53 protein-coding genes, 2 tRNA genes and 1 pseudogene (2 of these 56 only partly in view) are annotated in these 56,215 nt (G+C 70.8%); 17 read left to right on the top strand and 39 right to left on the bottom strand.

Features of this window, described 5'->3' with window-relative positions:
- The 4 genes and pseudogenes from ACFVN5_RS08685 to ACFVN5_RS08670 form a co-directional block, all read right to left on the bottom strand.
- Window positions 1–1,951 carry the 5' portion of a DUF4062 domain-containing protein gene (locus ACFVN5_RS08685; RefSeq protein WP_376954603.1) on the bottom strand. 719 nt of this gene lie to the left of the window's left edge, so only the first 1,951 of its 2,670 coding nucleotides appear in the window; it begins with the start codon at window positions 1,949–1,951; its stop codon lies off the left edge, out of view.
- 262 nt (window positions 1,952–2,213) lie between these two features.
- Window positions 2,214–2,612 (bottom strand): MmcQ/YjbR family DNA-binding protein, encoded by a 399-nt coding sequence (locus ACFVN5_RS08680; RefSeq protein ID WP_376954602.1) that lies wholly within the window; start codon window positions 2,610–2,612, stop codon window positions 2,214–2,216.
- 37 nt (window positions 2,613–2,649) lie between these two features.
- Window positions 2,650–2,886, bottom strand: coding sequence for a hypothetical protein (locus ACFVN5_RS08675; RefSeq protein ID WP_376955651.1), 237 nt, complete (start codon window positions 2,884–2,886; stop codon window positions 2,650–2,652).
- A gap of 256 nt (window positions 2,887–3,142) precedes the next feature.
- Window positions 3,143–3,550 (bottom strand): annotated as a pseudogene (locus ACFVN5_RS08670) (alpha/beta fold hydrolase); the annotation flags it as partial.
- Between the two features lie 108 nt (window positions 3,551–3,658).
- Between ACFVN5_RS08670 and dinB the strand changes: the two are divergent.
- From dinB to ACFVN5_RS08645, 5 genes are all read left to right on the top strand, one after another.
- Window positions 3,659–4,855, top strand: a complete 1,197-nt coding sequence (gene dinB, locus ACFVN5_RS08665) for a DNA polymerase IV (RefSeq protein ID WP_376954601.1) — start codon at window positions 3,659–3,661, stop codon at window positions 4,853–4,855.
- Window positions 4,856–5,234: 379 nt separating this feature from the next.
- On the top strand, window positions 5,235–6,419 hold the full coding sequence (locus ACFVN5_RS08660) for a flavohemoglobin expression-modulating QEGLA motif protein (protein ID WP_376954600.1): 1,185 nt from the start codon (window positions 5,235–5,237) through the stop codon (window positions 6,417–6,419).
- A complete protein-coding gene (locus ACFVN5_RS08655; RefSeq protein ID WP_376954599.1) occupies window positions 6,416–7,414 on the top strand; it encodes a glutathione synthase in 999 nt (332 codons plus the stop codon). The genes ACFVN5_RS08660 and ACFVN5_RS08655 overlap by 4 nt, the downstream gene beginning before the upstream one ends.
- 186 nt (window positions 7,415–7,600) lie before the next feature.
- Window positions 7,601–8,464, top strand: a complete 864-nt coding sequence (locus ACFVN5_RS08650) for a helix-turn-helix domain-containing protein (protein ID WP_376954598.1) — start codon at window positions 7,601–7,603, stop codon at window positions 8,462–8,464.
- Window positions 8,465–8,527: 63 nt separating this feature from the next.
- Window positions 8,528–9,109, top strand: coding sequence for a dihydrofolate reductase family protein (locus ACFVN5_RS08645; RefSeq protein WP_376954597.1), 582 nt, complete (start codon window positions 8,528–8,530; stop codon window positions 9,107–9,109).
- Window positions 9,110–9,170: 61 nt separating this feature from the next.
- Here ACFVN5_RS08645 and ACFVN5_RS08640 read toward each other — a convergent pair whose 3' ends face one another.
- Window positions 9,171–10,085: a helix-turn-helix transcriptional regulator gene (locus ACFVN5_RS08640; RefSeq protein ID WP_376954596.1), complete on the bottom strand. Its 915-nt coding sequence runs from the start codon at window positions 10,083–10,085 to the stop codon at window positions 9,171–9,173.
- A 100-nt stretch (window positions 10,086–10,185) separates the two neighbouring features.
- On the opposite strand from ACFVN5_RS08640, the gene ACFVN5_RS08635 reads away from it, so the two are divergent.
- Window positions 10,186–10,599: a cyclophilin-like fold protein gene (locus ACFVN5_RS08635; RefSeq protein WP_376954595.1), complete on the top strand. Its 414-nt coding sequence runs from the start codon at window positions 10,186–10,188 to the stop codon at window positions 10,597–10,599.
- Between the two features lie 31 nt (window positions 10,600–10,630).
- Here the strand turns inward: ACFVN5_RS08635 and ACFVN5_RS08630 are convergent, their stop codons facing one another.
- Window positions 10,631–10,990, bottom strand: a complete 360-nt coding sequence (locus ACFVN5_RS08630; protein ID WP_376954593.1) for an MmcQ/YjbR family DNA-binding protein — start codon at window positions 10,988–10,990, stop codon at window positions 10,631–10,633.
- 74 nt (window positions 10,991–11,064) lie between these two features.
- Window positions 11,065–11,766 carry a hypothetical protein gene (locus ACFVN5_RS08625; protein WP_376954591.1) on the bottom strand — a complete coding sequence of 234 codons (702 nt, stop codon included), beginning with the start codon at window positions 11,764–11,766 and terminating at the stop codon, window positions 11,065–11,067.
- A 251-nt stretch (window positions 11,767–12,017) separates the two neighbouring features.
- Between ACFVN5_RS08625 and ACFVN5_RS08620 the strand changes: the two genes are divergently transcribed.
- Both ACFVN5_RS08620 and ACFVN5_RS08615 read left to right on the top strand, forming a co-directional pair.
- Window positions 12,018–13,457, top strand: coding sequence for an aldehyde dehydrogenase family protein (locus tag ACFVN5_RS08620; protein WP_376954589.1), 1,440 nt, complete (start codon window positions 12,018–12,020; stop codon window positions 13,455–13,457).
- 104 nt (window positions 13,458–13,561) lie between these two features.
- Window positions 13,562–14,149, top strand: a complete 588-nt coding sequence (locus tag ACFVN5_RS08615; protein ID WP_376954587.1) for a TetR/AcrR family transcriptional regulator — start codon at window positions 13,562–13,564, stop codon at window positions 14,147–14,149.
- Between the two features lie 59 nt (window positions 14,150–14,208).
- Here ACFVN5_RS08615 and ACFVN5_RS08610 read toward each other — a convergent pair whose 3' ends face one another.
- Complete coding sequence (locus ACFVN5_RS08610; protein WP_376954585.1) at window positions 14,209–16,299, bottom strand: primary-amine oxidase; 2,091 nt, start codon at window positions 16,297–16,299, stop codon at window positions 14,209–14,211.
- Window positions 16,300–16,367: 68 nt separating this feature from the next.
- Here ACFVN5_RS08610 and ACFVN5_RS08605 point away from each other — a divergent pair, with 68 nt between their 5' ends.
- Window positions 16,368–16,943, top strand: a complete 576-nt coding sequence (locus tag ACFVN5_RS08605; RefSeq protein WP_376954583.1) for a hypothetical protein — start codon at window positions 16,368–16,370, stop codon at window positions 16,941–16,943.
- Here the strand turns inward: ACFVN5_RS08605 and ACFVN5_RS08600 are convergent.
- Entirely contained in the window at window positions 16,940–18,478 is a 1,539-nt protein-coding gene (locus tag ACFVN5_RS08600) for an APC family permease (protein ID WP_376954581.1), read from the bottom strand. The two genes, ACFVN5_RS08605 and ACFVN5_RS08600, sit on opposite strands and share 4 nt — an antisense overlap.
- A gap of 211 nt (window positions 18,479–18,689) precedes the next feature.
- On the opposite strand from ACFVN5_RS08600, the gene ACFVN5_RS08595 reads away from it, so the two are divergent.
- Window positions 18,690–19,649 carry a helix-turn-helix domain-containing protein gene (locus ACFVN5_RS08595; RefSeq protein ID WP_376954579.1) on the top strand — a complete coding sequence of 320 codons (960 nt, stop codon included), beginning with the start codon at window positions 18,690–18,692 and terminating at the stop codon, window positions 19,647–19,649.
- Between the two features lie 45 nt (window positions 19,650–19,694).
- On the opposite strand, the gene ACFVN5_RS08590 is transcribed toward ACFVN5_RS08595, so the two are convergent.
- The 3 genes from ACFVN5_RS08590 to ACFVN5_RS08580 form a co-directional block, all read right to left on the bottom strand.
- Window positions 19,695–19,768: transfer RNA gene (locus ACFVN5_RS08590), tRNA-Ile, on the bottom strand.
- Between the two features lie 10 nt (window positions 19,769–19,778).
- On the bottom strand, window positions 19,779–21,035 hold the full coding sequence (locus ACFVN5_RS08585; RefSeq protein ID WP_376954578.1) for a glycosyltransferase: 1,257 nt from the start codon (window positions 21,033–21,035) through the stop codon (window positions 19,779–19,781).
- Window positions 21,036–21,202: 167 nt separating this feature from the next.
- On the bottom strand, window positions 21,203–22,120 hold the full coding sequence (locus tag ACFVN5_RS08580; RefSeq protein ID WP_376954577.1) for a DMT family transporter: 918 nt from the start codon (window positions 22,118–22,120) through the stop codon (window positions 21,203–21,205).
- A 41-nt stretch (window positions 22,121–22,161) separates the two neighbouring features.
- On the opposite strand from ACFVN5_RS08580, the gene def reads away from it, so the two are divergent.
- A complete protein-coding gene (def, locus tag ACFVN5_RS08575) occupies window positions 22,162–22,728 on the top strand; it encodes a peptide deformylase (RefSeq protein ID WP_376954576.1) in 567 nt (188 codons plus the stop codon).
- Window positions 22,729–22,789: 61 nt separating this feature from the next.
- On the opposite strand, the gene ACFVN5_RS08570 is transcribed toward def, so the two are convergent.
- The 9 genes from ACFVN5_RS08570 to ACFVN5_RS08530 form a co-directional block, all read right to left on the bottom strand.
- The gene (locus tag ACFVN5_RS08570) at window positions 22,790–23,095 is read right to left on the bottom strand and encodes an AzlD domain-containing protein (RefSeq protein ID WP_376954575.1); all 306 of its coding nucleotides are present in this window, start codon (window positions 23,093–23,095) and stop codon (window positions 22,790–22,792) included.
- Window positions 23,092–23,796 (bottom strand): AzlC family ABC transporter permease, encoded by a 705-nt coding sequence (locus ACFVN5_RS08565; protein ID WP_376954573.1) that lies wholly within the window; start codon window positions 23,794–23,796, stop codon window positions 23,092–23,094. Before ACFVN5_RS08565 ends, ACFVN5_RS08570 begins: the two co-directional genes overlap by 4 nt.
- Window positions 23,797–23,852: 56 nt before the next feature.
- Window positions 23,853–23,925 (bottom strand) — tRNA-Asn (locus ACFVN5_RS08560).
- 79 nt (window positions 23,926–24,004) lie between these two features.
- Window positions 24,005–25,015, bottom strand: coding sequence for an NAD(P)-dependent oxidoreductase (locus ACFVN5_RS08555; protein WP_376954572.1), 1,011 nt, complete (start codon window positions 25,013–25,015; stop codon window positions 24,005–24,007).
- Entirely contained in the window at window positions 25,012–25,878 is an 867-nt protein-coding gene (locus ACFVN5_RS08550) for an ATP-binding cassette domain-containing protein (protein WP_376954571.1), read from the bottom strand. Before ACFVN5_RS08550 ends, ACFVN5_RS08555 begins: the two co-directional genes overlap by 4 nt.
- On the bottom strand, window positions 25,878–27,566 hold the full coding sequence (locus ACFVN5_RS08545; protein WP_376954570.1) for an ABC transporter ATP-binding protein: 1,689 nt from the start codon (window positions 27,564–27,566) through the stop codon (window positions 25,878–25,880). The genes ACFVN5_RS08550 and ACFVN5_RS08545 overlap by 1 nt, the downstream gene beginning before the upstream one ends.
- Complete coding sequence (locus ACFVN5_RS08540) at window positions 27,563–28,639, bottom strand: ABC transporter permease (protein ID WP_376954569.1); 1,077 nt, start codon at window positions 28,637–28,639, stop codon at window positions 27,563–27,565. The genes ACFVN5_RS08545 and ACFVN5_RS08540 overlap by 4 nt, the downstream gene beginning before the upstream one ends.
- A 1-nt stretch (window position 28,640) precedes the next feature.
- Window positions 28,641–29,735, bottom strand: a complete 1,095-nt coding sequence (locus ACFVN5_RS08535) for an ABC transporter permease (protein WP_376954567.1) — start codon at window positions 29,733–29,735, stop codon at window positions 28,641–28,643.
- Window positions 29,736–29,822: 87 nt separating this feature from the next.
- Complete coding sequence (locus ACFVN5_RS08530; RefSeq protein WP_376954566.1) at window positions 29,823–31,457, bottom strand: ABC transporter substrate-binding protein; 1,635 nt, start codon at window positions 31,455–31,457, stop codon at window positions 29,823–29,825.
- A gap of 421 nt (window positions 31,458–31,878) precedes the next feature.
- Between ACFVN5_RS08530 and ACFVN5_RS08525 the strand changes: the two genes are divergently transcribed.
- The 3 genes from ACFVN5_RS08525 to ACFVN5_RS08515 all read left to right on the top strand — a co-directional run bounded on the left by ACFVN5_RS08525 (window position 31,879) and on the right by ACFVN5_RS08515 (window position 35,173).
- On the top strand, window positions 31,879–34,002 hold the full coding sequence (locus tag ACFVN5_RS08525) for a peptidase M6 (RefSeq protein ID WP_376954564.1): 2,124 nt from the start codon (window positions 31,879–31,881) through the stop codon (window positions 34,000–34,002).
- A 146-nt stretch (window positions 34,003–34,148) separates the two neighbouring features.
- The gene (locus tag ACFVN5_RS08520) at window positions 34,149–34,616 is read left to right on the top strand and encodes a hypothetical protein (RefSeq protein ID WP_376954562.1); all 468 of its coding nucleotides are present in this window, start codon (window positions 34,149–34,151) and stop codon (window positions 34,614–34,616) included.
- Window positions 34,613–35,173, top strand: coding sequence for a TlpA family protein disulfide reductase (locus tag ACFVN5_RS08515; protein ID WP_376954561.1), 561 nt, complete (start codon window positions 34,613–34,615; stop codon window positions 35,171–35,173). Before ACFVN5_RS08520 ends, ACFVN5_RS08515 begins: the two co-directional genes overlap by 4 nt.
- 33 nt (window positions 35,174–35,206) lie before the next feature.
- Here the strand turns inward: ACFVN5_RS08515 and dnaG are convergent, their stop codons facing one another.
- Genes dnaG through dusB form a run of 3 tightly spaced genes read right to left on the bottom strand, consistent with a single transcriptional unit; the run spans window position 35,207 to window position 39,630 of the window.
- Entirely contained in the window at window positions 35,207–37,153 is a 1,947-nt protein-coding gene (gene dnaG / locus ACFVN5_RS08510) for a DNA primase (protein ID WP_376954560.1), read from the bottom strand.
- 49 nt (window positions 37,154–37,202) lie between these two features.
- The gene (locus ACFVN5_RS08505; protein WP_376954559.1) at window positions 37,203–38,456 is read right to left on the bottom strand and encodes a deoxyguanosinetriphosphate triphosphohydrolase; all 1,254 of its coding nucleotides are present in this window, start codon (window positions 38,454–38,456) and stop codon (window positions 37,203–37,205) included.
- Between the two features lies 1 nt (window position 38,457).
- A complete protein-coding gene (gene dusB, locus ACFVN5_RS08500; RefSeq protein WP_376954557.1) occupies window positions 38,458–39,630 on the bottom strand; it encodes a tRNA dihydrouridine synthase DusB in 1,173 nt (390 codons plus the stop codon).
- Window positions 39,631–39,723: 93 nt separating this feature from the next.
- On the opposite strand from dusB, the gene ACFVN5_RS08495 reads away from it, so the two are divergent.
- On the top strand, window positions 39,724–40,224 hold the full coding sequence (locus ACFVN5_RS08495) for an aminoacyl-tRNA deacylase (RefSeq protein WP_376955630.1): 501 nt from the start codon (window positions 39,724–39,726) through the stop codon (window positions 40,222–40,224).
- Between the two features lie 267 nt (window positions 40,225–40,491).
- On the opposite strand, the gene ACFVN5_RS08490 is transcribed toward ACFVN5_RS08495, so the two are convergent.
- The 3 genes from ACFVN5_RS08490 to recO form a co-directional block, all read right to left on the bottom strand.
- A complete protein-coding gene (locus tag ACFVN5_RS08490) occupies window positions 40,492–41,157 on the bottom strand; it encodes a DsbA family protein (RefSeq protein ID WP_376954555.1) in 666 nt (221 codons plus the stop codon).
- A 73-nt stretch (window positions 41,158–41,230) separates the two neighbouring features.
- Window positions 41,231–42,034, bottom strand: coding sequence for an isoprenyl transferase (locus ACFVN5_RS08485; protein ID WP_376954554.1), 804 nt, complete (start codon window positions 42,032–42,034; stop codon window positions 41,231–41,233).
- The gene (recO, locus tag ACFVN5_RS08480) at window positions 42,031–42,798 is read right to left on the bottom strand and encodes a DNA repair protein RecO (protein WP_376954552.1); all 768 of its coding nucleotides are present in this window, start codon (window positions 42,796–42,798) and stop codon (window positions 42,031–42,033) included. Before recO ends, ACFVN5_RS08485 begins: the two co-directional genes overlap by 4 nt.
- Before the next feature lie 102 nt (window positions 42,799–42,900).
- On the opposite strand from recO, the gene ACFVN5_RS08475 reads away from it, so the two are divergent.
- Window positions 42,901–43,560, top strand: a complete 660-nt coding sequence (locus ACFVN5_RS08475) for a trimeric intracellular cation channel family protein (protein WP_376954551.1) — start codon at window positions 42,901–42,903, stop codon at window positions 43,558–43,560.
- A 107-nt stretch (window positions 43,561–43,667) separates the two neighbouring features.
- Here ACFVN5_RS08475 and leuA read toward each other — a convergent pair whose 3' ends face one another.
- The 5 genes from leuA to ACFVN5_RS08450 all read right to left on the bottom strand — a co-directional run bounded on the left by leuA (window position 43,668) and on the right by ACFVN5_RS08450 (window position 50,020).
- Window positions 43,668–45,443: a 2-isopropylmalate synthase gene (leuA, locus tag ACFVN5_RS08470; protein ID WP_376954550.1), complete on the bottom strand. Its 1,776-nt coding sequence runs from the start codon at window positions 45,441–45,443 to the stop codon at window positions 43,668–43,670.
- Between the two features lie 216 nt (window positions 45,444–45,659).
- The gene (locus ACFVN5_RS08465; protein WP_376954548.1) at window positions 45,660–47,057 is read right to left on the bottom strand and encodes an FtsX-like permease family protein; all 1,398 of its coding nucleotides are present in this window, start codon (window positions 47,055–47,057) and stop codon (window positions 45,660–45,662) included.
- A complete protein-coding gene (locus ACFVN5_RS08460; RefSeq protein WP_376954546.1) occupies window positions 47,057–47,818 on the bottom strand; it encodes an ABC transporter ATP-binding protein in 762 nt (253 codons plus the stop codon). Before ACFVN5_RS08460 ends, ACFVN5_RS08465 begins: the two co-directional genes overlap by 1 nt.
- Before the next feature lie 334 nt (window positions 47,819–48,152).
- Window positions 48,153–48,824 carry a response regulator gene (locus tag ACFVN5_RS08455; RefSeq protein ID WP_376954545.1) on the bottom strand — a complete coding sequence of 224 codons (672 nt, stop codon included), beginning with the start codon at window positions 48,822–48,824 and terminating at the stop codon, window positions 48,153–48,155.
- Window positions 48,821–50,020 carry a sensor histidine kinase gene (locus ACFVN5_RS08450; protein ID WP_376954544.1) on the bottom strand — a complete coding sequence of 400 codons (1,200 nt, stop codon included), beginning with the start codon at window positions 50,018–50,020 and terminating at the stop codon, window positions 48,821–48,823. Before ACFVN5_RS08450 ends, ACFVN5_RS08455 begins: the two co-directional genes overlap by 4 nt.
- Before the next feature lie 169 nt (window positions 50,021–50,189).
- On the opposite strand from ACFVN5_RS08450, the gene ACFVN5_RS08445 reads away from it, so the two are divergent.
- Window positions 50,190–50,825, top strand: a complete 636-nt coding sequence (locus ACFVN5_RS08445; RefSeq protein ID WP_376954543.1) for a hypothetical protein — start codon at window positions 50,190–50,192, stop codon at window positions 50,823–50,825.
- Window positions 50,826–50,837: 12 nt separating this feature from the next.
- On the opposite strand, the gene era is transcribed toward ACFVN5_RS08445, so the two are convergent.
- The 7 genes from era to dnaJ all read right to left on the bottom strand — a co-directional run.
- Complete coding sequence (gene era / locus ACFVN5_RS08440; protein ID WP_376954541.1) at window positions 50,838–51,731, bottom strand: GTPase Era; 894 nt, start codon at window positions 51,729–51,731, stop codon at window positions 50,838–50,840.
- The gene (locus ACFVN5_RS08435; protein ID WP_376954539.1) at window positions 51,724–53,040 is read right to left on the bottom strand and encodes a hemolysin family protein; all 1,317 of its coding nucleotides are present in this window, start codon (window positions 53,038–53,040) and stop codon (window positions 51,724–51,726) included. Before ACFVN5_RS08435 ends, era begins: the two co-directional genes overlap by 8 nt.
- Window positions 53,041–53,042: 2 nt before the next feature.
- On the bottom strand, window positions 53,043–53,504 hold the full coding sequence (gene ybeY, locus ACFVN5_RS08430; protein WP_148735122.1) for an rRNA maturation RNase YbeY: 462 nt from the start codon (window positions 53,502–53,504) through the stop codon (window positions 53,043–53,045).
- Between the two features lie 19 nt (window positions 53,505–53,523).
- Window positions 53,524–54,540: a PhoH family protein gene (locus ACFVN5_RS08425; RefSeq protein ID WP_376955629.1), complete on the bottom strand. Its 1,017-nt coding sequence runs from the start codon at window positions 54,538–54,540 to the stop codon at window positions 53,524–53,526.
- A gap of 76 nt (window positions 54,541–54,616) precedes the next feature.
- Entirely contained in the window at window positions 54,617–54,976 is a 360-nt protein-coding gene (locus ACFVN5_RS08420) for an HIT domain-containing protein (RefSeq protein ID WP_376954538.1), read from the bottom strand.
- 24 nt (window positions 54,977–55,000) lie between these two features.
- Window positions 55,001–55,735: a 16S rRNA (uracil(1498)-N(3))-methyltransferase gene (locus ACFVN5_RS08415; protein WP_376954537.1), complete on the bottom strand. Its 735-nt coding sequence runs from the start codon at window positions 55,733–55,735 to the stop codon at window positions 55,001–55,003.
- 11 nt (window positions 55,736–55,746) lie between these two features.
- A protein-coding gene (dnaJ, locus tag ACFVN5_RS08410; protein WP_376954536.1) for a molecular chaperone DnaJ crosses the window boundary here: on the bottom strand, window positions 55,747–56,215 show its end. It continues 632 nt past the right edge of the window; the window shows 469 of its 1,101 coding nt (coding positions 633–1,101); the start codon falls outside the window, past its right edge; its stop codon occupies window positions 55,747–55,749.

Genomic DNA, 56,215 nt, shown 5'->3' with positions numbered 1-56,215 from the left:
CGGAGACCCACGAGGAGTAGGCGAGGGCGATCGCCCGCGCCCGCCGCGACAGCGGCACGTGTGCGTCGAGCACCTCCTCCATCCACGCCCGCGCCTCGGGCATGAGGCTGCGGATCCACCAGTAGAGGAAGGTCTGCCACACGGCCTCGGCCACCGCGTCGCCCTCGCCGAGGGCGATGAGGTGCCGGTACGCGGCCCGCAGGTTGTCGCGCTCAGCTTCGAGACGGGCGACGGCGGCAGGCTGGGTCGGCCCCCGGAGGAGCGGTTCCGCCGCGAGGGACAGCTCCACGTAGAAGTCGGCATGCGCGCGGTACACGGCGGCGACATCCGCTCCCCCGGCGAATCGTGCGGCCGCGAGCTCCCGCACGGGAACGAGCATGGAGAAGAACGGGACGCCGGCCTCGTCGTGCTGGCGGACGAGGCTGCCGTCGACGAGCTCGAGGAGCGTACCCAACAGGTCGGTCGCCCACGGCGCTCCAGCGGTGACCGCTTCGGCGGCGTCGAGGCTGAAGTCGCCCGAGAACACGCCGAGGCAGGTGAACATGGATCTCGCATCGGGGCTCAGCAGGTCGATGCTCCACTCGACCGTCGCGCGGATCGTGCGCTGACGCTCCGGGACGTCCCGGTCGCCGGTCGTGAGCAGCGGGAGCACGCGATCGAGTCGCGCCAGCATCGCGGCCGGGGTCAGGATGCGGATGCGCGCCGCGGCGAGCTCGAGCGCGAGCGGCACGCCCTCGAGCGCCTGGCAGATGCTCGCGACATCCGCCGCGTTCTCCGCGGTCAGTTCGAACCTGGGGTCCGCCGCCTCGGCACGATCCCGGAACATTCGCACGGCCGGGGCTTCGAGCAGCTGCTCGACCGACGGCGGGGCGTTCGCGTCCGGCAGCACGAGCGGTTCGACGTCGAAGACGTGTTCGCCGCGCACCCGCAACCGCGCACGGCTCGTCACGAGGAAGGTCGCGCCGGGGAGGGCGTTCAGCAGGGCGAGGACGTCCATGGCGGCGGGGAGCACCTGCTCGAAGTTGTCGAGCACGATGAGGTCGACCCTGCCGGTGCGCGCCGACCCGATCTGCTGGACGAGGGGGCGATCCCGCGTGTCGCGCACCCCGAGATCGCGGGCGATCGCCGGCAGCACGTCACCGGATTCGGCCACCTCGGCGAGGCGGACGAACGTCACGCGGTCGAACCGGTCCTGGGCGAGACGTGCGACCTCGACGGCGAGACGCGTCTTGCCGATCCCGCCGGGACCGACGAGGGTGACGAGTCGCTTCGCGTCCGTGCCCAGCCACTCCAGGAGGGTCGCGATCGCGGTCTCCCGGCCGACGGCGTCGGTGGACGTGACGGGGATGCGGCCACCCACGGCGGGCACGTCGACGGCCGCGCCCGACCCGGCATCCGGACTCGGAGCCGGCTCCGAACGCGACGCGTCGAACCGCTCGGCGAGCAGGCTCGCGAGGTCGGACTCCACGAGGCTCGCGAGCTCGTCGGCGGTCTCGAACGACATGTACGAGGTGCCGTCGTCGTCCCGGATCCGCTCGAGGAGCGCGGCGAGGCGAGGCTCCCGCTCGGCTGACCGCTTGACATAGATGAGCTTCGGCATGTCGCGCGGCGCGAGGCAGTACTCGTCCTCGAGGCCGGAGATCGCTTCGCCCGGGGCGATCCAGCCGTACTGCTGCCAGTACACGCCGACGAAGACGTCGCTCTGCGCGAGGTAGGCGCGATAGAGGTCGCGAGGCGGGTGCGCTCGGGCGCCGAGCTCGAACATCACCGGCGCGAGACGGAGCCGCTCGATCGCACGCCGCGCGGCCGCCCGCTCGGGCTCGAGCTCGCGGAGCGTGGAGCTCACGAAGACCCGCAGCAGCTGGTCGGGCGTGCGGATCCCCCGCTCATCGGTGGGGCTGTTCACGACGATTCCGCCGACGATGACCACGCGCACCAGGACCGGCGCCACATGAGGCCCATTCTCGTGCGCCCGGCGTGGCGCGTCCAGTGCGCCCGGGCGTGCCGGACGCTCGCGCCGGCTGCATGGAGCGACTCGGCGGGACGGACGGCATCCGAATCCCGCGCACGGCGGCTACGGACCCAATGTCGACGCGAGACGCCCGAGCGCCGCCCCCGCGGCCTGGAGCGCTGCCGTGATGTCGGCGTTCCAGCTGCGCTCAGGGCCCGTGAAGAGCGGGCCGGCGAAATACACCCTCACATCGCCGAGTATGTCATCGGGGGTGCGCTTCGGCGTCGTCGAATTCGCGCCGCAGGTACCTCGGAGCCTGGATGCGCCACGCCTCGGTCACGAGCTCGGCGAGATGGTCGTCGTCGATGCCGGCCATGCGGAACGCGACCTTGGGCTCGCCCCACCTCGTCGTCGTGCGCAGGAACACGTCGGGTGCCATCTCGACGAGTGCGAGCGCGTCGATGGGATCGGCGACCTTGACGCCGACGACGAGCTCGGCCGCGATGATCGCGCGCATGTCGTCGGGGATGCTCGGCCAAGGATGGCACTCCCACGCGTAGAGCTTGCCGCGCACGAACCACGCCGCGCCGCCGGTGGTCGCGCGTTCCTCGCTGCCGGGCAGCCCGACGGCGGCGCGGCGCAGGTCGTCGAGGGTGGCCACGGTCCGAGGCTATCCCGCACGTCCGACATCGATCACGTCAGCCGTCGTCGCGGAGCCAGCCCACGACGTGCGCCGGCGCCGTGTCGGCGGCCTCGAGCCCGAATGCGAGGTGCGAGCCGTCCATCCAGTGGAGCTCGGCGCCGGCGATGTGCTCGTGGGCGTACTCGGCGCTCGCGGGCGGAACCGTCTTGTCCGAGCGCCCGTGCACGATCAGCGTCGGACACGTGATCCGTTCCAGGGGCGCCGGAGTGAACACGGTGAAGTCGTTCTTCATCCCCGGGCGTCGCCGTGCCGAGCCGAGGGACGCGCAGCGTCGCCTCCAGCGACGCCGTGCTGCCGGGCTCCGCAGCGAGCCGCGCGGCCCGATCCGCCGCGACCGCCTTGGTGTCGCTGCCGGCGACGCGGAACAGTGTGGTGAGCGTCCGCTTCGTCGCGTGCGTGAGGAACCAGAGCTGCGCCCTGGCGACGGCATCCGTCGCCAGGAGCTGCGTTGCCGCCCTCGGAATCGGGCCGGGAATGCAGACCCCGTCGACCTGGACGAGCCGGCTCACACGATGCGGGTGCCGAGCTGCGAGCTCGTATGCCGCAGGCCCGCCGCCCGAGACGGCGAACACGATGATGCGGTCGATCTCGAGCGTGTCGAGCAGCGCGGCCATCGCATCGCCCTGCTCCGCGAAGGTCGGTCCCGTCGACAGCGGCGTCCCCAGGTATCCGGGGCGGCTCGGCGCGATGATCCGGTACCCGTTCACGCGCAGGAACTCGGCCGACACGAGCCCCTGGTCCCATCCCCCGAGGGTGCCGTGGAGCACGAGTACCGGCTCGCCACGCCCGCGTTCGGCGACCTCGACCGGCCCCACGGGCGTGGCGACGGTTCGCGGGGTCTCCGCGAGGCATGCGCGGTAATCCTCCACCGAGGGCGACCTCCGCTCGATGGCCATGGTCCACTCTGGCATCGGGACGCGCGCGTCGGCCACTCGCGGCGCACGAGGCGGCCCGTGTCCTCGGTGCGTGCGACGATCCGCAGTAGGTGACGGCAGGAGGACGGGATGCGGGGCGAGGCCACCGTGCTGCATGCGGATCTCGACGCGTTCTACGCCTCGGTCGAGCAGCGTGACGCGCCCGAGCTCCGCGGCCGGCCGGTCATCGTCGGCGGCGGTGTCGTGCTGGCGGCGAGTTACGAGGCGAAGGCCCGTGGCGTGCGCACCGCGATGGGCGGCCGGCAGGCGCGCGACCTGTGCCCCGACGCCGTCGTCGTCGCTCCACGGATGGAGGCATACTCGGAGGCCAGCAAGGCCGTGTTCGCGATCTTCCGCGATACGACGCCCCTCGTGGAGGGGCTCTCGATCGACGAGGCGTTCCTGGAGGTCGGGGGGCTCCGTCGCATCGCGGGCACGCCCGAGCAGATCGCGGTGCGCCTGCGTGAGCGGGTTCGTGCCGAGGTCGGGTTGCCCATCTCGGTCGGGATCGCACGGACCAAGTTCCTCGCGAAGGTCGCCAGCGCGGTCAGCAAGCCCGACGGGCTGCTCGTGGTCGAGCCCGAACGGGAACAGGAGTTCCTGCTCCCGCTGCCGGTCGAACGGTTGTGGGGCGTCGGTGCCGTGACCGCCGAGAAGCTGCACCGGCTCGGCATCCGCACGGTCGGGCAACTGGCCGAGCTCGAGGCCGCGGCCGCCGAACGGCTGCTGGGCAAGGCCACCGGCGCGCATCTGCACGCGCTGGCCCGGCTTCGGGATCCGCGTCCGGTGGACAGCACGCACCGCCGCGGCTCGATCGGCTCGCAACGCGCGCTCGGCACCCGCCCGCGCTCGCCCGAGGAGCTGGACGTCATCCTCACCCAGATCATGGATCGGCTCGCCCGCCGCCTCCGCGACAAGGACCGGGTGTGCCGAACGGTCGTGCTGCGGCTCCGCTACGGCGACTTCGCGAAGGCCACTCGGTCGCGGACCCTGCGTTCCGCGACCGACCGCACGTCGGTGCTGCTCGCGATCGCACAGGGGTTGCTCGCCGGCGCCCAGCCGCTGATCGCCGAGCGCGGCATCACCCTGATCGGCGTCTCGCTGTCGCAACTGGCGCGCGCCGACAGCGTCCAGCCCGAGCTGCCGTTCGACTGGGACGACGGAATGCGCCTCGACACGGTGCTCGACGCGGTCCGCGATCGCTTCGGCGCGGCATCGGTCTCGCGAGCCGCGCAACTCGGTCGCGACCCGGGTTGGTCGACGCCGCTGCTGCCCGAACACGAGTGAACGCTGGGAACGAGCACCCCAGGGGGAGCACCCCCGGCGGGTGCTCCCCCGTAGCGCCGACCAGTCGTGACGACGGGCGCGACGAACCGGATGTGACGGCTTCCCGAGCCGGGAGCTCGTCCTGGACCGCTCCCAGCTCGGAGTCACGCCGGTGGCGGCACCCAGGCTGGAAATCACGGCGGCTCGGTTGGCTCGGTGTGTAAGCCCGGCGTGATCCACCGCAATCGAGTCGACTCGCGTCGCGACACCGTCGAAGCATGCTCGTCCGCACACACCACGGAGGCCCGATTCGCAAGGGGTTTCTGCCGTCCAGCTCGAGAAGTACGGTGTGACCACCGGAGAGGGGACTCGGATGACTGGCAACGACGATGAACGGCCCGTGACGTCATCACCGACCGGGCAGCTGGCGCCCGCACTCGAGATCGACGCCCGGCTCACCGAGATCGAGCGCCGCGTGAACCTGCTCGTCAACGTCACGCCACTCAACGCGGCGGAGGCGTGGACGGACTTCGAACGCAGTGACTTCGGCGCCGCCCCCACGCTGCGGCTGCGTCCGTTGGACTTCGATCCGGACCTGGCACAGCGTGACCTGTACGACCTCCAGGTCGAGAACGTGGACGACCCGGCGCTGCACACGCTCTTCCGGGCGAAGCGAGACGAGATCGCCCGGCAGATCACCGCGCTGGAGGACCGCGACACGTCACGGTTCCTCTACGGGTCGCTCCAGCTCTACGGAACGGTGGCCCCTCCGCTGGCCGCGGCGGCGGAGGAGCTGCTCGAGACCATCCCCCCGCAGGCGCCCAGCACCCAGACCGTCACGGCCGGGGCCTTCGCCGACGCGGCCCGTGCGGAGTTCGAGCGCTACCGCGCCGTGTACCCGGACTTCCCGGTCAACGTGGAGGTACGGGACGACATCTCCGAGCTGATGGTGTCGTTCGGCCACCTGCTCATACCGGAGTCCGCCGCCTTCCGGGCCGACCGGGTCGAGCCGTTGCTGCACCACGAGGTCGGCACCCACGTGGTCACGTACCAGAACGGTGCCCGGCAGCCACTGACCCTGCTGACCATCGGCCTGCCCGGCTACGACGAGACCCAGGAGGGCCTCGCCGTGCTCGCCGAGTACCTGACCGGCGGCTTGGACCCACGGCGGCTGCGCGTGCTCGCGGCGCGAGTGGTCGCGGTCGGCAAGATGCTCGACGGCGCCGGTTTCCAGGACATCTTCGAGTCGCTGCGGGGCGACCACCGAATGCCCGCACGGACCGCATGGTCCATCGCCATCCGGGTCGTCGTCGGGGGCGGGTTCGTGAAGGACGCGATCTACCTGCGCGGGATCACGCGCATCCTCGACGCCCTCGCAGAGGGCAGCCGCCTCGACGTCCTGCTCGTCGGCAAGCTCGCGTTGGACCACATCCCCCTGGTGCAGGACCTGCTCGACCGCGAGGTGCTCCATGCGCCGTGGGTTCGGCCACGCTGGCTGGACGTGCCCGGTGCACCAGAGCGCCTGGACAGGCTCCGCGCGGGCGCGACGGTCACCGACCTCTACGAGGGGAGCGCAGCGGCATGAGGCTCGCATTCCTCGTCAACGACGTCGACACCGAGATCGACGAGTACACGACCACCCGGCTCGCCAGGGCCGCGGCCAGGGGCGGGCACGAGACCTGGTACGTCGGCGTCGGGGACCTCGAGTTCGGCAGCAGCGACGGGCTGTTCGCGGCGCGTGCCCGCGCCGCGAGGTGGAAGAGCGAGGACACCCTCGCGAGCTTCATGGAAGGGATCAAGTCCCGTGACGCCGAGCGGATCGTCATGGATGACCTGGATGCGCTCGTCCTGCGCAACGAGTCGATCGACGACCTGCAGGAGCGCCCGTGGGCCAGCCCGATGGGCGTGGTCTTCGGACAGATGCTCGCGGACCGAGGCGTGACGGTGGTCAACGACCCGAACACGCTCCATCGAGCGACCAGCAAGCTCTACTTGGAGGAGTTCCCCGAGACGATCCGACCACGGTCGCTGGTGACACGGGATCCGGCGGCGATCGAGCGATTCGTCGACGAAGTCGGCCACTGCGTCGTCAAACCGCTGTACGGGGCCAAGGGCCGCAACGTCTTCATGATCGAGGGCCCGGAGGAGACCAACCTCGCGCAGATGACGGAGGCGGTCCTGCAGGACGGCTACGCCATCATCCAGGAGTTCATCGACGGAGCCGAGGACGGCGACGCCCGGATCTTCCTGCTGGACGGCCGCATCCTCGAGCGCGACGGCAGGCCGGCCGCCTTCCGACGCGTGCCCAGCGGCAACGACCCCCGCGCCAACATCAGCACCGGAGGTCGGTCGGTGCCCCTCGAGGTCGGTGAGGCAGAGCTCGGCATCGTCGAGGCGATGGGCGACAAGCTGGTCGCCGATGGCATGTTCCTCGTGGGCATCGACGTGATCGGCAGCCAGGTGGTGGAGATCAATGCGGAGAGCCCCGGCGGGTTCCAGAGCGTCGAGCGGCTCTACGACATCGACATCGCCGAGACCGTCATCGAAGCCCTGGAGCGCCGCGCGGGCCCGGGGTCCTGAGCCGTTCCGCCGATCAGCACACTGAAGAGCACGACGGTGAGTGCGTTCCGGGTCACGGTGGCGAGTATGCCACGACCGGATGTCGCAGACGGTACACGCCGCGGCGGCCGACGTGGCCATCAGACGTGCGGTCCGTACCACCGCATGGAAGGTGGGCACGGCATCGGTTGAAACGCGTGATGCCAGGTGGGCGTCGGCGATGATGTCATCGTGGAGTATGTGTCGAGGGTGCCCGGTCCGCCGCTGGACGGGCTGATCGACGACCTCTACTCCTTGGAGGGCGCCCCGCCGTACTCCCGGTTGTTGCTTCCGGCGGCGCCCGCGCCGTTGCTCATCGTCAACCTCGGGTCGCCGTTCCTCATCCGGGCAGGGACCGACGTGGAGGCCGTGGAGTATGTCGACGGCTGCGCGGTCACCACGCCCACGCGTGCATGGGAGTTCGGCTACCCGACCCCGACCCGGTCCGTCGGCGTGCACTTCAAGCCGTGGGGGCTTGCACCGTTCCTTCCGATGCCCGCGGCCGAGTTGTGCGACCGACCTGCGACCGTGGAGCAGATCTGGGGAAAGTCCGCTGTCACCGAGTTGCACGACCGACTGGCCTCCGCTGACGCACCGCACGAAATGCTGATGCTGCTCGAAGAGGAACTGGTCCGACGGATGCGCGCGATCGACGGCCTGGACATCGTCCGCCACGTGAGCACCGCCATCGCGGAGACCGGCGGAGCGGTGCCGATCAGCGACCTCGGCGTGACAGCCCGCGCCAGCAGCACGTACGTCGCGAAGCGGTTCAAGGAGATCATCGGCGTCACGCCGAAGCGGCTGGCGCGCAGCTACCGATTCACCTTCACCGTGTTGGCGCTCGATGTGGCCGCACCGATCGACTGGAGCGACGTCGCCGCCCGCGCGGGCTACTTCGACCAGGCCCACTTCGTCCACGAGTTCCGGGAATTCACCGGGCTCACGCCGACCCGGTATGTCGAAGTCCGGCAACGCTTCCTACGCGAACATCCCGACCACGCGCTGGATGGCTGGCCGCTGCCGGCCGATTGATTTCTTACAAGAGCGACCACTCACGACACACGAGACTTGCGACGGCAGACAGAGGAGGAACCCATGGGGAACGTGGTCATGAATGCGTCGGTCTCGGTGGACGGCTTCATCGCGGACGAGAACGACGATCCCGGTCCACTGTTCGAATGGTTGGTCAGCGGTGACGTGGCGTTGGACGACAGCGGCGTGCTGAACGTGTCGCAAGCGTCCTACGACCACATCCGGCCGTACTGGGACCAGATCGCGGTGACGATCGCGGGCCGCCACGTCTTCGACATCACGGACGGCTGGGACGGGACGCCTCCGAGCGGGGTCGACCACGTCGTCGTCGTGACGCACCGGCCGGCGCCCGAGGGCTGGGACCGCAACGCCTCGTTCCACTTCGTCGACGGCATCGAGGCGGCGGTGACCAAGGCGAAGGAACTGGCGGGTGACCGCACTGTCGAGATCGCTGCCGGCGACGTCGGCGGCCAGATGCTCGCCGCAGGGCTGGTCGACGAGGTGCGCATGGACGTCGCACCCGTCGTGCTCGGCTCCGGCAAGCGCTACTTCGGCTCGGTCGACGCGCAGCACCTGCTGGAGGACCCAGACATCGTTGTGCAGGGCAACCGGGTGCTCCACCTGCGCTTTCGAGTGCGCCATTGACCCATCCGATACAGATCACCTTCCGAGGGATGAGCCGCTGTTCCCTCGGGCAGTGTGCCGGTCACGCCTCGGGGTGACGCACCTCCGAATCCGGTTGCGGGACCGTTTCAACTGAATCGCCATTCGACGAGGCCCATGTTCCGAGCAGGAGGAGAGCATCCTGGTCCTGGGATCCGGGCTTCGCGCTCAGCACGGTGAGTTGCACCGCTGGCTGCCCGACGAGATCGAGCCCGTCGTAGTGCAACGTGAGGTCGCCGACCACGTGATGATGGACGCGCTTGACGCCGGTCTCGTGGTGCCAGACGTCGTGACGACCCCACAGCGCGCGGAAGTGATCGCTCCGCGTCGACAGTTCACCGACGAGGTCATGGAGTCGCTTGTCGTGCGGGTCCCGGCCGGCTTCAGTGCGGAGTTGGGCGACATTCGTCCGCGCTGCGGCGTCCCAGTCCGGGTAGAACCGGCGCGCGACCGGCTCCAGGAAGATGAACCTCGCGAAGTTCGGTGGCGAGGTCGTCGCGGTCGTGATCATCTCATGCATCAGTGCGCCACCGAGCGCGTTCCATGCGAGCAGGTCGGTGCGCCCATTGCCGATCAGGGCGGCTGCGGACGTCATCGAGTCGAGGACCCACTGGATGCTCTCCGACGGTCGCCAGGCGAGCGGAGGCGTGCGACTCGTGCGGCGTCCCACTCCGACACCGTCGGCCTGGCGGGCGAGGCGATAGAGGTGCTCGCGTTCGGCGTCATCCATGAGCAGGGACTTGGCGAGTCCGTCCAGCACGGCGTCGGATGCTCCGGCGAGTCCGCCGCGCTCCAGGCGCGCGTAGTACTCCACGCTGACGCCGGCAAGCGCGGCGGCCTCGCCACGCCGGAGCCCGGGTACCCGTCGGTCGCCGCCGGGAGCGAGGCCGACCTGCTCGGGTTCGACTCGCGCGCGACGCGACATCAGGAACTCGCGTACCTCCGAACGGTGATCCACGTTCCAAGGCTAGGCGGGCGCTTCCGGCGGTGGGATGCCCTGCGAGGACACCTCAGGCCCGGGACTCCCGCGCGCATTCAACAGACCGGATCCTCAGGTCATGACCTTCCGAATGCTCGCACCGATCGTTGCCGCTCTCCTGCTCGCGGGCGCGCCGGCGTGTTCGGCCATTCCTGACCGGCCTGCGCCGGCCGTCGCCGTCTTGGACATCCCGGCGACTCAGCTCGAGGAGCGCCTTCCGGTCGATCTCGAGCTCGACGACCGGATGGGCACTGCACAGGTGGCCCAGCTCGCCGCTGCGCTCGACGCCGCCGGAGCCGTTCCAGTCGACGGCTACCGCGCGGGCGACGTGGCGTACTCGGCCGCCGAGCAGAGCCTGATCGTCTTCCTCGTCGATGGCACCGCCGAGCCGTCGGATGGCCTGGTCGACGTCGGGCGAGTCACGTCGGGAATGGACAGCCTTGCGAGCTGCGCTCGCGCGTGCACACTTCGCCTCTCGTCTCCTCGCGACTGAAGATCGACGTCGGATGCGGACCCCGCCGGGCTCATCCTGGGCCGTGGGGATTCGCAAGATCGTAGGCGCGGGAGACCTTCTGGGGGACGACCATGCGCCAGGCGTCGACCACGAACTCGCGCGCCTCGCTCGGCTCCAGCGCCGCGAGGTCGGCGTGAACCCAGTTGAAGCGCATGTCGGCCGCGGTCGGCATCTGGAACTTGTGCGGCTGGCCCCCGACGAGTGCTGCCCGCTCTTCCCGCGGAAACGCGAAGCCCATCACCGTCTCGTCGAGGGAGAACGCGACGTAGACCAGCTGTCCGACGCGGAACTTCAACCTGCCGCGCACATACACCTCGTACGACCGCTCGAGCTCGGTGCCCAGACGACGTACGTCTTCGAGTCGCGCCATTCGTGAACCCTACTTCCCCGGAACCCACTCGGCGACGAACCCCTCGCGGAGTGGACGAACGTCGATCAGCGACGTCACGAGCGACCGGTATCCGCCCAGTCGTTCTCCAACTCGACGCCGTTTCCGTCGAGCGCCGACTCGAACGTGATGAACACGTCGACGAGTGCATCCCGGTCGGTGAAGTACCGCGCGTAGTAGGCCTCGAGCTCGGGGGCGAACCCGCCGTCGAGCTCGACCTGGGATCCGAGGTAGGCGAACAGCTCGTTTGCACGGCTCTCGGACCGGTCCCCGACCGACGCCGCGATCTGTCCGTGCACGACGTCGTCGGCGGGCACCCGCACGATCTCCGCCTCGACGAGCGCATCGACCTCATCGCGCTCGGCGGGATCCAGCCGGGCATACACGGCGTGCAGCAGCTCGTGCGCGGCCGTCGTCACCATCATCGGCCGCAGTCGCGCATCGTCGGGCTTGAAGATCGAGATGACGTCGTACCCGCTGTAGCACCCGACCGTCGTGCCGCCGTCGGACTCATCGGGCTCGGATGCGCGCTGGTCGCAGGCCTGAGACACCTCGTCCTCGTCGCGGAATCGTGGTCGGGCATCGAAGAAGATCTCACGTCCCTCAGCCGTGAGGAACGCCTCATCGGCGAGAGCCGCGATCTCGTCGTCGGGTCGGTCGAAGATGAGCCCCCCGGGAGTGGTGAGCTCGACCATGACCAGGAGTCCGCCGAAGGTCAGCACACTGACGAGCACGACGGTGAGTGCGTTCCGGGTCACGGTGGCGAGTATGCCACGACCGGATGTCGCAGACGGCATGGGAGGCCATCCGGCGGGGCGGACGGGACGTGAACCCGTGACCGAGGGATCTACCCGGCCCCGACCCGCCGTCTCCGCAGAGGCCGGGACGCACCGTCGAGGCGGATGTCGTGCGAGCCCTGCGCGGTGGGTCAACCGCGGCGCGCACTGCGACAAGCCGCCGCGCACCGGCGTCCATAGCGTGGATGGTCACGACTCGATGTGGAGGAGACATGACCATCGACACCCCGATCCGCGTTCTCGAGGCACCGTACGCCGACCTCCTGGACGCGATCACGCCCGACGTGGGCGAGCTGCGCGACATCCTCGACCCGGCGACCGGCGAAGTGATCGGCCGGGCGCCCGTGCAGGGCGTCGACGACCTCGACCGCGCCGTCGCCACGGCGAAGGCGGCGCAGCCCGCGTGGGCCGCGCTCGGGCACGAGCGCCGCAGCGAACTGCTCCTGGCAGCGGCCGAGGCGATCGACGCCAACGCCGAGGCGCTCGCCCAGCTGCTGTCGCGCGAGCAGGGCAAGCCGCTCAACGGCCCGAACGCGCGATTCGAGGTGGGCGGGGCATCCGGGTGGATGCGCGCCGCGGCCGCGACGCCACTCGAGGCCGAGGTGGTGTTCGACGACGGGCAGACCCACGCTCAGCTGACCTACCGCCCGATCGGCGTCGTCGGCGCGATCGGTCCGTGGAACTGGCCGCAGATGATCACCGTGTGGCAGATCGCCCCCGCGCTGCGCATGGGCAACACCGTCGTCGTCAAGCCGTCGGAGTACACGCCGCTCAGCGTGCTGGCGCTCGTGCACGTCGTGAACTCCGTGCTGCCCGAGGGCGTGCTGCACGTCGTCAGCGGCGGACGCGACGTCGGCGCGGCGCTCTCGACGCACCCCGAGGTCGGCAAGGTCATGTTCACGGGCTCGACCGCGACGGGCAAGTCGATCATCCGCAGCTCGGCCGACACGGTCAAGCGCCTCACGCTCGAGCTCGGCGGCAACGACGCCGGCATCGTGCTGCCCGACGTCGACCCGACGGCGATCGCCGAGGGCCTGTTCTGGGGCGCGTTCATCAACACGGGGCAGACCTGCGCCGCCCTCAAGCGCCTCTACGTGCACGAGGACGTCTACGACGCCGTGTGCGACGCGCTCGTCGACGTCGCCCGCACGATGCCCATGGGCGTCGGCCTCGAGGAGCGGAACGTGCTCGGCCCGCTGCAGAACCGGCAGCAGTTCGACATCGTCGACCGCCTCGTCGAGGCGGCGAAGGCGTCGGGCGCGCGAGTGCTCCTCGGCGGCGAACCCGACCGCGACCAGCCGGGCAACTTCTACCCGACGACGCTGATCGCCGATATCCACGAGGGCACCCCCCTGGTGGACGAGGAGCAGTTCGGCCCCGCGCTGCCGATCATCCGCTACCGCGACCTGGACGAGGTGATCGAGAAGGCCAACGGCCTGGACGTCGGGCTCGGCGCCTCGGTCTGGTCGTCCGACCGCGAGAAGGCCCGCGCCGTCGCCGCCCGCATCGACGCCGGCACGGTGTGGATCAACTCGCACGGTGTCGTGCACCCGATGGTGCCGTTCGGCGGCGCCAAGCAGTCCGGGTACGGGCTCGAGTTCGGCGTCGAGGGGCTGAAGGCCCTCGGCGTGCCGCAGGTGATCAACGGCTGACCCGCCACCACGACGGCGGCCGCACGGGGACCCTCCCGTGCGGCCGCCGCCGTCGTCGTTCCCCGTATCGTGGAGAGCGACCGCACCGACACCCGGGAGACGCCATGCCGAAGATCGTCGACCACGATGAGCGACGTCTCTCGATCGTGCACGCCACCTGGCGGCTCATCGCCGCCAAGGGGTTCCGCGCCACGACCATGCGCGAGATCGCCAAGGCGTCGGGCGTCGCCAATGGCGGCCTGTTCCCGTACTTCCGGAACAAGGAGGAGTTGATCGGCGCGACGTTCGAGCACGTCTTCGAGGCGACGAACGAGCGCTTCGCCGCCGTCCGCGCCGACCTCGAGGGCCTCCCGGCCCTGCGCGCGCTGATGCTCCAGATCTTCCCGCTCGACGAGGAGCGGCTGCTCGAGGCGCGCATCGTGATCCCGTTCTGGGAGTACGCCGCCAACGAGCCCGAGCTGCTGGAGCTCCACGAGCGCACCATGCAGCAGTGGCGCGGCGAGATCTCGGACCACCTCGAGACGGCCAATCGGCTGGGCCAGATCCGCGACGACGTTGAGGTCGCGAGGGTCACGGATCTCTTCATGGCGCTGCTCGACGGCGTCCAGGTCGTCGCCGTCGTGTCGCCGGGCACCTCGTCGCCCGACCGGCTCACCGGCCTCCTCGACGGCTACCTCGACCTGCTGCGGTGACGAGACGGCGAGGGGCGGATGGCGCCGCTCGCGCCATCCGCCCCTCGTGTCGTGCCCGCTCAGTGCGCGTGCGATGAACCGCCGCGGGTCGGTCCGTACCCGTGGTGGTCGTGTCCGTGGTCGTGCTGCCCGCCCTCGTGCTGCGCGTGCCCCGCGGCATCCGCGTGGCAGGCCATGCCGATCGTCTCGGAGCTCGGCACGTTCAACGTGGGGTTGCGGTCGAAGAACCCGTAGGGCTTGAGGGTGAACTTCGCGTAGTCGACGGGCATGACCGGCCAGTCCTCCACGCGCGGGAAGTGCGTGGGACCGAAGGTGTGCCAGACGATGATGTCCTCGCCGTCGATCGAGCGGTCGGCCGCCGCATAGCGGGGCAGGCCGTCGCCGCCCGGATTCTGGTTCACGAGGTCGCCCGCGGGGTAGCGCTCGTCCCGCGCGTAGCGCGTGACCCACAGGTGGTTGCGCGTGAAGCCGGCGCGCTTGGCGATGACCGACTCGGGGTCGGCCATGAGCGTCGGCAGGCCCTGCGCGAGCAGCTCGTAGGCGACGGGTTGGCCGAGCCGGTTCGTCTTCTCGGTGCTCACGATGTGCCACGCGCGGCCCACGCCGAGGTCGGCGTCGCGCACGCCCTCCGATTCGGTGCGCAGGCGCGTGCGCTTCTTGGTGAACGCGTTGCCGTACTCGTTGCCCTCGCCCATCGGGAGGCGGACGGCATCGACCTCGTCGACCGCGTTCGCGACGCCGTCGACCATCATGTCGAGCCGCGCGCTGAACAGGTGCTGGTGGTAGGGCGCGCCGAGCCCGGGCGCGACCTGGCTGGCATGGTCCCCGCCCGCGGGATCGTAGGCCGACGTGAACAGCACGCCCGTGAGCTTCGCCTCGCACTCGATCGTGCCGTCGAGGTAGAGATACCAGTAGAACCCGTAGTCGTAATTGCCCACAGTCGTGAAGAAGCTGATCACGAGGCGGCGCTGGCGACGCACCTCGTTCGACCCCGTGTAGATGTCGGTGTGCTTCCAGAGGGTGCCGTAGTCCTCCTCGTGCATGCAGATCGCGTTCGGGATGACGCGGGGGTTGCCGAACTCGTCGGCGAGCGTGGCGTCGAAGTAGCGGATCTCGCCGAGGCAGTCGCAGCCGAGCACGAGCGAGTTGGCGTACCGGCCGAAGACGTACTCCCCCGTGTCGAAGTAGTTCTGCCAGAAGCGCGCCGGAGACGGGTCGCCGTACGGCACCACCATCTCGGCGATCGAGGCGCGGTAGACGATGTCGCGCTCGGCGCCGCCCTGGTCGGCGTCCACGAAGCGGATGCGGCGCAGCACGAGGCCCTCGCGAGCGTCGAAGGCGATCGAGAACCGCCAGTTCGCCCACGACACCTCGTCGCCCTCGACGGTGAAGCTCGGCCCCTCGGGCTGCGTGATCGCGATCGGCTTCAGTGTGTCGAGCGGCGCGCCCTGCACCTGGGGGTCGTCGAAGTTGCCGCCCTCGGCCGGGATGTCGTAGACCTTGTGGTCGACCAGCCGGAACATCCGGCCCTCGACCATGTCGACGTACGCGCACAGCCCGTCGACCGGGTGCGCCCAGCAGTGGTCCTGCTCGAACTGCCGCATGAAGGCGAGCACCCGGATGACGCGGCGCCCCCGCTCGTCCTCGAAGCCGTACTGGCCTGCCGAGAGCGGCGCGAGCGCGACCTGGTCGTGCCTGATGCCGCGCTTCGCCAGCGCGGCGTGCCACTCGTCCTCGCGGCCGAGCAGGTCGTAGATCGCCTCGAACTCCACGTCGAGGATCGGCAACTGGCCCGCTGCGCCGTCGATCTCGTCGGCGCGCACGACCTTGCAGGCGGTGAGCGACACGCGCGCGTCGTGGGCGGCGCCGGTGGCCTGGTCGAGCAGCAGGGCGCGGATGACGCGGGGCAGGTCGCGCCCCGCGAGGACGTCGCTCTTGTCGGGCTCGTCGACGCCCATGTAGACGAACCGGGTCGATTCGTGCACGAGGCCCGCCTCGGCGAGGATCTCGCGCGTCGAGACGATCTCGTCGGCGGCGAGGCCGCGCAGCGGATCGCCGGAGATGGTGTGGGCACCGGCGATGTCCGTCGCCGACGCGGCGGAGTTGTCGGCGTGCGAGTGGTGGGCCTGAGCGGCAGACGTCGTCGTCATGCTGGTTCCTTTTTCTCTACGTTTGTTGAGTAATATAGCTCGCAATCACGAGACAGGGAAGTCCGGAGATGAGCGAACTCGCACATGGCGCGATGCTGGTCGGCGCACTGGGCGCCGCGGCCTGCGTCGCGACGGGCCGACGCACGGCGCTCGACGTCGCGGCATCCGCGGCCATGCTCGCCGCCATGACCGACATGGCCTTCACCCGGCTCGTGCCGCCGCTCGCGTGGACGGGGGTGCTCGCCGGCCTCGGCATCGCGCTCGGGGCGCGCCTGCGGCCCGCGCGCGGCATCGCGCGCTCCGCCGGTCGACGCCCGCACGCGCTGCATCGGGCGCTCGCGTTCATCGTCGGCGCGTGGTCGTTCGCGGCCGTCGGTGGCGCCCCCAGCGCGGTCCCCCACCTGGGAGGACACCTGCATGCCGATGCCGCCGGCGGCGGCCTCGCCTTCGCCGCCGCCATGGTGGCGATGACGGCGTTCGGCGGATGGCTCGCGGCCGACGAGCTGCGGAGGTGGACGCCCGAGCGCGGCTCGCGAACCCGGGCCGGGATGCGCGGATCCGCCCGGCACGCGGCGGAGGCGGCGAGCACGACCGTCATGCTCGCCGCCATGGCCGTTCCGGGCGTGCTCGCTGCGCTCGCCTAGATGCCGCGGTGCGGTTCGTGGTCGAACGCCGCGGCCTCGGCCTCCTCGATGCCGTGCCCGATCCTGCGGTACAGCTTCGGGTCGCGCCTGCGCAGCACGAAGGCCCACACCACGCCGAGGATGCCCGGGACGATCAGCAGGGCCGGCAGCACGAAGGTGAGCGCCGAGGGCTCGGACTGGCCGAGCAGCACATCGAAGTTCGCGACGATGAGCACGAACACCGCGAACAGCACGATCGCGGCGATGCCCGGTGCGATGACGGCCGCCCAGGTGCTGACGCCCCGGCGGTCGCGACGGAAGAAACCGATCACCGCGATGGCGATGATGCCCATGAGCAGCACGAGCCCCATCGCGCCGGTGTTGGTCAGCCAGGTGAACATCGTGAGCACGGGGTAGAGGAACTCGACGGGCGCGAAGTCGGCCTTGAGGCCGAGGCCCTCGCCGGCGAAGACGAACGCGAGCGTCACGACGAGCGCGATGACGCTCTGGGCGACCGACCCGGCCCACGGTGCGCGCGAGCCCACGCGGACGGCGCCGAGCCCGCGGTGCAGCACCCCTTCGCGCCCGAGCGAGTAGAAATAGCGGGCGACCGCGTTGTGGAACGACTGGAGGGCCGCGAACAGGCTCGTGAGGAACAGCACCTGCATGATGTCGCTGATGATCATCGGCGCGTGCTCGCCCATGAAGGCGAACATCAGGTCGGGTCCGGCCGTCGCCGAGGCCTCGACGATCTGCGACGGGCCGATGCCGATCGTGAAGGCCCAGGCGCTGAACGCGTAGAACACGCCGATGATGGCGACCGCGGAGTACGTGGCGCGGGCGACCGTGCGCTTCGGGTCCTTGGCCTCCTCGCCGTAGATGGCGGCCGACTCGAATCCCATGAACGCGGCGATGCCGAACGCGAGCACCGCGCCGACGCCGGGCACGAAGAGGCTCGACGGCTGCAGCGCCACGGTGCTGATGCCCTCGGGCGCGACTGCCAGCGAGACGATGTCGAAGACGAGCACGGCGACGAACTCGAGCGCGACGAGCGCGCCGAGCACCTTCGCCGAGAGGTCGACGCGGTTCACGCCGAGAATGCCGACGATGACGATGCAGACGAGGATCCAGAGCCACCACGGCGTGACGATCCCGAGCTTCGCCTCGAGGAACATCGAGGCCTGGAAGCCGAACAGGCCGTAGATGCCGATCTGCATCGCGTTGTACGACACGAGCGCGACCAGCGACGCACCGACGCCGAACGGCCGGCCGAGCCCCTGGGCGATGTACGCGTAGAAGGCGCCGGCGTTGGTCACGTACCGGCTCATCGCCGCGTAGCCGACGGCGAACACGGCGAGTGCGGCGGCCAGCAGGATGAACGAGAGCGGCACGCCGATGACGCCGGTCACGGCGAAGGTCGTGGTCACCCCGCCGGCGACCACGGTGAGCGGCGCGGAGGCCGCGATGATCATGAAGGTGACGGCGGGCACGCCGAGGCGGCGGTGACCGAGGTCACTCGTCGTCGTCGTCGGCGGCATCGTCGGCGCTGAGGTCATGGCAGAGAGCCCTTCGTTGGGTCGGAGCGAAGCCGGGGCAGCCTCGCACGATGCCCGTCATCATCGTCGCGCATCGGCGGCTCCGGTTGTCGGAGCGCGAACGCTGCTTGTCCCGGGATGCACGCTCGCCTCTCGCTTTTTGGCCCTACAGGCGTAGAATAACCGGACCCGTGCCGGACGACGACGTCCGGAGGAAGACCGAGGTCATCCCGTGCCCCACGTCCCCGAGACATCCGCCCACGTCACCGCCGCGTCGCTCGACTTCACCGAGTTCAGCGCGGTCGTGTCGCAGTCGTTCGTGCCGCTGCGCGTGCACTCGGACCGTCCGGAGCCGTTCCGGGGAGACATCCGCACCGCGGCGTCCGACGAGGTCCACCTCTCGGTCGTGACCGCCGACGCCCACGACATCCAGCGCACGCCGGCGCTCGTCGCCCGCAAGGAGCAGCGGTTCTTCAAGCTCGGGCTTCAGCTGTCGGGTACGGGCCTGCTCATCCAGGACGGACGCGAGGCGGTCGTGCGCCCCGGGGACCTGGCCATCTACGACACCAACACGCCCTACACGCTCGTGTTCGAGGAGCGCTTCAGCACAGCCGTCCTCATGGTGCCGCAACGCCTCATCGAGCTGCCCACGGACGCGGTGCGCGGCATGACCGCGACGACGCTCTCCGGCGAGGAGGGCCTCGCGCGCGTGGTCTCGGGCTTCCTCGGCGGCCTCGCGGGCCAGCTCGACCAGTTCGACGGCCCGGTCGGCGCCAGGCTCGCGCGCAATGCGGTCGACCTCGTCACCACGATGTACGCGCAGCAGCTCGACCTCGCCCGCGACGCCGACAAGCCGCACCGCCCGATGCTGCGGCGGGTGCAGGCGTACATCGACGAGCATCTGCCGCTGCCCGACCTGAACCCCTCGACCATCGCGGCGGCGCACTTCATCTCGACGCGCCACCTGCACGCGATCTTCCACGAGGAGGGGCTGACGGTCTCGACCTGGATCCGCACGCGCCGCCTCGACCACTGCCGGCGCGAGCTCGTCGACCCGCTCGCCGCGCGCCGGCCGGTGGGCGAGGTGGCGGCCCGTTGGGGCTTCCCGGATGCCGCGCACTTCAGCCGTGCGTTCCGCGCCGAGTTCGGCGAGCCGCCGTCGGCCATCCGGGCCCGGGCCCTCGCGGGCTGACCCCGCTTCGCAACGAAGAATTCGACCTGATCAGAGACGTTTCGGTAGGGCGGACGGGACTTGAACCCGTGACCGATGGATTATGAGTCCACTGCTCTGACCGGCTGAGCTACCGCCCCTCGCGGCGCGTCACTCGGGAAGGGCGACCGGCGCGACATCGGTGACCGGATCGGTCACCGGCTTCCCACGATACAGGCTCTCGAACGTCGACAGCGTGCGCTGGATGTCGTGCGCCGCGATGAGGCGGATCGACTCCTCCTTGAGCGCGCGGTACTCGTCGGGCGAGGCCTCGAGCACCGTCCGGAGCTTCGCCGCGAGGTCCTCGTGGCTGCCCGGCTCGAAGAGGTAGCCGTTCTCGCCGTCGTGCACGAGGTGCGGCAGCGCCATCGCGTTCGCGGCCACGACCGGCAGCGCCGAGGCCATGGCCTCCATGGTCACGATCGACTGCAGCTCGGCGATCGACGGCATCGCGAGCACGGATGCTCGGTGGTAGGCCTCGCGCAGCTCGTCGTCGGTCACGTAGCCGGTGAACGTCACCCGGTCGGCGATGCCGAGCTCGGAGGCGAGGTGCTGCAGGTTGCGCATCTGGTCGCCGCCGCCGACGATCTCGACCTTGGCGTCGAGGTCGGCGGGCAGGAGCGTGAGCGCCCGCAGGAGCACGTCGATGTGCTTCTCGCCGGTGACGCGGCCCACGAAGAGGATGCGGTTCTCGGTGCGCGGCGCCCAATTGGGCGAGTACTTGTGCGCGTCGATGCCGCAGGAGATGGCGTGCACGTTCTCGAGGCCGGTGTGCTTCTCGAGGAACTGCGCCGCCTTGCGGGTCGGCGTGGTCACGGCCTCCGCGCGGCCGAACGTGCGGCCGGCGGCCTTCCAGGCGAGCCCGACCGCGAATTCCTGCACCGCCTTCGGCAGCAGCGTGAACTCGAGCATGTTCTCGGGCATGAAGTGGTTGGTGCCGATGATGCGGATGCCGCGCTTCTGCGCCTCGACCGAGAGGCCGCGGCCCACCACGATGTGCGACTGGAAGTGCACGACGTCGGGCTTGACCGCGTCGATGACCCGCGCGCTGTTCTGCTTGATGCGCCACGGCAGGGCGAAGCGCAGCCAGTCGTGCGGGTACCAGCGCCAGCTGCGCAGGCGGTGCGCGGTGACCTCCTGGCCCTCGTGCACCTCTTTCCACGTGCCGTGCTTGCGGCTCGCGGCGGGTGCCATGACGTGCACGTCGTGGCCGCGCTCGACGAGGCCGGCGGCGAGGCGCTCGGCGAAGCGGGCGGCGCCGTTGACGTCGGGGGCGAACGTGTCGGCGCCGATCAGGATGGTGAGCGGGCGTTCCGTCTCTGCGCCGTCGGTGCCGGCGGGGGTAGTCGCACCGGGTGTGTCAGACACGTGGTGTTGTTCCTCACAGTTCGTCGGATGGAGGCGATCGGCCTCTGGGATCACGGCGCAGGGGTCAGGCGCGGGGTTTGGATCCGACCATAGTCTACGCATCGCCGCCTGCGCGTTGCCCGGGTCGCATGTCGTGAGCCCGGCTCGGATGCGCGGTCGGGCGGCGTTCAGAGGCGAGTCTGCGGGTGGTTGCGCGCCAGCATGAAGACGCCCCACACGGCGATCGCTCCCGCGACGGCGAACACCAGGTTCGCCCACAGCGGCGCCTGCGACGCCTCGCCGAGCACGACGATGCCGATGACCACGGCGACCATGGGGTCCACCACGGTGAGCCCGGCGATGACGAGGTCGGGTGGTCCGGTCGCGTAGGCGTTCTGCACGAAGTAGGCGCCGAGCGCCGTCGCGAGGAGCAGGCCGATGAGGCACGTGAACGTCAGCCACTCGAACTCGCCCTGCTGGATCCGACCAAGCACGACCTTCGCGAGGGTGGCCACGAAGCCGTAGAGCACGCCGGCCATGATGACGTAGAAGACGGCCCGGATGCGGCGGCGGAACAGCGCGAACGCCACGCCCGCGAGAGCCAGGACCACCGCGAGGATGATGAGGATCGTGATGAGCTGGTCGTCGGTGACCGGCTTGTCGACGGCCGTGAATGCGGCGACGCCGACGAAGAGGAACACACCGCCGACGCACATCACGATGGCGATGATCGACTTGCGGTTCAGCTTCACGTGGTTGATGCGCGAGTTCAGGATGGACGTGATCACCAGGGCGATGGCGCCGAGCGGCTGCACCACGATGATGGGGGCGAAGTAGAGGCTGCCGAGCTGGAACATGATGGCGAGCCCGAGCATGAGCGTCCCGATGACCCACGACGGCCGGGCCAGCAGCAGCGCGAGCTGCTTGCCGTTGAGGCCCTTCCCGAGCGTGTCGACAGTGCGCGCCTCGACCTTGACGACGCCGCGGTGCTGGAACTGCGCCCCGAGCGAGAGGAACACCGCTCCGACCAGCGCGAGCGGGATTCCGATGAACGACGTGGGGTCGAGCGCGATCTGCTCGGAGAGGTCGCTCAGGTCCGGATCCACGGTGACGACCCTACCCGTTGCGTCGCCGATATCCTTGCCGAATGGCCGTGCTCCCCATACGCATCACCGGCGACCCGGTGCTGCACTCCCCCGCCCTTCCGGTCGAGACGATCGACGACGAGCTGCGCGCGCTCGTCCGCGACATGTTCGAGACCATGGATGCCGCGCCGGGCGTCGGGCTCGCAGGGCCGCAGGTCGGGGTGCCGCTCCGCCTGTTCACGTACGGGTGGGTCGACGAGGCGGGCACGAAGTGGCGCGGCGTCGCGATCAACCCCGAGCTGTGGATCTCGCCGCCGCCCGCCGGTGAGCCCGACCTCGACGAGGAGTCCGAGGGCTGCCTCTCGTTCCCCGGCGAGCGGTTCGGCCTGCGTCGCGCCGATCGGGCCATCCTCCGGGCGACCGACCTCGAGGGGCAGCCGTTCGAGATCGACGCCGAGGGCTGGCTCGCGCGCATCTTCCAGCACGAGTACGACCACCTCGACGGCACCCTGTACGTCGACCGCCTCGGCGAGAAGGACCAGCGCATCGTCGCGAAGATCACCCGCAAGCTCGGCTGGGGCAAGCCCGGCGTCTCGTGGCTGCCCGGCGTCGACCACCTCGAGGACTGAGCGCGACGAACGGCCAGTCCGGCGGGCGGCCGATGGTCTGGCGCCGAGGCTCTCGACGGCGTCAGATGAACGCCCTGATCCCGGCTGCGACGAGCGCCGCGACGATCACGACGACGAGGAACGGCACCCGCAGCGCGAACAGCGCGGCCGCGACGATGACGGCCGGCACGCGTGCGTCGAACACGATCGCCTGCCCCGCGCCGAGCGTCTGCACGGCGATGAGCGCCGCGAGCAGCGCCACGGTGAGGAGGTCGGCGATGCGGGCGGGACGCTCCCGTTCGAGCAGCCCGGCGGGCACGAGGTAGCCGCCGAGCTTGAGGGCCAGCGTCGCCGCGGAGGCGATGAGGATGACGTGCCACGTGGTCATGACGCGCTCCTCCGCGAGAACAGGTCGAACCAGCCGACGACGACCGCGACGAGCGCCGCCACGAGCACGGGCAGTCCCGGCATGAGCACCGGCGTGGTCAGCGTCGCGACGAGCGCCGCGGCGACCGCCACGGCGCCGGCCTGGAAGCGCTTCAGTCGCGGCCACAGGAGCCCGAGGAAGGCTGCGGCGGCCGCGGCATCCAGCCCCCACGCCCTGGTGTCGCCGAGCGCGTCGCCGATGAGGGCGCCGGCGAGGGTGGTCAGGTTCCATCCGACGAAGATGACGGTCCCGGTGAGCCAGAAGCCGCGCCGAGCGGCCCGATCGTCCGTCTGCGCGAGCGCGACGGCGGTCGACTCGTCGATCGTGATCCACGCCGCCGCGATCCGCTGCGCGAGCCCGCCGCGGTCGACGAGGGGCTTCATGCGCATGCCGTACACGACGTTGCGGATGCCGAGGAGCGCCGCCGTGGCGATCGCCGAGCCGCCGGCCGCCAAACCTCCCGATGCCAGCACGCCCACGAGCGCGAACTGCGACCCGCCCGTGAACATCACGAGGCTGAGGAAGCACGTCTGCCAGACGTCGAGTCCCGCGGCCACCGAGAGCGCGCCGAACGAGATGCCGTAGGCGGCCGTCGCGAGACCGACGCCGACGCTGTCGCGCAGCACCGTGGTGCGCCCGGTCGACGTGTCGCGCTCCTCCACGAATCCCTCCCGAGTCGACGAAAGGGCCGCCCGGTGCATCCGGACGGCCCTTGCTGCTCCCCCACTTGGACTCGAACCAAGAACCTATCGGTTAACAGCCGATTGCTCTGCCAATTGAGCTATGGAGGATCGCGTGTTTCAGCAGAGTCACTCTAGCAAAGGGAGCCGCGGACTCCCAATCCGAGCGCCCCTCGCATCCGGCGACCCGTCAGTACCCCGCGTGGAGGTCGATCCGGCCCTCGAGCGGCAGCCCGTCGAGGAAGGCGCGGACGTTGCGCGCGACCCGCTCGGCGAAGAGCGGCACGACCATCTCCTCCGTGTCGGCGACGTGCGGCGTGATGAGGCAGTTCGGCGACGACCAGAGCGGATGCCCTGCCGGCAGCGGCTCGGGATCCGTCACGTCGAGGCCTGCCCCGCCCAGCCTTCCCGTCCCCAGCGCGCCGACGAGCGCGTCGGTGTCGACCACGGCGCCCCGGGCCACGTTGACGAGGACGGCACCGCGCGGCATCCGCTCGAACTCGTCGGCGCCGATGAGGCCCCGCGATGCGTCGGTGAGCGCCGCGGCCACGAACACCACGTCGGCCCGCGCCAGCGCGTCGCCCAGGCCGGCCTCGGTCACGGTGCGGGTGGCACCGGCGACCGGCTCGTCGCGCCGACGCACGACGGTCGTGCGCACGTCGAACGGGGCGAGGAGCCGGAGGAGTTCCATCCCGATCCCGCCCGCGCCCACGACGACGACCTGGGCGCCGAACAGCGTGCGGCCCCGCTCGTCGACCTCCCAGCGATTCGCCCGCACGCGGTGCGGCACCTCGCGGAGCACGGCGAGGGCGAGCATGAGCGCGTGCTCGGCGACGGGCTGCGCGTAGGCGCCCTTCGCGCTCGTCCACGTGCGGCCGTCGTCGCGGTGACGGCGGAGCACGTCGGCGAACGCGTCGACGCCAGCCCACGGCAGCTGCACCCAGGCGATGTGCGGGTGCACGGCGAGCACGGCGTCGAGGTCGCCGGCATCGGATGCCGCGGTCCACACGAGCCCGCGCGTCGCATCGTCGAGCGGCCGCACCTCGCCATGGGCGCCGAGCACCGCCGCGACGACCGCGTCGTCGTGGGGCAGCACCGCGATCGGACCCGGCTCGGGCGCGCCGACGCCGGACGCCGACGGCGGCGGCTCGGACCCGGCGACGGCTCGGTGCCGCGGGCGCGCCGCCGCGGCATCCGTCATACCGCTGGACCCTCGTCGAGCTCGTCGATCACCGCGTGCCCGCCGTCGAGCGCGCCCGCGAGGGCCATGACGTACGGGTGGCCCGGGTCGTGGAACACCTCGTCGATCGTGCCGATCGCGGCGAGCTCGCCCTTGTCGAGCACCGCGATGCGATCGGCCGTGCGCCGCAGCACGGGCAGGTCGTGGCTGATGATGAGCGCCGAGAACGTGCCGTGCTCGCGGTCGCGCAGCTCGGTGATGAGCTGCGCGACCGCGTCGCGCACGGTGAGGTCGATGCCCGCTGTGGGCTCGTCGGCGATGAGCAGCGCCGGACCGAGCACGAGCGCGCGGGCGAGCGCCACGCGCTGGCGCTGCCCGCCGCTCAGTTCGTAGGGGAACCTGTCGAGCATGCTGAGCGGGAGTCGCACCGCGTCGATCATCGTCGCGACCCGGGTCGCCAGCGCGCGCCGATTGTAGCGGCGGTCGCGCTCGAGGATCGGCTCGCCGACGATCTCCGCGACGGTGCGGTCGGGCGGGAGGGTCGCCGCGGCATCCTGCGGCAGGTAGCCGACGTGGAACCGGAACTCGTCGACCTTGCGCCTGGGCAGCGTGCGCAGCCGGCGGCCGAGCACGTTCGCCTCGCCGCCTGTGATCACCGGCCGCACGTCGCCGCCGCGGACCTGCTCGAACGCCGATCCCGAGAGCACCTTCGCGAGCGTCGACTTGCCGCTGCCCGCGCTGCCGAGGAGGCCGAGGACCTCGCCCGGCTCGACGGTCAGCGTGAGCCCGTGCAGTGCGACATGCGCCGGGCTCGCGCCGTGGGCCGGGTACTCGAGCGTGAGGTCGCTGAGCACGATCGGGAAGCCGTGTGCTGCTCCGCGCATCACACCGCCTCCCGGAGCCGGCGCAGTTCCTCTCGTCGTTCGGCCTGGGCGATCGGGTCGGGCACGGGGAGCGACGCCAGCAGGCGCTGGGTGTAGTCCTCCTTCGGCGCGCCGAGGACCTCGACGCCCGTTCCCTCCTCTACGAGCTTCCCGTGGTAGAGCACCGCGATCCGGTCGGCGAGCAGGTCGACGACGGCGAGGTCGTGGCTGATGAACAGCGACGCGAAGCCGAACTCGAGCTGCAGCTCGCCGAACAGCTCGAGCACGCGCGCCTGCACCGAGACGTCGAGCGCCGAGGTGGGCTCGTCGGCGATGAGCAGCTCGGGGCCGAGGGCGAGCGCCCGCGCGAGGCTGGCGCGCTGGCGCTGGCCGCCGCTGAGCTCGTGCGGGAACCGGTCGCCGTACGCGCGCGGCAGCTGCACCGCCTCGAGGAGCTCGTCCACGCGCTTGCGGGCGGAACCGGGGTCCTTCGCGCGCCCGTGGATCACGAGCGGCTCGGCGACGCACTCCGCGATCGTGAGCAGCGGGTTGAAGCTCGAGGCCGGGTCCTGGAACACGAACCCGATGCGACTGCGGAGCGGACGGAACTGCCGCTCGCGGATGCCGTTCATCTCGGCGCCGAGCACCTTCAGCGAGCCGCCGGTGACCTTCGTGAGCCCCGCGATCGCGCGGCCAATGGTGGTCTTGCCCGAACCGGACTCGCCGACCAGTCCGAGCACTTCGCCCGGGCGGATGACGAGGTCGACGCCGTCGACCGCGCGGAACCCCTCGCGGCCGAAGCGGCCGGGGTAGACGATCTCGAGCCCGCGCGCCTCGACGACGGGCGTCTGCTCGGCCCATTCGACGGGACGCTCTGCGGCCCGTTCGGCCGCGCGCACGGTGCCGTGGCCCACGTACGGTACGGCCGCGAGCAGCGCCTTCGTGTAGTCGTCCTTCGGCGCCGCGAACAGCGTCTTGACGTCGGCCTCCTCGACGACCTTGCCCTGGTACATGACCGCGACCCGGTCGGCGAGGTCGGCCACGACGCCCATGTTGTGGGTGATGAGCACGATCGCGGTGCCGAACTCGTCGCGGACCCGGCGGAGCAGGTCGAGGATCTCGGCCTGCACGGTGACGTCGAGCGCGGTCGTGGGCTCGTCGGCGACGATGAGGCCCGGTTCGAGCACGAGCGCCATCGCGATGACCACGCGCTGCTTCTGCCCGCCCGAGAACTGGTGCGGGAAGTGGTCGACGCGGTGCTCGGGGTCGGGGATGCCGACGCGGCGGAGGATGTCGATCGCCTTGGCGCGCGCCTCCTTCTTCGACACCTCGCCGTGGGCGCGGATGCCCTCCATGATCTGCCAGCCGACCGTGTAGACGGGGTTCAGCGCCGTCGACGGCTCCTGGAACACCATCGCGACGTCCTCGCCGCGCATCTCGCGCAGCTTCTGCTTCGACAGGCTGATCACGTCCTGTGCGCGGCCGCCGTCGCGGTCGGACAGCAGCACCGCGCCGCGCGTCGTCGCCGTCTCGGGCAGCAGGCCGAGGATCGTCTTCGCCGTCACGGACTTGCCGCTGCCGGACTCGCCGACGATGGCGAGCACCTCGCCGCGGTCGACCGAGAGGGACACGTCGTCGACGGCCTTCACGGCTCCGGCGTCGGTGGAGAACGAGACGCCGAGGTTCTTGATGTCGACCACCGTGCTCATCGCTTGACCTCGATTCCGTGCTCGTCGAATGTCTCCCCGTCTTCGAGGCCGGTCAGCCCGCCCGGGCCGGCGGTCAGCGTGCCGCCGGGGACCACCGAGGTCTCGGCGACCTGTCCGGCCGCCTGCGCGACGCGTCGGCGGCTGCGCAGGCGCGGGTCGGCCAGGTCGTTCAGGCTCTCGCCGACGAGCATGATGCCGAGCACGGCCAGCACGATGGCGAGACCCGGGAACGTCGCCGTCCACCAGATGCCGCTCGTGACATCCGACTGCGCCTTGTTGAGGTCGTAGCCCCAGTCGGCGGCGGCGGTGGGCTCGATGCCGAACCCGATGAAGCCGAGCGCCGCGAGGGTCAGGATCGCCTCGGCGGAGTTCAGCGTGATGATCAGCGGCAGCGTGCGCGTCGCGTTGCGGAACACGTGCTTGAACACGATGCGCGAGTTGGACGCCCCGAGCACCTTCGCCGACTCGACGAAGGGCTCGGCCTTGATGCGCACCGTCTCCGCGCGGATGACGCGGAAGTACTGCGGGATGAAGACCACGACGATCGAGCCGCCGGCCGCGAGCACGCCGCCCCACAGGCTCGACTGCCCGCCCGAGATGACGATCGACAGCACGATGGCGAGCAGCAGCGACGGGAAGGCATAGATCGCGTCGAAGACCACGACCATCGTCTTGTCGATCCAGCCGCCGAAGTAGCCGGCGTACAGGCCGAGCGCGACGCCGATGAACAGCGAGAGCACGACCGCGATGACGACCACGAGCAGGGCGGTCTGCGCGCCGAAGATGACGCGGGAGAGCACGTCGTACCCGCCGACGGTGGTGCCGAACCAGTGCTCCGCCGAGGGCGGCTGCTGCGTGCCGAACGCGCCATCGGCGTCCGCGCGCTGCGCGAAGCCGTAGGGAGCGAGCAGCGGCGCGAAGATCGCGAGGATGATGAAGACGACCATCATGACGAGGCCGGCGACGAGCATGCCTCGCTGGAGGCCGACGCTCTGGCGCAGCTGGTGGACGACCGGGAGTCGGTCGCGAAGCCGGCGCTTCGGGGCGGCCGGCGTGACGGATGCCGCGGTCATGTCAGTACCTCACCCTCGGGTCGATGAACGCCGCGATGATGTCGACGATGAAGTTCGTGAGGGCCACGATGACGGCGAGCATCACGACGACGCCCTGCACGGCCACGTAGTCGCGGTTCTCGATGAACTCCACGAGGATGAAGCCGAGGCCCTTCCACTCGAAGGTCGTCTCGGTGAGCACGGCGCCAGCGAGGAGCAGCGCGATCTGCAGGCCGATGACGGTGATGATCGGGATGAGCGCCGGACGGTAGGCGTGCTTGCGGAGCAGCCGGAGCTCCCCCACGCCGCGCGAGCGGGCGGCGTCGACGTAGTCGGTGGACAGCGTGCCGATGACGTTCGTGCGCACCAGGCGGAGGAAGATGCCCGCCGTGTAGAGGCCCAGCGCGATCGACGGGAGCACCGCATGCGACAGCACGTCGCCGAGCACCTCGGGGTTGCCCGTGAGGAGGGCGTCGATCGTGTAGAACCCGGTCTTGTTCGGCAGGGCCTGCATCTGCAGCTCGGCGCCCACGCTGGCGCGGCCCGCGACCGGGAACCAGTGCAGCCAGACCGAGAAGATGAGCTTCAGGATGAGGCCGGCGAAGAAGATCGGCACCGCGTACCAGTAGATCGCGAAGACGCGGAAGACGGCGTCCTGCGGCTTGTCGCGGTAGTAGGCCGTGAGCAGTCCGAGCGGGATGCCGACGACGAACGCGACGATGAGCGAGTAGAACGCGAGCTCGAAGGTCGCCGGGCCGTACGTCGCGAGCACCTCGAGGACCGGGCGGCCGGTCGTGATGGTCTCGCCGAAGTTGCCGGTGAGGAGCTGGCCGATGTACTCGAAGTACTGGATGAGGATCGGACGGTCGTACCCGGCCGCGTGCCGCAGCTCTGCGAGGGCCTCCGGTCCGAGGCGACCGCCCTGCGAGGCGGTGATCGGGTCGCCCGTGGTGCGCATCAGGAAGAAGACCAGGGTGACCAGGATGAAGATGGTCGGGAAGATCAGCAGGAAGCGGACGAGCAGGTATCGCCCGAACCCGCCTCCTTGCGACTTCGGCTTCGGCCGTGCGGCGGCGGGGAGGTCCTCCGTCGGGGCCGTGGTGTCAAGTGTGCTCATGGGTTCCTCAGGGGCTGCAGGGGAACGGGGGCGACCCGCGGTTGCAGGTCGCCCCCGTCGTCGAGCTTCAACGACTCTAGTCCGTCATCAACCCTTCGAGAGGGCTGCGTAGCGGAACTTGAACGAGGCGTCCAGCGTGTCCTCGGTGCCCTCGACGTCCGTGCCGACGACCGCCACCTGCGCACCCTGCATGTAGGGGATCGTGGACAGGTCGGCTGCGACCTTGTCCTGGATCTCCTCGATGATGGCGGTGCGGGCGTCGGGGTCGGCGGTGACGGCCTGCTCCAGGATCAGGTCGTTCACCTCGGGGTTGTCGTAGTGGTTCGAGAGGAAGTTCTCCGTGAGGAAGAACGGGGTGAGGTAGTTGTCGGCGTCCGAGTAGTCGGGGAACCAACCCAGCTGGTAGGCCGGGTAGAGGTCCGCGACGCGGTCCTTCGAGTACTGGACCCACTCGGTCGACTGCAGGTTCACCTTGAACAGGCCGCTCGACTCGAGGTTGTCCTTGATCACCGCGTACTCGTCGCTCGACGACGGTCCGTAGCGCTCGGCCACGTACTGGATCGAGATGTCGAGCGGCGTCGTGACGCCGGCCGCGGAGAGACGCTCGGCCGCCTTGTCGGGGTCGGGCGCGCCGTTGCCGTCGCCGTAGAGGCCCTTCAGCGACTCGGTGGCGCCGGTGAGGCCCTCGGGGATGTACGAGTACAGCGGCGTGAAGGTGCCCTTGTACACGTCCTCCGAGATGGCGTCGCGGTCGATGAGGTCGGCGATCGCCTGGCGGACCGCGAGCGCCTTGGCCGGGTCGGCCTCGGCGGTCGTGGCGCCGAACGGCATCGTGTTGAAGTTGAACACGAGGTAGCGGATCTCGCCGCCGGGGCCGTCGACGACCTTGACCTTGTCGTTGCCGCGGAGGTCCTCGATGTCCGTCGCGCTGAGCGTGCGGTTGGCCACGTCGATGTTGCCCTCCTGCACGTCGAGCTTCAGGTTCGAGGCATCCGTGTAGTACTTCACGTTGACCGTGTCGGTCTTCGCGGCGCCGAGGAGACCCTCGTAGTCGGGGTTCGCCTTGTACGAGATCAGGTTGTTGAAGTCGTAGCTCGTGATGACGTACTGGCCGGCGAACGCCTTGCCCGCGACGATGTCGTCGTCGGAGGTGACCGAGTCGGCCGAGAAGACGTCCTCGTCGACGATCGGGCCCGCCGGGCTCGACAGGATCTGCGGGAAGATCTGGTCGTTCTCCGACTTCAGGTTGAACACGACGGTGGTGTCGTCGGGCGCGTCGACCGAGTCGAGGTTGTAGAGGAGCGACGACGGGCCGTTCTCGTCGGCGATCGCCAGCTGGCGGTCGAACGTGAACTTCACGTCGGACGAGGTGAGGTCGTTGCCGTTCGCCCACTTGAGGCCCGGCTTCAGCGTGACCGTGTACTCGGTCGGGCTGGTGAACTCGGCCTTCTCGGCGATGTCGGGCTCCACGTCGGGGCTGCCGTACGGGGTGTTCATGAGGAACGGGTAAATCTGGTTCATCACGGTGAACGAACCGTTGTCGTACGCGCCCGCCGGGTCGAGCGACGTGACCTGCTCGGTCGTGCCGACCGTGAGGGTGCCGCCGGCCGCGTCGGTGCTCCCGCCGCCGCCCGCCGTGCAGCCCGCGAGGGCGAGCGCGGCGGCGGACAGGCCCGCTGCGAGGGCGATGGCGCGCCCGCGGTTCATGGATGCGGATGTCATATCCGTCTACCTCTTCCTGTGGATGCTGTCACGGCGTGCCGCCTGGGCGACCACCGCGGCTGTGTGCCGGCGCGTCCCGACGCAAGAGACGGGCGGGCCGGTGCCTCGGCCTCCGCCCGGGGTTGGATGGGGCCGTCGACCCGCTCGTGAGAGCGGCTCGCTGGCGATGATTCCAGTCCTAGCACGGGGTGCCACATTACCGATGCGCTGTTATCCGAACGTGACGTTCTCGATTCCCGAACGATACTCGTCGGAAATCCCCATCCATGTCATCGGCCGAAGCTGGAAAGCTCACAGCATTCGGAAAGCGACTTCCGTTAGCCGACCGGATCCACGCGGGCCCGCCCGCGGCGGCCACATCAATGGAGGGTGAAACGTGCAACGAACCGGAACACTTCGAACACGACGGAGATCCGCACTCGTGAGCCTCGCGGTGGCGGGCGGGATGCTGGCGCTGGCGGCCGTGCCGGCCACGCCGGCGCTCGCGGCGCCGCCGGAGCAGATCGATCCGTCCGTCCTCGACCCGATCGACCCGCAGGTCTGGGAGAACATGGACGACATGACCTGGGACGACTACGTCGGCGTCCCGGGCACCGACTGGGCGAACGACACCGAGGGCTCGAGCCGCCAGTTCAACGGCGCGATCGTGCTGCTGGACTTCGAGAACCAGCCGTTCCTCGTCACGCAGCCCGAGGGGTCGCACCCCTTCGGCGACCCGTCGGGCCTCGCCAACGGCCTCGACCGCGAGGACGTGCCGCAGTTCTACCTCGACCTGCTCAACAAGCCCAACGACCTGAACCACGGCCGCACCATCAACGAGTACTGGATGGAGCAGTCGGGCGGTCGCCTCAGCGTGCAGATGGAGGCGTTCGGCCCCTACAAGCTCCCCGGCAACATCGAAGAGTACGGCCTGAACGACTCGTTCAACCGGCCGAACCAGGCGTTCTGCCCGCAGGGCCTCTCGTGCGACAAGAACATCCGCACCGACGCCAACGCGCTCTGGTCCGCCGACCTCGGCGTTCCCGACCCGCTGCGCGAGTTCGACCAGGTCTTCTACGTCACCGCCGGCCACGACGAGTCGTCGACGTGGGAGGAGTTCGGGCAGATGCTGTTCGAGTCCCCCGAGGACGTGACCGACGACTTCGGTCCGCCGCGTGACGCGAACGGCCAGGCGCTCGACCAGAACGGGCAGCCGATGGCGAACTGGGCGAAGACCCGCTACATCCCGTGGACGTCGTGGCAGGGCGCGATCAACCACTGGCCGAACGCGAACTTCCCCTCGAACGGACGCGCCGGCAACTCGACGCAGGCCGAGTCCTCGGGCATGGGCACCTTCGCGCACGAGTTCTCGCACATCCTCGGCATCTCCGACAACTACGGCAACCCGTACGGCACGGATGCCGCGGACGGCGGTCCGCTCCGCGACACGAGCGGCCCGTTCGACGTGCTCGCACGCGGCTCGTTCAACGGCCCCGGCGGCACGCACCAGCGCTGGAGCGTCCCGTCGGTCGCCGGCGGCTCGCAGCCCGCGGGTGTCGCGCTCCGCAACCGGATCAAGCTCGGCATCATCGACCAGGCACAGTACCTGAACCTGCAGGAGGCCGACGTCGACGCAGCAGGCGCCGTCGTCACCGAGGTCACCTCGCGCGCCGTGATGCGCCCGGGTGAGCTCACCGGCATCAACCTCGTGTTCGACAAGCCCACCTCGGCCGCGGCCGACAACTCGACCGGCTCGTGCACGCGCGTCGGCAAGTGGGACTGCGACGGCGGCTCGTTCGACAACTACACCGTCGAGGTCATCGACCGGATGGGCACGGACTCGTTCCAGCCCGACCATGGCGTCATGATCTCGAAGACGAAGAACGCCGACCGCAACCCGTTCATCTGGACGATCGACGCGAACCCGCAGGACATCGCCACGGTGGACTACGTCCGTCCCGACGGCACGCCCGTGATGATCACCCGCGGCGACCAGCGCCAGCTGAACGACGCGCTGTTCCACGCGGGCAACAATTCGGGTTCCGAGTACGAGTACGTCGACCAGGCGAACGGCCTGCACTTCTACGTGGTGGACACGCACCGCGACGCCGACGGCATCCTCAAGTACGAGGTCGCGGTCCGCTCGCTCGTGAGCGCCGGCCCGCAGGCTCGTGGCGTCGCCCTCGGCGAGGCCGAGGTCAGCGGCAACCTCGCCAACCTCAACGGCAAGGCGACGTCGGCGGCGGCGAACGGCAAGGGCGGCGCGGCGATCGCGAAGTGCACCGTGCCGCTCACCAACTCGGGCGCGGCCGTGGCCGACGCGAAGGCGAACAGCGACATCTACCGCCTCGCGACGTCCGTCCAGGGTGCCGGCTGGTCGGTCTCGACCCCGAGCACCATCGTGACGGCGGCGGCCGGCGAGACGATCGAGGTTCCGGTGTACGCCACGCGCGGCGCCGACGCCTCGCGCGACGCCACCGTGACGGTCACCGCGACCTCCGAGAACAACCCCTCGGCGACCGCGACCGTCACCTGCTCGATCGACGCACCGGGCAAGGCGAAGTAGTCCCACCGAATCAGGTGCGGGGCGGGACCTGGTCCCGCCCCGCACCACCCGTTCCGATACGATCCGGTGCCGAACGTCCGGCTCCGAACGTCCGGCTCCCGACGGCACCGTTCCACACACCGTTCCACACCCAGGCAGGCAGATCCATGACCTCACGTGCGACCAGGGCTGCGGCGAGCGTCGCGATCGCCATCGCCGCCGCCGCGCTCGTCGGCTGCGCCGGCGCATCGGATGCCGCGTCCGACCCCGATCTCCAGCTCGTCGTGCGCGACGGCAACCTCCGCGCCCTCGGCGACGCCTGCGCGGGCGCGCGACCCTTCGACGACATCCATCCCGGCGCGGAACTGGTGCTGCGCGCCGGCGACGGCGCCGACGTCCTCACCACCGCCCTGCCCGACGGGGAGGCGGTGAAGATCGACGACATCGACTACGGCAACGCGCCACGCGTGCCGAGCTTCTGCCGCTTCGCACTCACGCCGACGGGCGACCTGCCCGACGGCCCGCTCACGGTCCTCATCGACGGCGAGGTCGTCGCCGAGGGGGCCACGGTCAACGACGAGGGCATGGTGTTCGTGCCGCCGCTCGCCGACGTCACCGGGGAGGGATCCGAATGAGGCTCGCACGCGGCATCCGATCGGCCGTGATCGCAGCGACACTGATCGCCGCGCTCGCCGCCTGCGGCGCGGAGCCGCGCGGTGGCGCGGAGCGCATGCCCGGCGAGCTGTCCGACGGCGCATCCTTCACCGCCGTGGACGACGCGCCCGGCGCGCCCTCGCTCGAGGGAAAGCTCGTCGACGGCACGCCCGTCGACCTGGACGCACTCGCGGCCGGACGGCCGCTGCTGGTGCAGTTCGCCGCAACGTGGTGCACGACCTGCGCCGACCAGGAGGCCGCGCTCGCGGCCGTGGCTCGCGAGTACGGCGACGACCTCGCGATCGCGATCGTCACCGGCGACGAGCAGCCCGCCGACGTCACGGCCTACCTCGACCGGCGCGGACTCCCCTACCCCGTGATCGCCGATCCCGACCTGCGGATCTGGCGCGCGTACGCCGTGACCGAGCCCCCCGCGACGGCACTCATCGACGCCCAGGGCGGGCTCGTGCGCGTCTGGCCCGGCGGTGCGGTGGAGTCGACCATGCGCGAGCAGCTCGACCGGATCATCACCGGCTGAGTCTCTGCCCGCAGTCCGCGGGCGATGCGGCGATCAGTCGCCGCGCAGCGCCCGCCGCTCCTGCTCGAGCGTGACGAGCGCCTGCTGCACGGCGGCGAAGGTGGCCGTGTCGCTGCGGTCGGTGCGCTGGAGGCGGCCGAGCAGCTCCTGCTTCTGCCGGAGCAGCTCGCGGTCGACGAGGCCGGCGACGACGCCGCGCACGTACGAGGTCAGCTCGGCGTCGCCGCGCTGGGGCACCGGCAGCACGGCGAGCTGTTGCACGATCGACGCGAACGGCGCCGGCACCTCGGCCACGACCCGGTCCACGGTGAACGTGCCGCCGCCGGCGTTCGCCGGTGCCGCGGCCATCGCGGAGGCGATCCCGTCGCGCACCACCGCGAGCGTGGCGTTGCCGAACCGGCAGTCGACGCCCTGCCGGAGCAGCTCCGAACCGACGGTGTCGGGGTACTGCAGCATCGCCTGGAGCGCATCGCGCTCGAGCCGCGTGGCGGGGTCGTTCGGCAGCTGCGCGATCGAGAACGGCCGCTCGGATGCCGCAGGGCCGCCGTCCATCGCACCGGACTGCGCGCCTGCTCCCCCGTTCGACTCGGGGCGGCCGGCGCCGTGCGCCTCGGAACGGGGACCTCGCTCGCCGCCCCGATCGCCTTCGCGCGTGCCGCCCGGCCGTCCGCCGGAGGATCGCACCGCCCGGGTGACCTCGGCGAGCTCCATTCCGAGCATGCGCGCGAGCTCGCGCGTGTAGCCGGGGCGGAGCGCCGGGTCGCGGATCTCGGCGACGACCGGCGCAGCCGCACGCAGCGCGGACACCCGGCCCTCGACGGTCTCGAGGTCGTAGCGCGCGAGCGTGTGCCGGAGCACGAACTCGAACATGGGCGTCTTCGTCTCGACGAGGGCGCGCACCGCTGCATCACCGCGGGCGAGCCGCAGGTCGCACGGGTCGAGCCCGTCGGGCGCGACGGCGACGTAGGTCTGCGCGGCGAAGCGCTGCTCCTCGGCGAACGCGCGCATGGCGGCCTGCTGCCCCGCCGCGTCGCCGTCGAAGGTGAACACGACCTCGCCGACGTTGGAGTCGTCGCCGAGCACACGGCGGAGCACCTTGATGTGGTCGACGCCGAACGACGTGCCCGACGTGGCGATGGCGGTCGTGACGCCGGCCAGGTGGCACGCCATGACATCGGTGTAGCCCTCGACGAGCACCACCCGGCGGGTCTTCGCGATGTCGCGCTTCGCGAGGTCGAGCCCGTAGAGCACCTGCGCCTTGTGGTAGATCGCGGTCTCGGGGGTGTTCAGGTACTTCGGGCCCTGGTCGTCGTCGAGCAGGCGACGTGCGCCGAAGCCGACGGTCTGCCCGGTCACGTCGCGGATCGGCCAGATCAGGCGCCCCCGGAACCGGTCGTACACACCCCGGTCGCCCTGCGAGACGAGCCCCGCGGCGGCGAGCTCCTCGGTGCTGAAGCCGCGGCCCTTCAGGTGGTTCGTGAGCGCGTCCCAGCTCTTCGGCGCGAAGCCGACGCCGAAGTGCCGCGCCGCCTCGGCGTCGAACCCGCGCTCGCCGAGAAAGCGGCGGCCCGGCTCGGCCTCGGGCGAGGAGAGCCGGTCGACGAAGAACTCCCAAGCTGCCTGGTTCGCGGCGAGCAGCCGAGCGCGGTTGCCGTGGTCGGACGCCGGCCCTCCGTCTTCGTAGTGGAGCTCGAGGCCGATGCGGCCCGCGAGCCGCTCGACGGCCTCGGCGAAGGTGACGTGGTCCATGCGCTGCAGGAACGTGTAGACGTCGCCAGACTCGCCGCATCCGAAGCAGTGGTAGTAGCCGAGCTGGGGCCGCACGTGGAAGCTCGGGCTGCGCTCGTCGTGGAACGGGCAGAGGCCCTTGAGCGAGCCGACGCCCGCGGACTTCAGGCTGACGTGCTCGCCGACGATGTCGGCGATGTTCGTGCGGGCCTTGACCTCATCGACATCGCTCTGTCGAATGCGGCCCGCCATGGCTCTCATCCTATTGCGCGCAACGGATGCCGCGGCCGGACGCGCGTGGCTACCGGCACAGCCGTTCGTACCAGGCGAGGGCCGACTGGTCGGTGAGGCTCGCGACCTGGTCGACGACGACCCGCTTGCGTGCGGCGTCGTCGTGTGCGGCGTTCCAGTCGGCGGCGAAGCCGGGGTCGAGGTGCTCGTCGCCCGACGCGAAGAGCACCTCGGCGAGCGACGCGAGCACCTGGCGCTGCTGGGCGTAGATCGGCTGGCGCGTGTTCCTCGACATCACGAAGGCGGCGACGATGCCCTTGAGCACGGCGATCTCGGCCTGGATATCGCGCGGCACCACCACGTCGGCGTCGAACCGGATCAGGCTCGCGAGCGGGAACGCCGAGCGCGTCGCCTCGGTGGCGGCGTGCGCGAATCGTCCGATGAGTTGGCTCGTGAGGTTCTTCAGCTGGCCCTGCTCGCGCCGGCTGCCGCTCCACGACTCGAGCCAGCCGTCGAGGGAGTCGAGCCGGTCGAACGCGGCGATCAGCTCGTCGTGCGGGATCGCTCCGCCGATCCAGTCGTGCATGGAGGACACGAGCGCGTCGTGGTCGACCCGGGCGCCGAGCGCCTCGACGTCGACGTAGCCGTTCACGATCGCGTCCTCGAAGTCGTGCACGGAGTAGGCGATGTCGTCGGAGAGGTCCATGACCTGGGCCTCGATGCAGAGGCGGCGCTCGGGCGCACCGGCGCGCATCCACTGGAACACCTCGAGGTCGTCGCGGTAGAAGCCGAACTTGGCCCGCCCGCTCGGATCGGCGACCGACGTGGCCTCTGGCCACGGGTACTTGCAGCTCGCGTCGAGGCTCGCCCGGGTCAGGTTGAGTCCGTAGCTGCGCCCGTCGGGGCCGAACACCTTGGGCTCGAGCCGGGTCAGGATGCGCAGCGTCTGCGCGTTGCCCTCGAACCCGCCGACGTCGGCCGCCCAGGTGTTGAGGGCGCGCTCGCCGTTGTGCCCGAATGGCGGGTGGCCGAGGTCGTGGGCGAGGCACGCGGTGTCGACGACATCGGGATCGAGCCCGAGGCTGGCCGCGAGCTCGCGACCGACCTGCGCGACCTCGAGCGAGTGCGTGAGCCGGTTGCGCGCGAAGTCGAGGCCCGCGGTGGGACTCAGCACCTGCGTCTTCGCGGCGAGGCGGCGCAGCGAGCTCGAATGCAGCAGGCGGGCACGGTCGCGGGCGAAGTCGCTGCGGGGGCTGGTGTGCTCTTCAGGCAGCCAGCGCTGGGTGTCGGCGTCGTCGTAGCCGCCGAAGAGTCGCTCCCGCACGTCAGCCGCCGCTCGTGTCGAGCTCGGCGTCGACGAGCGTGACCCGGTCGTGCCCGGCGAGCTCCTGCGACGTGAGCCAACCGTCGGGCAGCGACGGGTTCTTCGGGGTGCCTGCGCGGCCGCGCGGGCCCTCGGCGCCCTCGCCGGGGTACGGCATCGACCAGTCGAGCGTGCCGAGCAGGTCGTCGAGCATGGCGAGCGACTCGACCGTGGCGAGCTTCGCGCGCAGCTCGCCGCCGACCGGGTAGCCCTTGAAGTACCAGGCGACGTGCTTGCGGATGTCGCGGCAACCGCGCTCCTCGCTGTCGAAGAACTCGGCCAGCAGCTCGGCGTGCCGGCGGAACGTGCGCGCGACGTCGCCGAGGCTCGGCTCGGCCTTGCGAATGGTCCCTGAGCCCGTCGACGCGCGGAACGCCGCCGCGAGATCGCCGAACAGCCACGGGCGCCCGAGGCAGCCGCGCCCGACGACGACGCCGTCGCAGCCGGTCTCGGCGACCATGCGCAACGCGTCTTCGGCCGACCAGATGTCGCCGTTGCCGAGCACCGGCACGCTCGTGACCGTCTGCTTGAGCTTCGCGATGGCCGACCAGTCGGCCTGGCCGGAGTAGAACTCGGCCGCGGTGCGTGCATGCAGGGCGATGGATGCCACGCCGGCGCCCTCGGCGATGCGCCCCGCCTCGAGGTAGGTGAGGTGGTCGGCGTCGATGCCCTTGCGCATCTTCACCGTGAGCGGGACGTCGCCGGCAGCCTGCACGGCGCCCTCGACGATGTCGCGGAAGAGCCCGCTCTTCCACGGCAGCGCCGCTCCCCCGCCCTTGCGGGTGACCTTCGGCACGGGGCATCCGAAGTTCAGGTCGATGTGGTCGGCGCGGTCTTCGGCGACGAGCATGGTGACCGCCTCGGAGACCGTCTTGGGGTCGACGCCGTAGAGCTGGATGGAGCGCGGGGTCTCGGACTCGTGGTGCGTGATGAGCCGCATCGACTCCGGCGTGCGCTCGACGAGCGCGCGCGACGTGATCATCTCGCTGACGTAGAGCCCGGCGCCGAACTCGCGGCAGAGCCGCCGGAATGCGGTGTTCGTGATGCCGGCCATGGGGGCGAGCACGACGGGCACGTCGAGGGCGAGGTCGCCGATCACGAGCGGACCGGCCGGAAGCGTGGTGGAAGCGGACATCACCCTCGATTCTCCCAGAGAACCGGGGCCGGTCGCCCGGTGCCCCCGCCGCGCGCCTAGGATGCACCTGCAGGACGACGTGTGGAGGACGAGATGGGCGACGGCGGGCAGGCGACGGGCGACGGGCTGACGGGTGCCGACCGGGTGCGAGCGGATGCCGCGGCGCGCGGCCTCGACGTCGAGATCATCGAGCGCCCGGCCGCACGAAGCCTCGAGGAGGCCGCGGAGCTCATGGGCATCACGCCCGCCGACATCGTGAAGTCGCTCGTCGTGAAGCGCAGCGACGACACGTACGTGTTCGCGCTCGTGCCCGGCGGCCGAAAGATCTCGTGGCCGAAGCTGCGGTCCCTGCTCGGCGTCAACAAGCTCCAGCTGCCGGATGCCTCGCTCGCCCTCGCGGCGACCGGCTACGAGCGCGGCACGATCACACCGCTCGGCTCCACCACCGCGTGGCCCGTCGTCGTCGACGAGACGATCCCGGGGCGACGTGTGTCGATGGGCGCGGGCGAGCACGGCCGCAGCCTGTTCGTCGACGCCGACCGGCTCGTCGAGGCCTTCGACGCGACCGTCGCCGACATCAGCGAGCCCGAGTAGGCCTCCGGTCATCGAGTAGCGCCCGCCGAAGGCGGACGCGTCCCGGTCATCGAGTAGCGCCCGCCGAAGGCGGACGCGTCCCGGTCATCGAGTAGCGCCCGCCGAAGGCGGACGCGTATCGAGATGCCCGTGTCCGATCTCGATACGCGTCGGGCTCCGCCCGCCGCTACTCGATCACCGGGGTGGGCACGAAGCAGACGTCTCCCTCGCAGACGACGCCCTCGCCGCCGACCATGGTGAACGTCGCCGGCGTCGCCGGCGCGTCGCTCACGCGGCCGCTCCGTCGCGCTCGCCGGCGACCTGCGTGAGCACCTGGGAGAAGACCTCCGCGGGCTGGGCGCCCGAGACGCCGTACTTGCCCTCGAAGACGAAGAACGGCACGCCGCGGATCCCGTAGGCACCGGCCTGCGCGATGTCGGCCCGCACCGCCGTGCCGTAGCGGCCCGACTCGAGCGCCTCGCGCGCGGCATCCGCGTCGAGCCCGACCTCGGCGGCCAGCTCGACGAGCTCGTCGGTCCGACCGACGTCGCGGCCCTCGGTGAAGTACGCGCGGAACAGGCGCTCGGACAGCTCGAGCTGCTTGCCCTGCTCCTTCGCGAAGTGCAGCAGCTCGTGCGCCTTCAGCGTCTTGGTGTGCTGCAGCGCGTCGTAGTCGTAGTCGAGGCCGGCCTGGGCGGCGACACCGGTGACGCGGTCGATCATCATGCGGGCCTGCTCCACCGGGATGCCCTTGTGCCCGGCGAGGAAGTCCACCTCCGACCCCTCGAAGTCGACGGGCGTGTCGGGGGCGAGCTCGAACGAGTGGTACTCGATCTCCACCTCCGGCGCGTCGTCGCCGAGCGCGGCGAGGCCGCCCTCGAGGTGGCGCTTGCCGATGTAGCACCACGGGCAGGCGATGTCGGACCAGATGTCGATCTTGATGGGGGACGTCACGTTCAATGCGAACGGATGCACCGACGCCGGTATTCCCGACGCGGCATCGGTCGCGGCATCCGCTCGCCCGCCCTTACGCCGTCGGCGCGTCGATCGCGCCGCCGAAGCGGCGGTTGCGGCCCGCGTAGAGCTCGATCGCCTTCCACAGCTCGACGCGCGAGAAGTCAGGCCAGAGCGTGTCGAGGAACACCATCTCGGCGTAGGCCGACTGCCAGAGCAGGAAGTTCGAGGTGCGCTGCTCCCCCGAGCTGCGCACGAAGAGGTCGACGTCGGGCATGTCGGGCACGTAGAGGCGCTTGGCGATGAGCTTATCCGAGACGGCCGACGCACGCAGGCGCCCCGCCGCGACGTCGTCGGCGATCGACTGCACGGCGTCGACGAGCTCGTTGCGTCCGCCGTAGTTCACGCACATCGTGAACTGCAGCCCCGTGTTGGCGGCGGTGAGCCGCTCGGCGTACTGGAGCTCGTCGATCACCGACTTCCACAGCCGCGGCTTGCGCCCCGCCCAGCGGATCCGCACGTTCCACTCGTTGAGCTGGTCGCGACGGCGGTGCAGCACGTCGCGGTTGTAGCCCATGAGGAAGCGCACCTCGTCGGGCGACCGCTTCCAGTTCTCGGTCGAGAACGCGTACACCGAGAGGTGCTTCACGCCGATCTGGACGGCGCCCGCGACGACGTCGAGCAGCACCTCCTCGCCGGCCTTGTGGCCCTCGATGCGGGTGAGTCCCTGCTTGTTCGCCCAGCGGCCGTTGCCGTCCATGACGATCGCGACGTGGTTCGGCACGGCGCCCTTCGGCAGGTTCGGCGGATACAGGCCCGTCCAGTCGAGCGGCCGGTAGGGCACGGCGTCTTTGTGCGTGTAGGGCTTGGGCGTCACGTGGGGGTCGCTTCCCTCGGGATCGATGCGGTCGGGGTCGTCTCCCGGGAGACGTGCGGCAGCGAGCGCAGCCCGCGCTCGAGGTGCCACTGGGTGTAGGCGGCGACGATGCCGCTCGCCTGGTTGCGGTCGGATGCCCCGGATGACTCCGCGTACTCCCAGTCGCCCGAGAGCAGGGCGCCGAGCAGCGCCACCGTGGAGCGCGCGATGCGCGGCGTGCCGGGTGGCGCGCACTCGTCGCACACCACGCCGCCGAGCTGCACGACGACGGCCGTGTGCTCGCCGGTGCGGCCGCAGCGTGCGCAGTCCTGGAAGCTCGGCGCCCAGCCCGCGAGGGCGAGCGCCCGCAGCAGGTAGGAGTCGAGCGTGAGGCTCGCGCCGTGCTCGGCGCGCGCGAGCGAGCGCAGCGCGCCGACGAGCAGCAGGTACTGCTGCAGCGAGCCCTCGGCCTCGGTGAGCTTGTCGGCCGCCTCGACCATGGCGTTCGCGGCCGTGTACGACGCGTAGTCCTGCGTGATCTCGGCGCCGTAGGAGCCGAGCGACTCGGCCTGGGTGACCACGTCGAGCGTGCGGCCCTCGTAGAGCTGCAGGTCGGCGACCATGAACGGCTCGAGCCGTGCGCCGAACTTCGAACCCGTGCGTCGCACGCCCTTCGCGACCGCGCGCACCTTGCCGTGACGCCGCGTCAGCAGGGTGAGGATGCGATCGGCCTCGCCCAGCTTGTGGGTGCGCAGCACGACGGCTTCATCTCGGTAGACGGGCACCCTTCATCATCCCACGGCCCGCAGACCCGACGGCCGAGCCCCGCGGATGCCGCGGCGCCCGCTCAGGCGTCATGCGGGTGCCGCAGGTGGTTCACTGGTGCCGTGTCCTCCGCGCTCTTCACCATCCCGCTCTGGCTCGACCTCACCGCCGTCGCGATCGGCGCCATCCAGGGCGCGATGTTCGCGGCCCGGCTCACCGAGCGCCGCATCGACCTGCTCGGCGTCGCGCTCATCGGCGTGATCGTGGGCCTCGGCGGCGGCCTCATGCGCGACATCCTGCTGAACCAGCTGCCGGCCGCGATCTCCGACAACTGGTACCTGCCGATCGCGACCGCGGCGGCGCTGCTCGGGATGCTGCTGCTGCGCCTGTTCACCCGGCTGAACGGGCTCATCATCGCGCTCGACGCCGTGACGATCGGCCTGTTCGGCGCGATCGGCACGTCGAAGGCGCTCGCGTACGGCGTCCCGGTGGTCCCCGCCGTGTTCGTCGGCGTGCTCTCGGCGGTCGGCGGCTCCATCCTGCGCGACGTCACGCTGAACCTGCCCATCGCGCTCATGCACGTGGGCTCGCTCTACGCGATCGCCGCGACCGCCGGCACCATCCTGCTCGTCGTGCTCGTGGCCGTCGGCGTGAACATCGTGATCGCCGGCACGGCGTGCGTGCTGGTGACGACGCTCATCCGCCTCGGGTCGGTGCGCTTCGGCTGGAGCCTCCCCGAGCAGCGAGCGCTCGGAAGCTGGCGGGTGTGGCGGCGGGCGTGAACGTGCCGGTGGTCGAGAAGCGCCGCGCGAAGCGCGACGCGTATCGAGACCCGTGGGAGGGTCTCGATACGCCTGCTTCGCGGGCTACTCGACCACCGGAAACGGTGTCAGACCCCGACGACCTCGCGCTCGACCTCGGCGGCCGCGGTGACCCGCAGCGCGCGGTTCACTGCGGAGACCACGGCCTTCAGCGACGCGGTCGAGATGTCGGCGTCGATGCCCACGCCCCACAGGACGCGGCCCTCGACCTCGAGCTCGACGTAGGCAGCCGCCAGCGAGTCGCCGCTCGCCGCGAGCGTGTGCTCGACGTAGTCGCGCAGCTTCACGTCGACGCCCTCGGCGCCGAGCACCGCGAGGAACGCGGAGATCGGGCCGTTGCCGCTCGCGTCGGCCTCGACCCGCTCGTCGCCGTCGCGCAGGCCGACCCGCACGTTGACGATGCCGTCGAGCTCGCTCGAGGTGCGCAGCGACAGCAGTTCGAACCGGCCCCACTTCTCTTCAGGACGCTCGGCCGGAGCGGGCAGGTACTCGTCGTTGAAGACGCGCCAGATCTCCTCGCTCGTGACCTCGCCGCCCTCGGCGTCGGTCTTGGCCTGCACGACGCCTGAGAACTCGATCTGCAGCCGGCGCGGCAGGTCGAGCGCATGATCGGTCTTCAGCAGGTAGGCCACGCCGCCCTTGCCCGACTGCGAGTTGACGCGGATGACCGCCTCGTAGCTGCGGCCGAGGTCCTTCGGGTCGACCGGCAGATACGGCACCGCCCAGTGCATCTGGTCGACCGGGATGCCGCGGCGCTCCGCCTCGGCGTCCATGGCCTCGAAGCCCTTCTTGATGGCGTCCTGGTGCGAGCCGCTGAACGCGGTGTAGACCAGGTCGCCCGCCCAGGGGCTGCGTTCGTGCACCGGCAGCTGGTTGCAGTACTCGGCCGTGCGCTTGACGTCGTCGACGTCGGAGAAGTCGATCTGCGGGTCGATGCCCTGCGTGAACAGGTTGATGCCGAGCGCGACCAGGTCGACGTTGCCGGTGCGCTCGCCGTTGCCGAAGAGGCATCCCTCGATGCGGTCGGCGCCGGCCATGTACCCGAGCTCGGCGGCCGCGATCGCGGTGCCCCGGTCGTTGTGCGGATGCAGCGAGAGGATGACGTTCTCGCGGTACGCGAGGCGCCGGCTCATCCACTCGATCGAGTCGGCGTAGACGTTGGGCGTGGCCATCTCGACCGTCGCCGGCAGGTTGATGATGACCTTGCGCTCGGGCGTCGGCTCGAAGATCTCCAGCACCTGGTTGCAGACGTCGACGGCGAACTCGAGCTCGGTGCCCGTGTAGCTCTCGGGCGAGTACTCGTAGTAGACGGTCGTGCCCGGGACGGTCGACTCCATCTCGCGACACTTCCGGGCGCCGTGCAGGGCGATGTCGATGATGCCCTGCTGGTCGGTGCGGAAGACCACCTCGCGCTGCAGCACGCTCGTCGAGTTGTAGAGGTGCACGATCGCCTGCCTGGCGCCGCGGATCGACTCGTAGGTGCGCTCGATGAGGTGGTCACGGGCCTGGGTGAGGACCTGGATCGTGACGTCCTCGGGGATCGCACCCTCCTCGATGAGGCTGCGCACGAAGTCGAAGTCGGTCTGGCTCGCGCTCGGGAACCCGACCTCGATCTCCTTGTAGCCCATGCGCACGAGCAGGTCGAACATGATGCGCTTGCGCTCGGGGCTCATCGGGTCGATGAGGGCCTGGTTGCCGTCGCGCAGGTCGACGGCGCACCAGCGCGGCGCCTTCTCGATGCGGGTGGACGGCCACGTGCGGTCGGGCAGGTCGACGCGGATCTGCTCGTGGAACGGGCGATACCGATGCACGGGCATCGGCGACGGCTTCTGGTGGTTCTGCATGGGGTGCTCTTCTCGCTACTCGGGGGTTTCAGCCGACGACGAACTCCGCAGCGAGGGAGGCCTGTGAACTAGGACTCGCTGCGGCAGCTAAGGAGGAGCAGGCCGCGAAGCACGACCTCAGGCTAACACCTGCGTCGCGCACGTGCGCAACCATGACGAAATGGGCGGATGCCGCGGGGCCGCGGCATCCGCCCGTTCACGTCGTCGGCCCGGTCCCTACTCGACCGCGAGCGCGACGACCGGCGCGACCCGCATCGCGCGGCGCGCCGGCGCGATCGACGCGGCCAGCGTGAGGACGCCCGCGGCCACGAGGAGGACGCCGAACATCGCCCACGGGATGCCCGGGAGCACGATGGTCCCCTCGCCCTGTGCGCCGCCGAGCAGCGACTGGGCCCCCGCCCAGCCGTAGCCGAATCCGAGCACGATGCCGGTGACCGTGGCCGCGAGGGTGAGCGCCGCGCTCTCGGCCACGATCATCCAGCGCAGCTGGCGTCGCTCGAAGCCGAGCGCGCGCAGCAGGCCGAGCTCGCGGGTGCGCTGCATGACGCTGAGCGACAGCGTGTTGACCATGCCGATCGCGGCGATGAGCGCGCTGAATCCGATGAGCACCGTGAACACCGCGACCGTCACGTCGAGCATCTGGTCGACGCCCTGGTACACCTCGGGCTGGGCGCGCTGCGCGGCGCGGATCAGCTCGCGGTACGACTCCATGGTCACGGCGAACGTCGTGACGAGCGTCACGCCGATGACCAGGCCGATCGTCATGCGCGAGCTGCGCTCGGGGTGACGCACGGCGTTCTCGGCTGCGAGGCGGGCCGCGGGCGACGTGCCGAACGCGCGGCCGACGAGCCGCAGCACGGGCGGCATGACGACGTGGGCACCGAGCACGATGCCGGTGAACGAGAGGATGCCGCCGCCCATCGCCACGAGCACGCCGTAGGGCTCGGTGAGGCCCCACAGGATGCCGGCGACGAGGAGCCCGAGGCCGAGCACGACGAGCACGATCGCGGCGATGTTGCGCACCCGATGGCGGGCGAGCTCCTCACGGTCCTGCTCGTGGGAGTCCCCGATCGCCTGGATCGGGCGCACGCGCAGGACGCGTCGCGAACCCACCCACGCCGAGAGCCACGTCGTGATCACGACGGCCACGGCGGGAAGCACGACCGCCGGGTTGAGGTAGTCGTAGTCCGTCGCGGGCATGAGCTCGGTCGCCACCGCGACCTGCTCGAGCAGCATCGCGGCACCCGTGCCCGCGCCCACGCCGATCACGGCGCCGACGAGGCCGACCAGCAGGCCCTCCTTCGCGATCTGGGCGCGCTGCGAGCGAGCGCTCGAGCCGATGAGGCGCAGGAGCGCGATGAGGCGCGTGCGGCCCGCGACGACCGTGGCGACGGTGTTCGCCGTCACGATCGCGCTCACGTAGACCGCGATCACGATGAACACGCTCGCGACGATGCCGAGGATGAGCGTCACGGTCGCGCTTTCCCCGGTGACGTCGTCGGCCGCGATCGCCGCGCCGAGCAGTCCCGTCACGTGCAGCAGTGCCACGCCGAACGTGCCGGCGAGGGCCGCAACGAGCAGGGTCGGCCACTGGTCCCGGATCCGGGTGCGCATCAGGCCGCGACCTCCATCGACAGCATGAACGCCGAGATCTCCTCGGCCGACGAGCGCCCGGTGTCCCGCACGATGCGTCCGTCGGCGAGGAACAGGATGCGGTCCGCGTGGCTGGCGGCCACCGGGTCGTGCGTGACCATGGCGATCGACTGTCCATAGTTCGCGCTCGCCGTCGCCAGGAGGCCGAGCACCTCGCGACCCGTGCGCGAGTCGAGGTTGCCCGTCGGCTCGTCGGCGAAGACGAGGTCGGGACGCGTCGCGAGGGCGCGTGCGATGGCGACGCGCTGCTGCTGCCCGCCCGAGAGCTCGTGCGGCCGGTGCCGCAGGCGGGCGCCGAGCCCGAGCGTATCGATGAGCTCGTCGATCCACGCCTGCTCGTCGCGGCTCGGCCGGCGCCCGTCGAGCTCGAACGGCAGCAGCACGTTGCCGCGCACGTCGAGCGTCGGCACCAGGTTGAACGACTGGAACACGAACCCGATCCGGCGCCGGCGCAGCACGGTGAGCGCGGAGTCGGAGAGCTCGGTGATGTCGGTGTCGCCGAGCCAGACGCAGCCGGCGGTCGGCGAGTCGAGCCCCGCCATGATGTGCATGAGCGTGGACTTGCCCGAGCCCGACGGGCCCATGATCGCGGTGAACTCGCCGCGGCGGAGGCCGAGCGAGACGTCGTCGAGGGCGGTGACGGTTCCGGCGCCGTGTCCGTAGCGCTTGCCGAGGCCCGTCACGCGGGCGATGAGACCGAGGTCGGAGGGTTGGATCTGCATGCCTCCGACGCTACGGACGGAGGTGCCGGCGGGTCATCGGGCGGTCGGATGGTCGTGGGTCATCCTCTGGGATGACTCCCCCGCCCGGTGGTCGAGTAGCGCCGCGCAGCGACGCGCTCCTCGCCGGTCGTCGAGTAGCGCCGCGCAGCGACGCGCTCCCTTGCCGGTCGTCGAGTAGCGCCGCGCAGCGACGCGCTCCCTTGCCGGTCGTCGAGTAGCGCCGCGCAGCGACGCGTATCGAGACGCAGCACGTACGGTCTCGATACGCGTCGGCCTCCGGCCGGCGCTACTCGACCACCGGAGGCGGCGGCCGGCGCTACTCGACCACCGGAGGCTACTCGGCAAGTGGCAGGTCGTGCTCGTAGGCGAACACCACGAGCTGCACGCGGTCGCGCAGGCCGAGCTTCGCGAGGATGCGGCTGACGTGCGTCTTCACGGTCGCCTCGGAGAGGTACTCGGATGCCGCGATCTCGGCGTTCGAGAGCCCTCGGGCCGCCAGCGCGAAGATCTCCCGCTCCCGCGGGGTGAGCTCCGTCCACGCGGCGGGCGCCGGACGCCGTCCGCTCCCCCGCCCGACGTGCGCGAACAGCTCGCGCGTGGCGCTCGCCGCGATCACCTGGTTCCCCTGGTGCACGGTGCGGATCGCGGCCAGCAGGAACTCGGGGTCGGCGTCCTTGAGCACGAACCCGCTGGCGCCGGCCCGGATGGCCCGGGCGGCGTTCTCGTCGAGGTCGAAGGTCGTGAGCACGAGGATGCGCGGGGGCGTGCGCCCGTCGCGGTCCGCCTCGGCGAGGATCCGCTCGGTCGCGGCGATGCCGTCCTGCAGCGGCATGCGGACGTCCATGAGCATCACGTCGGGCTGGGCGCGGGCGGCGAGCTCGACCGCGGCGACCCCGTCGCCCGCCTCCCCCGCCACCGCGAGGTCGGGCTGCGACTCCACGAGCATGCGGACGCCGGCGCGGAACAGCGCCTGGTCGTCGACGAGGGCGACGCGGATGCCGCTCACGCGGGCCTCCCCGCCACGGCGGGGATGCGCGCGCGCATCCGGAACATCCCGTCCGCACCCGCGTCGGCCGTGAGGGTGCCGCCGGCGAGCTGGGCGCGCTCGCGCATGCCCGGGATGCCGTGCCGGATCCCGTGCGATTCCGGCGCGGTCGCGGCATCCGCTCGCATCGCGTTGACGACCTCGAGGTCGACGCCGCCCTCGTCCCAGCGCAGGTCGAGGTCGACGGGGGCCGAGACGTCGCCGTGCCGGAGCGCGTTCGTGAGGCCCTCCTGCGCGATGCGGTAGACCGCGATCTGGTGGCCGGTGCCGAGCGGGAGTCGCTCCCCGGTCTCGGTGAACCGCACGTCGAGCCCGGCGTCGCGGACGCGTTCGAGCAGCCCGTCGAGGTCGTCGAGCACGGGCTGCGGGGCATCCGCCTCGTCGTGGCGGAGCTCGGCGAGGAGCACGCGCACGTCGCCGAGCGCGCTGCGCGCGACGCCCCCGATGGTGTCGAGCGCGCCGACGGCCGCCTCGGGGCGGGTACGCGCCGCGAAGCGCGCTCCGTCCGCCTGCGCGATGACGACCGCGAGCGAGTGGGCGACGACGTCGTGCATGTCGCGCGCGATGCGATTGCGCTCCTGCTCGACCGCGTAGCGGTACTCGACGAGGGTGCGTTCGCGGTTCGCGAGGTCCTCACGACGTCGCACCTCGCGGGCGTCGCGCACCGAGCGGGCGAGGAGGCCGGCCGTCCAGGCGAGCACGAGCACGGCGATCGAGGCGACGAAGAGGAAGCCGATCATGAAGGTCACGCCGAACGCGTCGCCGGTTCCGCCGATGAACGCGGCACCGCCGAGCAGGGGCTTCACGACGCCGAGGTACACCGTCGCGATGATCGCGCCGGCTCCCGCGCTCGCGAGGCCCGCCCACTTCACCACGCGACCGCCGTGCGCGGCCGTCGAGTAGAGCACGCCGAGCACGGCCGCGTCGGAGAGTTGCAGGTCGCGCAGCGCGACCATCTGCAGGATCGCCGCGGCCCAGGCGATGCCGAGCGACCAGCCCGGCGCGAGCCGGCGCACCGCGAGCGCCCCGACGAACCCGATGAGGACGATGACGTCGACGGCGTTGCCGAGCAGCGCGAACGGGAGGGCGAAGACCCCGAACACGACGGCGAGGACGATGTCGGTCGTCAGCCTGCCGCGGCTCAGGGAGGTGTGCACCGAACCACCGTACGCGGTCCGCCCGAGCCGGATCGGCGGCCCGGACCGGAATCATCCTCGAGTCGTACGCGCGACCCGTGCGTCCTGAGCCCGCCCCGACGAACGACGCACCGAAAACGTTGGGTCGCGATCCGGGCTCCCCATCGAGATGATGTCGGTGGAGGGTCGCATGGGACATCGGACGATCGGCGCGATGCTTGCGGCGTCGGTCGTGCTCCTGCTCGCGGCCTGCGCCGGAGCAGCCGACGCTGTCGGCAGCGTCACGAGCATCGAGGCGAAGGACGAGTGGACGCCGGCGCGCGCGAGCGTGCCCGCGGCGGTGACCGCCTCGGGGATGGTGCTGGAGGACTCGGACGGTCCTCGATTGTGCGCCGGCATGATCGCGGACTCGCTCCCGCCGCAGTGCACGGGTCCGGCCATCATCGGCTGGGACTGGGACGTTGTCGACGGCGAGACCACGGCCGCCGGAACGACCTGGGGCGAGTACCGGATGGAGGGCATGTGGGACGGCGACGCGTTCACCCTGGGTCGGCCGGCCGAGCAGCGGGCCGTCACGCAGGAGACCTACGAGCCGAACGCACCCGTGCCGACCCGGGCACCCGATCCGGCATGCGAGTCCAAGGCGACGCTGCCGCACCTGCGTGACGCCGTGCCCGACATCGTCTCCGTCATGTTCGACCTCGCCGACGAGTGCGTGACCGTCCACGTCCTCTACGACGACGGCACGTTGCAGGCGTCCGTCGACGAACGCTTCGGCACGGGCGCGCTGAAGATCGCGTCGACGTTCACGCCTGCGCACGACTAGTCGCGGAGTGCGTCAGAACCCGAGCTTCCCCAGCTGCTTGGGATCGCGCTGCCAGTCCTTGGCGACCTTCACGTGCAGCGCGAGGAACACCTTGCGCCCGAGCAGCCGCTCGATCTGGGTGCGCGCGGTCGCGCCGACCTCCTTCAGCCGGGACCCGCCCTTGCCGATGATGATGCCCTTCTGGCTGTCGCGCTCGACGTAGAGGTTCGCGTAGACCTCGACGAGGTCCTTGTCCTCGCGCTCGATGAGGTCGTCGACGGTCACCGCGATCGAGTGCGGCAGCTCGTCGGACACGCCCTCGAGCGCCGCCTCTCGCACGAACTCGGCGATGCGCTCGGTGACGTCCTCGTCGGTCAGGGTCTCTGCCGGGTAGAGCGGATGCTCCGACTCTGGCATGAGCGTGAGCAGTTCGTCGACGAGCACCTCGAGCTGCTCGCCCTTGGGCGCCGAGACCGGCACGATGGCGGCCCACTCGCGCAGCTCGGACACGGCGAGCAGCTGCTCGGCCACCTTCGCCTTCGACGTGGCATCCGTCTTCGTGACGATCGCCACCTTCTTCGCGTTCGGATACTGGTCGAGCTGCTCGTTGATGAAGCGGTCGCCGGGGCCGATGGGCTCGTTCGCAGGCACGCAGAACGCGATGACGTCGACGTCGCCGAGGGTCGACTGCACGAGCGAGTTGAGGCGCTCGCCGAGGAGCGTGCGCGGGCGGTGCAGGCCCGGGGTGTCGACGAGGATCAGCTGCCCGTGCGGGCGGTGCACGATGCCGCGTATGGCCCGGCGGGTCGTCTGCGGCTTCGAGCTCGTGATGGCCACCTTCTCGCCGACCAGCGCGTTCGTGAGCGTCGACTTGCCTACGTTGGGGCGCCCGACGATCGAGACGAATCCGGCCCGGTACTCAGCCACGGTGGCTCCTTCCCTCGAACTCCCCGGTCTCGAACGCGGCCTGCGCGTCGATGAGGGCCTGGTCGCGCTCGACGAGGATCGTCGCGATGCGCTTGCGCCGCCCCTCGGTGCGCTCGGCCTCGAGGATGAGCCCCGAGACCGTCACGCGCTCGCCGGAAAGCGGGAGGTGCCCGAGCTCCTTCGCGAGCAGGCCGCCGGCGCTGTCGACGTCCTCATCCTCGAGGTCGAGGCCGAAGAGCTCGCCGAGCTCGTCGATCGGCAGGCGGGCGTTGACGCGGTAGCGGCCGTCGCCCAGCTCTTCCACCTGCGCGGCCTCGCGGTCGTACTCGTCGGAGATGTCGCCCACGAGCTCCTCGATCAGGTCTTCGAGGGTCACGAGGCCGGCGATGCCGCCGTACTCGTCGACGATCATCGCGAGGTGGTTGGACTCGCTCTGCATCTTTCGCAGGAGCGCGTCGGCCTTCATCGAGTCGGGCACGAAGACCGCGGGCCGCACGAGCTCGCCGACCGTGAGGCCCTCGGCGTCGAGGGGGCGCTCGAACCCGAGCCGGGCGAGGTCGCGCAGGTACAGGATGCCGGTGACGTCGTCGGCGTCGCGCTCGATGACCGGGATGCGGGAGTACCCGGCCTTCAGGAACAGCGCCATCGCCTGGGGCAGGTGCGCGGTCGAGTCGATCGTCACCATGTCGGTGCGGGCCACCATGACCTCGCGCACCACGGTGTCGTTGAACTCGAAGATCGAGTGGATGAGCTCACGATCGCTCGGCTCGAGCACCTCGAGCTCCGCGGCCTCGTCGACCATGCTGAGCAGCTGCTCCTCGCTGGACACGCCCGCGAACCGCAGGCGCCCGGGCGTCACGCGGTTGCCGAGCGACACGAGGGCGTTCGCCAGCGGGCCGAGCAGTACACGGAGGAAGTGCACGACGGGCGCGGTGAGCCGCAGCACCGTCGGCGCGTGCGCGCGTCCGACGCTGCGCGGGCTGGCGCCCACGAGCACGAACGACACGGCCGTCATGATGAGCGCCGAGTAGAGCAGCACGAGCCACACGTTGTCGAGGAACGACGTGAACGCGAGCGTGACGAGCACCGCCGCGGTCGTCTCCGCGATGATGCGGACGAAGTTGACGGCGTTGACGTGGGCGCCCGTGTCGTCGGCGATCGCAAGGAGCGAGCGGCGGGCACGTGAGGTGAGCGCGAGGTCCGTGACATCCGCTCGGCTGGAAGCGGCGAGGGCGGAGTCGACCGCCGCCATGAGGCCGCCGAATGCGACGAGCACGAACGCGACGCCGAGGAAGAGCCAGGGCTGCATGGTCAGCGGCGTCGCTCCTGCATCGCGAAGCCCACGAGGATGTCGCGCTGGATGCCGAACATCTCCTTCTCCTCCGCCGGCTCGGCGTGGTCGAAGCCGAGCAGGTGCAGGATGCCGTGCGTCGTGAGCAGCAGCAGCTCGTCCATGAGGGGATGCCCCGCTGACTTCGCCTGGGTCTCGGCGACCTGCGGGCACAGCACGACGTCGCCGAGCAGGCCGGGCGGTGCGGGCTGGTCCTCGGTGCCCGGTCGGAGCTCGTCCATCGGGAAGCTCAGCACGTCGGTGGGCCCGGGCTCGTCCATCCACTGCACGTGGAGCTGCTCCATCGCGCCCTCGTCGACGAGCACGATCGCGAGCTCGGCGTCGGGGTGCACGTGCATCGCGTCGAGGGCGTAGACGGCGAGCCGCTGCAGCGCGGCCTCGTCGACCTCGATCGCGGACTCGTTGTTGACCTCGATGCTCACGTGCTCTCGCCCTTCCGGCTCACGCCTTGCCCTTGCGCGGCAGGTGGTCGCGCGGCGCGTTGCCCCGGCGCTCGGCCCGGTTCGCGAACTCGCGGGCCTGGTCGCGCTCGAATCGCTGCGCCTGCTGGCGCTGGTCGAACTCGGTGTACGCGTCGACGATGCGCCCCACGAGGCTGTGCCGCACGACGTCGTCGCTCGTCAGCCGGGAGAAGTGGATGTCGTCGACCTGGTCGAGGATGCGCGTGACGATCCGCAGTCCGCTGGCGCCGCCCGGCAGGTCGATCTGCGTGATGTCGCCGGTGACGACCATCTTCGAGCCGAACCCGAGCCGGGTGAGGAACATCTTCATCTGCTCGGGCGTGGTGTTCTGCGCCTCGTCGAGCACGACGAAGGAGTCGTTGAGCGTCCGGCCGCGCATGTAGGCCAGCGGGGCGACCTCGACGGTGCCCGAGGCGAGCAGCTTCGGCACGACCTCGGGGTCCATCATCTCGTTGAGCGCGTCGTAGAGCGGCCGCAGGTACGGGTCGATCTTGTCGGTGAGCGTGCCGGGCAGGAAGCCGAGCCGCTCCCCCGCCTCGACGGCCGGCCGGGTCAGGATGATGCGGCTGACCTCCTTGCGCTGCAGTGCCTGCACGGCCTTCGCCATGGCGAGGTAGGTCTTGCCGGTGCCGGCGGGGCCGATGCCGAAGACGATGGTGTTCTCGTCGATGGCGTCGACGTACTCGCGCTGGCCCTCGGTCTTGGGCCGGATGGTGCGTCCGCGCGCGGACACGATGACCTGTCCGAGCAACTCGGACGGCCGGGAGTTGGGATCGGCATCGAGCATTCGGGCCGAGCTCCTCACTTCGGTGGGTGTCGGATCCTGGCCGGCTCGCACGAGCTCCAGGAGTTCTTCGATCAGGCGGCGCACGCGGGTGCGCTGGTCGGCGTCGCCGCGGATGGCGATCTCGTTGCCGCGCACGTGCACCTCGACGCCGGGGTACTCGCGCTGGATCGACGTGAGCAGCCGGTCCTGCGGGCCGAGCAGCCGCACCATCGCGATGCCGTCGATGCGGAGACGTTCCTCGTCGTCGCGGACGGGCTGCCGCGCAGCCGCGTCGGGACCTTCAGGGTCAGCCGGCAAGCGATCCCTCCTCGAGGCCGCCCGCGAGGACGTGGGCGTGCACGTGGAAGACGGTCTGCCCGGCGTTGCCGCCCGTGTTGAACACGAGGCGGAAGTCGCCGTCGGAGAGCTCGTCGGCGACGTCGCGGGCCACCGCCACGAGCTCGGCGAGCAGCGCCGGGTCGCCCGCGGCGAGCTCGACGACGTCGCGGTAGCCGCCCTGCTCCTTCGTGGTCACGACGACGTGCACGGGCGCCTTGGGCGCGATGTCGTGGAACGCGATCACGCGGTCGGTCTCGGCCACGATCTGCGCGGGGATCTCACGCGCGGCGATCCGCTCGAAGAGGGTCGGCTCAGCGTGTTCGGTCATCCCACCATCGTAGCGACGGATGACTCACCACCGCCCGAAGCGTGCGTTGAGCACGGCGATCGCCGCGGGCCCCGCCGTCGAGGTGCGCAGCACGGATGCCCCCAGCCGCACGGGCTCGGCGCCGGCCGCCACGAGGCGCTCCAGCTCGGCCGGCGCGATCCCGCCTTCGGGGCCGACGACGAGGGCGAGGTCGCGGCCGTCGGACTCGAGCTCGGTGAGCGCGGTCGTCGCCGTCGGCTCGAGCAGCAGCATCCGGCTGCCGTCCAGTTGCGCGGCCAGGCCGGCGGTCGCGGTGACCGGCGCGACGGGCGGCACCCACGATCGGATCGACTGCTTCACGGCCTCGCGCACGATCGTCGCCCAGCGCTGGCGCCCCTTCTCGGCCTTCGGGCCCTCCCAGCGCGACACCGAGCGCGCGGCCTGCCACGGCACGATCGCGTCGACGCCGAGCTCGGTCGCGGCCTGCACCGCGAGCTCGTCGCGGTCGCCCTTCGCGAGGGCCTGCACGAGGATGAGACGCGGCGAGGCCGCCGGCTCGACGACCACCTCGTCGACCTCGAGCGCGAGCTCGCGCGGTCCGGTCGACGCGACCACGCCGTGCACGAGCGTGCCGCGGCCGTCGCCGATCGCGATGCGCTCCCCCGCCCGCACGCGCGAGACGGTGACCGCATGGCGCGCCTCGTCGCCCGCGAGCTCTACGAGAGAGCCGGGCGCGGCGGCGGCGAGGTCGAGCGACTCGTCGAGGTAGAGGTGGCTCATCGCGGCATCCGTCAGCCCAGGAACCGATCGCGCAGGCGCGCGAACAGCCCCTGCTGGAAGTGCGTGAGCTCGGGCTTCTGCGGCTTCTTCGACGAGGCGAACTGGTGGATGAGGTCGCGCTCCTTCGACGAGAGCTTCGTGGGCGTGTGCACCTGCACGCCGATGCGGAGGTCGCCGCGGCCGGAGCCGCGGAGCTTCGTCACGCCGCGGTCCTTCACGGTGAGGACCTCGCCGCTCTGGAGTCCGGGGTGCAGCTCGACCTCGACATCGCCGTCGAGCGCCGGGATCGAGGTCGTCGTGCCGAGGATCGCATCGGTCATCGCGACCTCGAGCGTGCAGAGCAGGTCGTCGCCGTTGCGGCTGAAAACCTCGTGGTTCTTCACCTTGATCTCGAGGTAGAGGTCGCCGTTCGGGCCGCCGGCGGGGCCGGCCTCGCCGGAGCCCGGCATCTGCAGCCGCACGCCGGTGTCGACGCCCGCG

Source organism: Agromyces sp. NPDC057865, from assembly GCF_042796995.1.
GTDB lineage: Bacteria > Actinomycetota > Actinomycetes > Actinomycetales > Microbacteriaceae > Agromyces.
The sequence above is the reverse complement of the archived record's forward strand: the minus strand, read 5'-3'. Positions and strand labels throughout refer to the sequence as shown.

What these genes read in the sequence shown, in the direction of transcription:
- dnaG (WP_376954560.1), bottom strand. Translation starts at nt 37,153, where the DNA reads ATGGCGGGCCGCATTCGACAGAGCGATGTCGATGAGGTCAAGGCCCGC.
- ACFVN5_RS08610 (WP_376954585.1), bottom strand. Translation starts at nt 16,299, where the DNA reads ATGACGACGACGTCTGCCGCTCAGGCCCACCACTCGCACGCCGACAAC.
- ACFVN5_RS08615 (WP_376954587.1), top strand. Translation starts at nt 13,562, where the DNA reads ATGCCGAAGATCGTCGACCACGATGAGCGACGTCTCTCGATCGTGCAC.
- ACFVN5_RS08415 (WP_376954537.1), bottom strand. Translation starts at nt 55,735, where the DNA reads ATGAGCCACCTCTACCTCGACGAGTCGCTCGACCTCGCCGCCGCCGCG.
- ACFVN5_RS08645 (WP_376954597.1), top strand. Translation starts at nt 8,528, where the DNA reads ATGGGGAACGTGGTCATGAATGCGTCGGTCTCGGTGGACGGCTTCATC.
- ACFVN5_RS08465 (WP_376954548.1), bottom strand. Translation starts at nt 47,057, where the DNA reads ATGCGCACCCGGATCCGGGACCAGTGGCCGACCCTGCTCGTTGCGGCC.
- ACFVN5_RS08550 (WP_376954571.1), bottom strand. Translation starts at nt 25,878, where the DNA reads ATGCGCGGAGCAGCACACGGCTTCCCGATCGTGCTCAGCGACCTCACG.
- ACFVN5_RS08460 (WP_376954546.1), bottom strand. Translation starts at nt 47,818, where the DNA reads ATGCAGATCCAACCCTCCGACCTCGGTCTCATCGCCCGCGTGACGGGC.
- ACFVN5_RS08570 (WP_376954575.1), bottom strand. Translation starts at nt 23,095, where the DNA reads ATGACCACGTGGCACGTCATCCTCATCGCCTCCGCGGCGACGCTGGCC.
- ACFVN5_RS08540 (WP_376954569.1), bottom strand. Translation starts at nt 28,639, where the DNA reads ATGACCGCGGCATCCGTCACGCCGGCCGCCCCGAAGCGCCGGCTTCGC.
- ACFVN5_RS08535 (WP_376954567.1), bottom strand. Translation starts at nt 29,735, where the DNA reads ATGAGCACACTTGACACCACGGCCCCGACGGAGGACCTCCCCGCCGCC.
- ACFVN5_RS08420 (WP_376954538.1), bottom strand. Translation starts at nt 54,976, where the DNA reads ATGACCGAACACGCTGAGCCGACCCTCTTCGAGCGGATCGCCGCGCGT.
- dusB (WP_376954557.1), bottom strand. Translation starts at nt 39,630, where the DNA reads ATGTCCGCTTCCACCACGCTTCCGGCCGGTCCGCTCGTGATCGGCGAC.
- leuA (WP_376954550.1), bottom strand. Translation starts at nt 45,443, where the DNA reads ATGCAGAACCACCAGAAGCCGTCGCCGATGCCCGTGCATCGGTATCGC.
- ACFVN5_RS08445 (WP_376954543.1), top strand. Translation starts at nt 50,190, where the DNA reads ATGGGACATCGGACGATCGGCGCGATGCTTGCGGCGTCGGTCGTGCTC.
- ACFVN5_RS08530 (WP_376954566.1), bottom strand. Translation starts at nt 31,457, where the DNA reads ATGACATCCGCATCCATGAACCGCGGGCGCGCCATCGCCCTCGCAGCG.
- def (WP_376954576.1), top strand. Translation starts at nt 22,162, where the DNA reads ATGGCCGTGCTCCCCATACGCATCACCGGCGACCCGGTGCTGCACTCC.
- ACFVN5_RS08515 (WP_376954561.1), top strand. Translation starts at nt 34,613, where the DNA reads ATGAGGCTCGCACGCGGCATCCGATCGGCCGTGATCGCAGCGACACTG.
- ACFVN5_RS08620 (WP_376954589.1), top strand. Translation starts at nt 12,018, where the DNA reads ATGACCATCGACACCCCGATCCGCGTTCTCGAGGCACCGTACGCCGAC.
- ACFVN5_RS08495 (WP_376955630.1), top strand. Translation starts at nt 39,724, where the DNA reads ATGGGCGACGGCGGGCAGGCGACGGGCGACGGGCTGACGGGTGCCGAC.
- ACFVN5_RS08520 (WP_376954562.1), top strand. Translation starts at nt 34,149, where the DNA reads ATGACCTCACGTGCGACCAGGGCTGCGGCGAGCGTCGCGATCGCCATC.
- ACFVN5_RS08600 (WP_376954581.1), bottom strand. Translation starts at nt 18,478, where the DNA reads ATGACCTCAGCGCCGACGATGCCGCCGACGACGACGACGAGTGACCTC.
- dinB (WP_376954601.1), top strand. Translation starts at nt 3,659, where the DNA reads ATGCGGGGCGAGGCCACCGTGCTGCATGCGGATCTCGACGCGTTCTAC.
- ACFVN5_RS08655 (WP_376954599.1), top strand. Translation starts at nt 6,416, where the DNA reads ATGAGGCTCGCATTCCTCGTCAACGACGTCGACACCGAGATCGACGAG.
- ACFVN5_RS08545 (WP_376954570.1), bottom strand. Translation starts at nt 27,566, where the DNA reads ATGAGCACGGTGGTCGACATCAAGAACCTCGGCGTCTCGTTCTCCACC.
- ACFVN5_RS08425 (WP_376955629.1), bottom strand. Translation starts at nt 54,540, where the DNA reads ATGGTGCGGCTGCTCGGCCCGCAGGACCGGCTGCTCACGTCGATCCAG.
- ACFVN5_RS08555 (WP_376954572.1), bottom strand. Translation starts at nt 25,015, where the DNA reads ATGACGGATGCCGCGGCGGCGCGCCCGCGGCACCGAGCCGTCGCCGGG.
- ACFVN5_RS08605 (WP_376954583.1), top strand. Translation starts at nt 16,368, where the DNA reads ATGAGCGAACTCGCACATGGCGCGATGCTGGTCGGCGCACTGGGCGCC.
- ACFVN5_RS08630 (WP_376954593.1), bottom strand. Translation starts at nt 10,990, where the DNA reads ATGGCGCGACTCGAAGACGTACGTCGTCTGGGCACCGAGCTCGAGCGG.
- ACFVN5_RS08675 (WP_376955651.1), bottom strand. Translation starts at nt 2,886, where the DNA reads ATGAAGAACGACTTCACCGTGTTCACTCCGGCGCCCCTGGAACGGATC.
- ACFVN5_RS08435 (WP_376954539.1), bottom strand. Translation starts at nt 53,040, where the DNA reads ATGCAGCCCTGGCTCTTCCTCGGCGTCGCGTTCGTGCTCGTCGCATTC.
- ACFVN5_RS08635 (WP_376954595.1), top strand. Translation starts at nt 10,186, where the DNA reads ATGACCTTCCGAATGCTCGCACCGATCGTTGCCGCTCTCCTGCTCGCG.